Source organism: Pseudoalteromonas sp. BSi20429 (genome assembly GCF_000238895.1).
Classification (GTDB): domain Bacteria; phylum Pseudomonadota; class Gammaproteobacteria; order Enterobacterales; family Alteromonadaceae; genus Pseudoalteromonas; species Pseudoalteromonas arctica.
On the sequence record NZ_BADV01000076.1, the window covers coordinates 1 to 41118 of the forward strand.

Consider the following 41118-nt stretch of genomic DNA (forward strand, 5'->3'; position numbering starts at 1 on the left):
TATTTTAAGTATTGTATAAAGCAGTGTTACATAACATTCTATATGCACGATGTTATTAAGAGTATCAATTTCTTAGCTATGTCATTTACTACTTAGATAGGGAAGTGCAGTGTTATTAGAATAAAACCACAAATTAATACCTTCATTTTACACTTCATTTTTATATCAATCTATTTACACTTTGTTACAAAACCAAACCCATAATCGCTCCATATTCCTTGTTGTACTTTTAATTAGTCTTTAAACTCATTGAGTTAATTTAAATATGGACTAAAAAATGAAACTCACAAAAATTGCACTTGCTGTTTTACTTGCATCAGGGTTGGCTGCATGTAATAGCTCAACTCAAACTGTTGATAAAAATATTGTTACAGAAACATCAATTCCTGGCGTTACACTTATTGAGTCAGTGAAATCTAATGCAGGTGAAATCAACATACCGTATAAAAAATATAAACTAGATAACGGTTTAACTGTAATTGTGCATGAGGATCATTCAGATCCCTTAGTACACGTTGATGTAACATACCACGTTGGTTCTGCTCGCGAAGAGTTGGGTAAGTCAGGCTTTGCTCACTTTTTTGAGCATATGATGTTTCAAGGTTCAGAGAATGTTGCTGATGAGGAACATTTTAAAATAATATCTGAAGCAGGCGGTACTTTAAATGGTACAACTAACTCAGATAGAACAAATTATTTTGAAACAGTACCTGTAAATCAATTAGAAAAAATGTTGTGGCTAGAAGCTGATCGAATGGGCTTTTTACTCGATGCTGTAACCCAAGAAAAATTTGAAGTACAACGCGAAACAGTAAAAAATGAGCGCGGCCAACGTGTTGATAATCGCCCTTATGGTCGTTTAGGTGAACGTGTTGCTCAAGCGATGTATCCAGATGGTCATCCATATTCATGGCCAGTAATTGGTTTTATGGACGATCTTAATCGCGTAAATGTAAATGATTTAAAAGCATTCTTTTTAAAGTGGTATGGTCCTAATAATGCAACGCTTACTATAGGTGGCGATATCAACGCTAATGAAATACTGCCATTAGTTACTAAATACTTTGCACCAATTCCAAAAGGCCCTGAAATCCCTACAGTAGAAAAAACAGCTGTAACACTAGATGCTGATAGATATATTTCAATGGAAGATAAGGTACATTTACCTTTATTAAGTATGAGTTTCCCAACTACTTACGCTCGCTCTGAAGATGAAGCACCTCTTGATATACTTGCTGAAATATTGGGTGGTGGTAATAATTCACTACTATACAAAAACTTAGTTAAAACTCAACTTGCTGTACAAGCAAGTGCAAATCATCCATGCCAAGAGTTAGCGTGTTCAATTAGTCTTTATGCTTTACCAAATCCTACAGCAGGGAAAACGTTAGCTGATATGGAAAAAATCATTCGTGATTCATTTGTTGAATTTGAAGAGCGTGGCGTTACACAAGATGATTTAGATAAAGTAAAAGCTAAAATAGAATCTGGTGCAATTTTTGGTCTGCAAAGCGTATCAGGAAAAGTCTCTCAACTAGCCGCGTCAGAAACGTTTACAGGTAACCCAAATTCAGCTAAAGATGAGATTGCACGTTATAACAAAGTTACAAAAGCTGATGTTATGCGTGTTTTTAATCAATATATCAAAGGTAAATCTGCCGTTATTATGAGTGTTGTTCCAGAAGGGCAAACTCAACTTATAGCTGCTCCAGACAACTTTACGCCTAAATCGCATGATTTTGGAGGTCCATCTACTACTTCAGCTGATGATTTAGTGGCACGAAGAGCTGTTGATACATTTGATCGAAGTGCTCATCCAGAGGCCGGCGCAAATCCTGCTGTTGATGTTCCTACTCTTTGGCAAACTAAGACCGAAAACGGTATTAAAATATTAGGTACTCAAAGTACAGAAACGCCAACTACCGCTATTTTCATTAAAGTTCCGGGTGGCCTGTACAGTGAGCAAGCTAGTAAAGTGGGTTTATCATCAATAACTGCATCGTTAATGAGCGAGTCAACGCAAAACTACACTACAGAGCAGATGAGTAACGCGCTTGAAAAACTAGGTAGCCAGGTAAGTATCTACTCAGATAAAACACATACAAATGTGTATGTTTCTAGCTTAACCAAAAATGTAGATGCAACGCTAAAGCTTGTCGAAGAAAAGTTATTTAAACCAGCATTTAATGCAGATGACTTTGAGCGTAATAAAAAGCAAATCATTCAAAATATTCAACATTCAATGAAGGATGCTGGGTATTTAGCATCTAATACATATAGTAAATTACTATATGGCAACAATATAGCTGCACTTCCAAGTACTGGAACGCTTAATAGTATAGAGGCTATTACACTTGCTGACGTTAAAGCTTTTTATAACGCAAACTTTAAACCGCAGGGCGCTCAAGTAATTATTGTTTCTGATTTAAAAGAGTCAACAATTGAACCAAAAGTTAAAGCTACACTTACAAATTGGAAAGGTAAATCGAGCTTAGTAGCGGTTGATTTCAGTGACCCTAAAGTAGAAACTAATGTAATTTATTTGGTTGATAAACCAGACGCTCCTCAATCAGAAATTCGTATAGGTAAACGCGATATGGTTGAAGATATTACAGGTGAGTTCTTTAAAGCTAACTTGATGAACTTTGCACTTGGTGGCACGTTTAACAGCCGTATCAATCTAAATTTACGAGAAGATAAAGGCTATACTTACGGTGCTCGCTCTCGTTTCTGGGGTGATAAAACATCAGGTGGCTTTACCGCTTCTGCAGCGGTGAGAGCCGACTCTACTGCAGCATCTATTACAGAGTTTACTAATGAACTTAATAACTATGCTCAAAACGGTGTCACTGACGAAGAGCTTATGTTTATGCGTAAGGCTATCAATCAAAAAGATGCGCTTAAATACGAAACGCCTAATGCAAAACTTGGCTTTTTAGCACAAATATTAGAGTTCGATTTAAAACCTAGCTTTGTAAAAGAAAGAAATGAGATTGTTAGCAATATCAGCAAAGAAGAAGTTAACGCCTTAGCTAAAAAACACTTAAATACTAAAGACATGATTTATTTAGTAGTGGGTGATGCTAAAACACTTCGTCCAGAGCTCGAAAAATTAGGTATGAAGGTTGTTGACTACAGTCTTTAATTTTTAAATAAATCATTGAAATTAAAAAGCAGCTTTTTTAGATGCTTTTTTTTTGCCTAATTGTAGAGTGTTGAATTTTTTGTGAAAAATAGATTACAAGGAGCAACTACAGCATCTTTCTTTAGATATAAAATATAATTTTGTAGTTTAAACCTTCAAAGGGCATCACATTCCTAGCTCTTTTATTCAGTACTTATAAAGATTCGATTTGGTAGCATAAATTTAAACATCCAACTTTATTAGGAGGATTTATGGCAAGTGGATGGGCACGAGACGGTGCAATTCAAGATCAAATTGATGCGAGTGTTAATGACGCCGTACAGTATGCAAGAAGCAATTTAATATCTGGCGCAAGTGCAGAGCTATGTGATGAGTGCGATGAGAAAATCCCACAAGCACGAAGGCTCGCGTTACCAGGAGTGCGCTACTGTGTTGTATGCCAAGCTGCAATAGAAGGTAATGATGCTAGCGCTAAATCGTTTAATAGACGTGGCAGTAAAGATAGTCAGTTGCGTTAAAAAGGTGCTGAAAAGCACCTTTTTATTTAATACCAACCTGCATAAATATTTGAACAATTTATAAAATTAAACCCCCCATAGTTATACCAACCAGCATAAATCTTTGATCAATTTAACGAATTAAATTGCAATATAACGTCGTTAAAAAATTTTTATTTAAAACAACTAGATACAAAAATTTTTGCCTAGTCCTAGCGTAATTTTCTTAACGTTAAATAGACCCCATATATAAGCAGATTGGCATTAAGCAAATTGTTATAACTTGAACTAGTTGTTAAGTAATTTAAAATTTACTCATGTCATCTTTTTTCTGAATAAGTTCTATTGAATAACCATCAGGGTCTTTTACAAAAGCAATTTCAGTAGTACCACCTTTTACAGGCCCAGGTTCACGGCTTACATTGCCACCGGCAGCTTTAATATCAGCACAGGCCTTGTAAATATCATCAAACTCAATGGCAATATGACCATATCCATTACCCAGGTCGTAGCTATCTTCGTCCCAGTTATAAGTTAACTCTAATACTGTATTATCTGCTTCCTCGCCATACCCAATAAAGGCAAGAGTGTATCTGTATTCACTGTTATCAGCTCTGCGTAATTCCTTCATACCTAATACTTCAGTATAAAAAGCAATTGATTTGTCTAAATCCGCTACACGCAGCATAGTATGTAATAAACGCATTATTCAGTTCCTTTAGTGACTTTTCAAAGTTCAGTATATTTTTAACTAAGCGCTATTATTAAGCGCATTTTGTGGTTTTTATATGTATTAGCCATATATGTAGGCGTTGCGTACAAATCACAACCTCAATACCATTTAGAGTTGGAAGCTGTTCACGTATGGTCTTTATAATTTTACCAATAACATCAATTGTAAATTACCAATTAATGAACCATTTTATTGAATTTTGCATATTTAAATAAAGAACACTCAATTATTGGTCAACCTATTAGTATAAAAAAAGTTACTGATTGTTCAACAAAAGTTAACCTATGTCTGATTGGGTTTGTTGTATCTAACTATTTGTTTTTAATTGATATTAAATTTATTTGTATGTAATTTGTAAAAATATGGGATTTACTTGGTTAACTTATTGGTTGACAAAAAAGGCGTATGGTAATACAGTTTTTGCATACCAATTGGTAAGTTGCTTGGTTTGAGTGAATACAATGTATTGGTAATTAATCAGAGTTACGTTTTGCACAGGTTAATTTATAAATAACTCAAGCTTAAAGTTACTCTACAAATTGAAACAAAGACACAGCGTATTTTAAAGTAGATTTTACTTGTTCTTATAAAAGTATGCGCCACATATTTAGGAGTTATTCATGTCAAAACCAGTCATCGGTTTCATCGGCTTAGGCTTAATGGGCGGCAACATGGCCGAAAATTTACAAAACAAAGGCTATGAGCTAATTGTTATGGACCTTAGCAAAGATGCGGTTGCAGCATGTGTCGCTAGAGGCGCAAAAACAGCAAGCACTGCTAAAGAGCTAGCTGAAGGTTCAGATATTGTTATGTTTTGTCTTACAACTTCTGCCGTTGTAGAAAAAATCATTTATGCAGAAGACGGTATCCTAGCGGGTATTAAAGAAGGTGCAGTACTAGTTGATTTTGGTACTTCTATTCCATCATCTACTAAAAAAATTGGTGCTGATTTAGCAGCTAAAGGCGCAGGCATGATTGATGCTCCTCTTGGTCGTACACCAGCACATGCTAAAGACGGCCTTTTAAACATCATGGCTGCAGGCGATATTGATACATTCAATAAAGTTAAACCAGTACTAGAAGATCAAGGTGAAAACGTTTTCCATCTTGGCGAGCTAGGTGCAGGTCATACAACTAAGCTTATCAACAACTTCATGGGCATGACTACAGTATGTGCTATGTCACAAGCATTTGCAGTTGCAGAGCTTGCTGGTGTTGACCGTCAACAACTTTTTGACATCATGTCGACTGGTCCATCTAATTCACCGTTTATGCAATTTTGTAAAAACTATGCAGTTGATAATGTTAGCGACCTTGGTTTCTCGATTGCTAATGCAAACAAAGATTTAGGCTACTTCCTACAAATGGTAGAAGACCTAGGTACTGAATCAAAAATCGCTGAAGGTTCATCAGCTAACCTACAAGCAGCGTTTGACGCTGGTATGGGTCAAGGTAACGTTCCTGAAATTTTTGATTACTTCAAAAAGCTAGAAAAGTAATACTTCTCGACCTTATTGAGCGCTTTAAGCTTTTGGCTTAAGGCGCTTTAACACACATGACACCAATTGACTAAAGTCTTTGTGCAATGTCAGCTTTTTTAAATTCTGATGAAGCACTACTTTCAGTCACAACGAAAAAGAGTTAACTATGCGTTTGATTAACACAATAAAGCTTAGTCTAGTTCTCATCGGTTGCATATCCACACAAATAGCGGCCAAAGATTATTTTGTAGAAAGTAAACAAGCTTTTAATGATATCGCAGCTAATCTAGTTGCTGGCGACAAAGTAGTACTTAAAAATGGTACTTGGTCTGACTTCGAAATCCTACTTGAAGGCCAAGGTACAAGAAACTCTCCTATTTTATTGACCGCTGAAACTAACGGTAAAGTAATTTTATCGGGTCAATCGAACCTAAGACTTGCAGGTAAATACCTTGAAGCCTCAGGTTTAGTATTTAAAGACGGCTACACACCGAGCTCAGCTGTAATAGAGTTTCGTAAAAATAAAAATGAATTAGCCTACAATTCACGAGTTACTCAAACAGTAATCGATAATTACAGTAATCCAGACAAACGAGAGTCTGATTATTGGGTTGCATTATATGGACAACATAACCGCTTTGATCATAGTCATTTAGTTGGCAAACGAAATAAAGGTGTGACAGTTGCTGTTCGTTTAAACACTCAAGCAAGTCAGGAAAACTATCACCGCATAGACAACAACTATTTTGGCTACCGTCCAACTTTTGGTTCAAACGGTGGTGAAACCCTACGTATTGGCACCAGCCATTACTCATTAACTGATTCACATACATTGGTAGAAAATAACTATTTTGAACGCACCAATGGTGAAGTCGAAATTGTTTCGGTTAAGTCAGGCAAAAACATTCTTCGTAATAACGTATTTTATGAAGCGCGCGGTACATTAACGCTGCGCCATGGTAACGGTAACCTTATAGAAGAAAATATTTTTATTGGTAATGGTGTTGACCACACAGGTGGTATTCGCGTTATCAATAAAGACCAAATTGTTAGAAATAACTACCTACAAGGTCTAACAGGCTATCGTTTTGGCAGTGGTTTTACTGTTATGAACGGCGTACCAAATTCATCTATAAATCGTTATCACCAAGTTGAAAATGCGACAATTGAAAACAACACATTTATAAATGTGCGTCATATTCAACTTGCCGCAGGTAGCGATGCTGAGCGTAGCGCTGCACCTAAAGATAGCGTAATGAAAAACAACTTAATCATAAATCAAGATGGTGAACAGCCATTTACAACATTTGATGATGTAAGCGGGCTGGTACTAAGTAACAACATTGCTGATACAAAAGTACTTTCTGAGCTAACGTACGGTGTAAAAAAAGAAAAAATCACGCTTAAAAAAGCAAGTAATGGTCTACTTTACCCAACATCTAAAAGTTTAAATGTAGGTGCAAAGCGCGATTTAAAAGTACTTAAAAAAGAAGATACCGGTGTTAGCTGGTATGCAAAAGTACCTGCTTTAGTTGATTTTGATTCTGGTAAGACACATTCTGTTAAAGCTGATGTAAGTGCATTACTAGACGCTATAGATAATGCAGAGTCGGGTGATGTTCTAGAACTAGCGCCTGGCCAGTATGATGTTTCTAAACTGGTTAAAATTGATAAAACGTTGACAATTAAAGCAAAGCAGAACACAAAGTCTAAACTTACTTTTCAACGCTCTACCTTGTTTGAAATACATGATGGCGGCAGCTTAAAACTAGATGGTTTATCTATTTCAGGTGAAAACGCGCCAGATGCAATAGGTAACAGCATTGTTCGTACGCAAAAATGGGGTATGGTTGATAATTACCGCTTTGTAATGACCAACTCAGAGTTAAATGCTTTAGATATTAATCATTCATTCCATTTCTTTATCACTGGAAAAGGTGCAATGGCTGACGAAATTATTGTTACAGGTAATACCTTTAATACAGTAACAGGTGACATTTTACGTCTAAATACTGAAATTGAAGACTTAGGTGTCTATAACGCGGAATACGTTATTGTAAATAATAATACATTTAATGATGTGCAAGGTGGTGTACTTAAGCTTTACCGTGGTGGTACTGATGAAAGTACATTTGGCCCTCATTTTGAAATGACAAATAACACGCTTAATAACGTTGGCCTTGGTAAGCGTAACAAAGAGCAAGCGAGCATTTATGTTCACGGTGTTCAGGTTACTAATATCAAAGATAATAAATTTGTTAAATCTGCTCCTATTGTTGTAGAGCACACAGTAGGCGAGCCTAAAACTGAAATCTCAGGTAATACATTTGATGTAACTAAAGCACCAAGTGTTAAAGAACTAAGAGTTAAAGGCCCACATACAGCAGTATTAAAAAATAACAACATTTTAAATAAGGCAGGGTAAATACTATGTACTTATTAAAATGCCAAACAGGTTTTAAAATAGCGGCTGTAGCAGCACTTACATTACTTACATCATTGGGTGCGCATGCAGCGCACCCAAACTTAGTAATTACTACTGATGACGTAAGTCATATGCGCCAAGCAATAGGCAGCGAAGGTAAATTTTCTACTGCGTTTGAGCTATTAAAAGCGCAAGTAGACGAACAAATAGCTCAACCAATTGCGGTACCTGTACCAAAAGATGGTGGTGGTGGTTATACACATGAGCGTCATAAGAAAAATTACCAACTTATGTACAACGCGGGCATCATTTATCAACTAAGCCAAGATGATAAATATGCAAATTACGTGCGTGATATGTTGCTTGAGTATGCAAAATTATACCCAACGCTTGGTCTGCATCCAAAACGTAAAATGGACTCGCAAAATCCAGGTAAGTTTTTTTGGCAAAGCCTAAATGAAGCAATGTGGCTTGTGTACACAATACAAGCTTATGATCTAATTCATGATTCGTTAAATGCCGATAACATTAAAAAAATTGAAAATGACTTACTACGTCCTGTTTCGTTGTTCACATCAGTAGGCCAACCCTCTACATTTAATAAAGTACATAACCATGGAACATGGGCAACAGCTGGTGTTGGCATGGCAGGGTATGTATTAGGTGAACCTGAGTGGGTAGAAAAATCATTATACGATTTAGAAAAGTCGGGTAAAGGTGGCTTTATTAAGCAGCTAGAGATGCTGTTTTCACCACAAGGTTACTATAACGAAGGCCCTTACTATCAACGCTTTGCACTATTACCCTTTGTAACGTTTGCTAAAGCGATTGAAAACAACGAACCACAACGAAAAATCTTTGAATATCGCGATGGCATATTATTAAAAGCGATTGATACGACGATTCAACTTAGCTACAACGGTTTGTTTTTTCCAATTAACGATGCAATAAAAAGTAAAGGTATCGATACTATTGAGTTAGTTAATGGTGTAACTGCAGCGTATGGATTAACTAACGATGCAGGTTATTTAGATATTGCTAAGCAACAAGACCAAATAATTCTCTCTGGTGATGGACTAAAAGTAGCTCAAGCACTTGATAACAACATGGCAAAACCTTATTCGTTTAAATCTGTTGCCTTCGGCGATGGTAATGACGGTAAACAAGGTGCTCTAGTTGTAATGAGAACGCAGGTAGGTGGCGATCAAGCTCTACTATTTAAACCTGCTGCACAAGGCTTAGGTCACGGTCATTTTGATAAACTAACATGGCAGTTTTACGACCACGGTAATGAAATTGTATCTGATTATGGCGCAGCACGTTTTTTAAATGTAGAAGCTAAATACGGCGGTCGTTATTTACCTGAAAACGAAACTTACGCTAAACACACTGTTGCGCACAATACGGTAGTGGTTGACGAAACAACGCATTTTAATGCAAATGTTGAAGTAGGAAATAGTAATTACCCTACACTTAACTTTTTCGAAACGAATGAATACGGCACGGTTTCAAGCGGCGAAATAAGCACAGCTTATAAAGGCGTTGATCTTGAGCGTACGCTTGCACTTATTAACTTACCTGAACTACAAAGTACAGTTGCACTTGATATATTTGATGTTGCAGCAAATAAAGCACATCAGCTTGATTTGCCTTTGCATTATAAAGGTCAGCTTATAGATACCAGCTTTGAGCTAAAAGCGAATGCAACACAACTGTCTGCATTAGGTACTAAAAATGGCTACCAGCATCTATGGCTTAAAGCTCAAGCGCAACCTCAAAGTGGTTTAGCTAAAGTAACGTGGTTAAACGAAAATGGTCGCTTTTATACGCAAACGAGTTTGGTGAAAGGTGATGAGTCTTTCTTGTTTACTCAAATAGGCGCAAACGACCCTGATTTTAACTTACGCAACGAAAACGGTTTTATTCGTCGTGTTGAGGGTCAAAAGCATCATAAATTTATATCTGTATTAGAGCCTCACGGTGAATACAATCCAAGTAAAGAATATACGTTAGAAGCTGTTAGTAGAGTTACAAAGCTTGAATATAGTCAGCAGGGCGATTTAACACTTGTTGAACTTGATATTAAAGGCAAGTCATATTTAGTGGCTATTAATAAAGCACCAACCTCAGCTAAAAATACATTCAATTATCAAAATAAAGAGTTCACTTTAAATGGCCGATTAGGCGTTTATATGATGAACAATAATCAGGAGTAAATAGGATGCAAAAGCAAAGCGCAAACTTTTCATTTGGCAACGAGACCGAAATTGAAGATTTAGGAAATGGTCTAAAACGTCAAATGCTAGGTTATAACGAAGAGCTAATGGCTGTTAAAATTTGGTTTGAGAAAGGGGCTATTGGTTATAACCATGCTCACAGACATTCTCAAGTAACGTATGTTGTTGAAGGTGAGTTCCACTTTAACATTGATGGCGTAACTAAAATCTTAAAACCGGGTGATAGCTGCTTAATCCCACCATTTGCTGATCATGGAGCTACCTGCCCAACAGGCGGAATCCTGATTGATACTTTTAGTCCAGCGCGTGAAGACTTTCTTGAGGATTAATTATGCAACTTAAAGGCTTACGTTGGTGGGTTATAGCGCTAATTGCGCTAGCTACCATTATTAACTATATCGACCGTCAAGCACTTAGTGTGCTTTGGCCGGACATTGTTGAAGATTTATTTCCTGATGAATCAGCGCTAGAACGCAAACAAATATACGCTAATATTTCAATTGTGTTTGTATTTGCTTATGCATTTGGTCAAGCCATATTTGGTAAAATATTTGACTGGGTAGGCACACGCTTCGGTTTTGTTTTATCGATAGGTGTTTGGTCTATTGCAACCGTTGCACATGCATTTGCACAAGGTGTGCTTAGCCTTAGTATTTTTCGCGCAATCTTAGGTGTAGCAGAAGCCGGTAACTGGCCGGGCGCAGCTAAAGGTAATGCTGAATGGTTTCCTACTAAAGAGCGTGCCTTAGCACAGGGTATTTTTAACTCTGGCGCTGCTATTGGCGGTATTATTGCTATTCCTTTAATTGCTTATTTAACTATCTACTTTAGCTGGCAAATGGTGTTTGTTTTTGTGGGCGTATTAGGTTTTCTTTGGTTAGTGCCTTGGTTAATTTTAGTTAAAGCGCCGCCTAGCTCTCATCCTTGGCTTACTGCCGAAGAACGTGAATATATCTTAACAGGTCAAAGACGTGTTGATGATAATGGCGATGTAACAGGTGAAGACGAAGAAGAATATAACCCTTCAACTGCTGAGTTACTTTCTCGTAAGCAAAGCTGGGGTGTAATTATTGCCTCTGCTGCGATTGACCCTATTTGGTGGTTATTTGTTTTTTGGATACCTATTTACCTAAACGAAGTATACGGCATGGATGTTAAGTCTATTGGTATATATGGTTGGGTACCTTATGTTGGCGCTATGTTTGGTGCTTGGTTTGGTGGCTTATTAGCTCAAAATCGACTCAAAGCCGGTTGGAATACAGATAAAACACGTAAGCTAACTATAACGCTGGGCTGTTTAATTATGTTACCTGCGTTACTTGCAATGGCAAATCCAGGCGGACCAACGACAGCGGTACTAATTATGGCTGTTATATTATTTGGTTTTCAAACTGCAATTGGTAATGTGCAAACACTACCAAGTGATTTGTTAGGCAAAAAAGCTGTAGGTACATTATCAGGTTTCTCTGGTATGGCGGCAAAACTTGGTGCTGTAGGCCTTACATCGCTTGTGCCTATTCTTACTGCTGACGGTAACTATACGCCAGCATTTGTTATTGGTGCTTCTTTAGCCATTATAGCAATGGCAGCTGTTTGGATTTTAATTCCAAAAATAGAACCTCTTAAAAAGCCTCAATAATCTAGATAATAACTGCTATGCCAACATGTTTTGTATAAGCGCATAGCAGTTAACTACATAGGGTAACTTCCAAGATGAAAAATATTTACTTTATCGGTGAATGCATGGTCGAGCTTAGAGCTATGAGCGCAGCCACACTACACCAATCATTTGCAGGCGATGTTTATAATTCTGCAGTGTATTTAAAACGTTGCTTCCCGCAGGTTACTACTTCGGTTGTTACGGCTTTAGGTCAAGATAATTTAAGTAAAAAAATGCTAGAACGCTTTGAAAGTGAACAAATAAATACACAACTCGTATTTGCTCACGATACCAAAGTACCCGGCATGTATTACATAGAAACCGATGAGCATGGTGAGCGTAGCTTTATTTATTGGCGTAATGATTCTGCAGCTAAAAAGGTTGTTGATTTTTTAGATGCTGATGCACTCGAGCAACTTAGCCAAGGTGATATGTTTTTCTTTTCAGGAATTTCATTAGCAATAATTGAAGAAAGTGCACGTGAGCATTTTTGGAAAGTTGTAAAGCAGCTCAAAGATGCTGGGGTTAAAATAGTTTTTGATCCTAACTACAGAGCGCGTTTGTGGAATAGTGTAGAGGAAACTAAAGAGCAATATCATTTAGCCTTTACGCTTGCAGATATTACCCTACCAGGCGTTGAAGATTTAACAACACTTTATGACGTTCATAGCGTAGAAGCGGTTGTTGAATATTTAAAACCTTACCAAATTGAAGAAATTGTTGTTAAAAATGGCCCTGAATCGGTAGTGACAAAAGAGGGCGATACGCTTCAAAGCCACACCATAATACCGGTAACAAATGTTGTAGATACAACATCAGCAGGCGATGCTTTTAACGGTGTTTACTTAGGTGCTCGTTTATCTGATAAACCAATTTCGAGTGCTGTACAACTTGCTGCAAAAGCCGCCGGTGCGGTTATACAACAGCCAGGCGCTATTGCTCCAAAAGATATATTTCAGCTAGCAATGGTTGAAGCTGGTATCTGATACCAATTTTATTAAAAACATGATCACCTTAGCGTATTAAATAACTCACTAACTACGTTAAAAATTATTTATATAGAACAACTATGTATCATAATTTTAGCCTTGTTATTGAGCTATTTTCTTGTCGCTATAATAGCTCATTAATTTAATGCAATTGGTATAACAAAATAATTAAACATTAAAGGCCGCCATACCTCGGCCGCATTACTTTTTATAAAGGAACAACGTTATGACTCGCTTTTCTGAACTTATGTCAGGACAAACACTGCTACCTATAATTCAAGCTGATACGCCAGAGCAAGGTGTTCAAATAGCGAAAGCTATGGCTAACGCTGGCCTTACTTTAGTTGAAGTAGTACTAAGAACAGAGGCTTCTTTAGAAGCATTAAAAGCTATTAAGGCACAAGTGCCAGAGCTAAAAGTCGGTGCGGGTACAGTCATAAATACTGACATTTTAGAGCAAGCACTTGAAGCGGGTTCTGACTTTATTGTAACGCCAGCAGTTTCTCCTGCATTACTTACAGCACTTGCTAAATGTAATGTGCCGGTACTTCCTGGTGTATCAAACACCGGTGATATTTTAATGGCACTTGAATATGGCTTTGAAGAGCAAAAATTATTCCCGGCTTCGCTTGCCGGAGGAGCACCTTTTGTATCAGCTGTGTCGTCAGTATTTAGAGCAGTCAGCTTTTGCCCTACAGGCGGCGTTAGCGAAAGTAACAAAATGGACTATCTTTCTTTAAATAATGTATTCGCCGTTGGCGGTACTTGGATAGCGAAAAAAGAGTGGGTTGAACAAGAAAATTGGCAAGCAATTACTGATTCTTGTATCCAGGCTTTAAAATAGAAAGGATTTCATAAATGAATTATTTAGCCCCAACAATACTGCCAGGCGTAATCGTTGGCGATGAAGTAAGTGCTGTGTATGAACATGCGCGTACTAATCAATATGCGTTGCCAGCGGTAAATGTTGTTAGTACAACATCTATAAATGCGACGCTAGAAGCTGCTAAAAAGAAAAACTCGCCCGTTATTATTCAGCTTTCTAATGGTGGAGCTCAATTTTTTTGTGGTAAAAGCTTATCTTTACCAGAGCAACAATCAGCAGTGCTTGGGGCGGTAAGTGCTGCAAGATATGTACATTCAGTGGCAGCACATTATGAAGTAGCAGTGATGCTTCATACTGATCACGCAGCTAAAAAGCTACTACCTTGGATTGATGGTTTGCTTGATGAAGGTGAAAGACACTTTGAACTGACTGGCAAACCACTGTTTAGCTCGCATATGATTGATTTGTCAGAAGAGCCTTTAGAAGAAAATATCGAAATTTGTGAACGTTACTTAACGCGTATGGCAAAAATAGGTATGACGCTTGAAATTGAGCTTGGCTGCACGGGCGGCGAAGAAGACGGTGTTGATAACTCACACCTAGACAGCTCTTCTTTATACACTCAGCCTGAAGATGTTGCATTTGCTTACGAACGTTTAAGTCGTATTAGCCCTAACTTTATAATTGCAGCGTCTTTTGGCAATGTTCACGGTGTATATAAGCCAGGAAACGTTGTTCTTACACCAACTATTTTAAAAGATTCACAAGCTTACGTATCAGAAAAATTCAATCTACCAAGCAACTCAATTAACTTTGTATTTCATGGTGGTAGTGGTTCTGAGTACGATAAAATTGCAGAGTCTTTAACCTATGGTGTAGTTAAAATGAATATTGATACCGATACGCAATGGGCGTGTTGGACAGGTATTTTAGACTACTACAAAGATAACCAAGCATACCTACAAGAGCAAATTGGTAACCCTGATGGGGATGATAAGCCAAACAAAAAATACTATGACCCTCGCGTATGGTTGCGTCATTCAGAGCAAAGTATGGTTGCAAGACTAGAGCAATGCTTTGACGATCTAAATTGTGTAAATAGGTATAGCGCATGAAAAGACTAAATACAGTATTAAAAGAAGACGGTGTAGATACCGATCTTATTTTACTTATTCGCACAATTTTAGCGACCAGTAAAGAAATTGCTTTTCGAGTAAGCCAAGGTGAATTAGCCGGTGTTTTAGGTTCAACATTGAATGAAAACATCCAAGGTGAAGTTCAAAAAAAGCTAGATGTAATTGCAAACCAACTACTTAAAGACATACTACTTGACGACAGCAGCGTTCGATCAGTTGCATCAGAGGAAGAAGATCATGCGGTAGGTGGCCATCCTGAAGGTAAGTTTATTGTTGCTTTTGACCCACTAGATGGCTCTTCTAATATTGATGTTAATGGGCAAATAGGCACTATATTTACTATTTACTTAGCCCGTGATGATGTTTCCTTCGACAGCGACGAGCAATTTAGTCAGCCTGGTGTAAATCAAGTATGTGCAGGCTATGTGTTATACGGCCCTTCATCATTACTTGTAATGAGTACTGGCGGTCCAACGCGTTGTTATACATTAGACTCAACGCATGGCGGTTATCTACTGACAAATAAGCAGTTAAGTGTGCCAGAGCAGAGTCGTGAATTTGCCGTTAATATGGCTAACTACCGTTATTGGGACGAACCGACACAAGTGTATTTTGATAAATTGCTTTACACCTGTGAAAGCTTTGAAAAAAGCTCAATGCGTTGGAATGCAGCGATGGTAGGCGACGTTCATCGTATATTATGCCGAGGCGGGTTATTTTTGTATCCGCAAGATAAACGCAGTGGTAACAATAACGGAAAAATAAGACTGCTTTATGAAGCAAACCCGTTAGCGCTTTTAGTTGAAAACGCAGGTGGTAAAGCAACCTCTAGAGGAACGCGTATTTTAGATATTGCGCCAACTAGCTTGCATCAACGTGTGCCTGTTGCTTTGGGCTCAAATGAGCCTGTAGAGTTTTATAATAACGCTATTTTATAAACCAGTACTTAATAAAAAGGGGCAAGAAAATAGCCCCTTTTTACCCTTATTTTTCATTCTCTCTGTAAATAATCCTTTTTATACAAACTCACTTCATTTCTTAATTTTCTTATAGTCTTCAAATAAGAATACTTCATATATATTAAATAAATCTGATTTACTTAACCCCATGTAAAACCAATTTTTTACTCTAAGGTTATGTATTTTCGCAGTAATTGTGCATGATTGAATTCAATTTTTGACCTGCGATAACAGTGCAGGGTTAACTTTATGTTTATTTGTTGTTATTTAATTGGGTGGATATAGTGGAAAAAGTTATTTTATTATGGTTATATTACCAAGTTGGTTAACAATTTATTTGCAATTTAAATGAATTTGGTAATAAACGCATGATTTATTTGGTAACACACACAATAGATAACCAAATATTAAAACCATAAATTTGGAGAATAGAGCCACCATGAAATTAAAACATTTTGCGCTATGCGCTATTGCAGCTGCAATAGTTGGTTGTGACACAAACTCAAACAACAATGACAACAACTTGGGCTCTATTGCTCTTAGTGGAACTGTTACAAGCGGACAAACATTAACAGCTGAAGTTAGTGACCCTGATGGTATCTCAGGTGACGTGACTTACTATTGGTATGCAGATGGTGAGGCAATTACAGGTGCAAATAGCGCTTCGTTTATACTGACTGACGATCAGATAGGGTTACCAATTACAGTTCAAGGGCTTTATACCGATGATGGCGGTATCAATGAATCGCATATTACAGATCCAACCGCAGATGTTGCCGCAATCGCATTCCCTGCAAGTTTAACTATTACGGGCGACGCTCTAGTTGGTTCGCAACTAACAGCCAATGTAGCTGACGAAAATGGCTTTGATGGCGATACAGTAACTTATAAATGGTTTGCTGATGACATAGAGATTGCAGATGAAGCACTTTCAACGCTTACGTTAACAGACGCACAGTTTGGTACAGTTATAACAGTTAGTGCATCTTTTGAAGATAGCCGTGGGTTTAACGAGTCTGTGACTTCAACGGGTACAGAGGTTGTAGCACGAACAAACTCAGAAGGCGAAGTTACAATTAGTGGCACGCCAACCGTTGGTAATATATTAACCGCAGAAGTTGCTGATACCGACGGGGCAACAGGAGATATTACTTACCAATGGCTTGCTGATGCACAAGAGATAGATGGCGCAACACAAAGCACCTTTACAGTTGATGCATCACTTTTAGGTCAAAAGATAAGTGTTCAAGTTGCTTACACAGATGATAATGGATTTATCGAGGATAATACATCAGAGGAAACAATTGCTGTTTCTGCTGTTGCGGTTGACGAAGCCGGTAGCGTCGCCATTATGGGCGTAGCGCCTTATTTGACAAGTGGCGAGTTAACCGCTGAGATAACTGATAACAACGGTGTTGAAGAGGCAAACGTTACTTATACTTGGTCTGCTGATGGCGTTGAAGTAGCCGACAGTAATAGTAAAACATTTACACCTTCTGCTTACGCTGGCTCAATAATGTCGGTAAAAGCTACGTATACAGATAACGATGGTTTTGCGAGTGAGGTTACAAACTCACTTGATACATTAGTTTACACACAATTAGTTAGTAACCCTGAAGCACTCCTTGGTGCTTTAAGCGGCGGTTTAGCTGATGGTGATGTTATTGGCTTAAACACCGGTGTTTATGCTGATATGGACGCAATTTTATTAACCAGTGCAGTAACGCTTCGCGCTGTAGAAGGTCAAACTCCTGTACTTAGCGGTGAAGTATGTGTGCATGTAGCTGCTGGAGTAGATGGCGCTGGATTAACAGGGCTTACCTTTAAGAATATAGATACTAAAGCGGGTGCATTTTGTGAAGCCGAAGAAGGTGCTGTTATTTACTCAGAAGGCGATAACTTTACTTTTTCGCAAAACACGATGGATGGAGAAGAAGCTACACTCAATAACTCTGAATACCATTGGCTGATGATAAAAGGTCAAAGCGCGTTGGTTGAGCGAAATACATTCTCTAATCGAAATGTAGCAGAAAAAGGGTCTGTGATAAAAATATCATCATCAAGCTCTGATCACGTTATTCAATATAATTTATTTAGCGACAGTGATAATCCAAACTTTGGTCAATCAAGTTTATATTTAATCAATGCAGGTAGCACAACGGGTAGCGGTGCAGCTGATAACGCAAACTTTACTATTCAGTATAACCGCGTAGAAAACTTTGTAACAGGTCGTCGTTTAATGCGTGTACAAACTTCTGGTGCAACCATCAAAGGCAATACAATCGTGAATCCTAATGGTGGTATTTCACTAGAAGATGGTGGATTTAATAGTGTTACAGACAACATTATTATTCGAACTACCGATATTGCAAGCTCAAGCGATAGACCTGCAGGCGTGATGATTACACCACTTGGTCACACCGTGAGTAACAACTACATTGCAGGTATTCGTTCTGGTAATAAAGAAGCGGGCGGTATTGTATTTACGGCAAATCCATTTTCGCAAGCTGACGATGGGGTTCCTAAAGCGGGTAATCAGGCTGTGCTTGATGCGGCTGGCGACTTTACACTAAATGTAACAAATAATACGATTTTGAACTCACAACAGCCAATTGTATTTAGCACAGAAGTACATGACAACTCAGGTGTTGGTGATTGTGATGAGCTAACGGTCGTCAATAATCCAACCCTATACGGCCTAACCAAAAATGCGTTTGTTATCAACTTTAATGGAAATTTAATTGCAAACGGTTTAGGCGATCAAACAGACGAAGATACAATAAACAGCAGTGCTACAACTCAAGGCTTATTTTACCCAAATACACTTGAAAGTGACCATGCTTTTGAATATGACTGTGACTTAATTAATCATGATAGTTCGGTGCTAAGTAACAACTTTGGTTATATGGATAGTCGAGTATCAGGCGATGCAAGCGGTGACTGGGTTGAAATTAGAAAACTAAATGGTAATGGCGCATTCGATACTGATGGTGCAATTGACCAAGACCCAGCAACTAATGGCAAAGAAGTACTTGAGTACGTTACAGCAACAAGTACGTTATTAGAAACTGACCCTGCAGGCCTTCAGGCAGAGGCAGGTGCTAAAGGTCTTCATTATATTCAATCATCTGAAGTCGGTGTTGGATCTATATGGGAAATACAAAACGATTAAATAACCAACTAATCAGTTAACTTTTAAAAGCCCCAAATTTGGGGCTTTTTTATTATTCACTAATAATCACCACACTTTTCTCAACCTACATTACCCATTTATAAACTAGTTTAGAGCGGTTTATATTCTAGTAAAAAACCTGCCTGACCTACTGGTAATGCCGCTAAGTTAAAATTGGTATACCTTATGGTAATATTAAAACGTCAAATTGGTTGATCATCGTGCTGCGTTTAAGTATATTAACGTCAAAGGTCACATAAAATATACATAAGCATAACAAGCTAACACACTAAAATCACACAACAACAACCAGCGGAGAATTCAAATGTCGTTGAAGTCACGAGATAACAATAATTCTACAACAGGGCAGTTTGCAATGCGCCCAGTTGCAAAATGGGTAAGAACAGCGGTCATCGCAGGTATGGCAAGTTCTTGCGTATTTACAGCAAGCGCACAGGAAGATCAGGGAAAAGCGACAGAAGTTGAAGAAGACGTTGAAATAATTAGTGTTACAGGTACACGTAGAACGATTCAAGACCAAATAGCAATTAAACGTGAAGCAACAACGGTAGTTGATGGCCTGTCATCTGAAGATATTGGTGATTTACCAGCACTGTCAATCGGTGAAGCACTAGAATCAATTACAGGTGCTGCATCTCACCGTGAAAACGGTGGTGCAACAGAAATCACTATTCGTGGTCTTGGTCCATTTTTAAGTGCAACGCATATCAATGGTCGTGAAGCGACTAATGGTAGTGGTGACCGCTCAGTTAACTTTTCGCAGTTTCCGTCTGAACTTGTAAAAAAAGTAGCAATTTATAAAACGCAAGATGCGTCAATGATTGAAGGTGGTGTTGCAGGTGTTATTGCACTTGAAACTATAACTCCACTTGATTTTGGCAAGCAACGTGTATCAGCTGAAGTTAAATTAAACTACAACCCTGATGAAGGTAATGTAGATAACTCACTGCAAAGTGACGCGGGTTACCGTGGCACGTTTAGTTATGTAGACCAGTTTGAATTTGATAACGGCCAAGCCGTTGGTGTGTCTTTTGGTGTACAGCGCCAAGATATCAGCCAACCAGAAGCTGAATACAGAAGCTCTAGCCCATCAGGTTCTTCATTATGGGCGTGTTTAAACGATCCTAATAATACCAATGAAGGTTTTTATCGTAGCAGCGCAGGCGACTGTGAAGACCAAGTTAGTGGCAGTAGCAACCAAGGTTACGATACAGAAATTGATCCTGAAACAGGTAAAGCAGTAAGTGATGGTACTCCTTACGCTTGGACTGGCAGTAGCCGTAGTTACCGCCAAAACGAGACATCAGATGAACGTGATGCAATGTTTTTTGCACTGCAATACCAACCGTCAGCTGATTGGGATGTTAACTTTGATGCACAGATTTCAGATAGAACACAACAAGAAGCACGCCACGATTTAATCTTTTTACAAAAACGTGCAACACCAGGCGTAACAGGTCCAACACTTGTTACTAATGATGTAGGCGGTATTTTGCACTGGGAAGGTGAAGAGCGCATTGAATCAGCGGGTGAGCAATTTTCTCGTGAAGAAAACTACCAAGGTTACGGCATAAATATAGAACATACAGTTACCGATAGATTAACTGTTGACTTAGATTTAGCGTATTCAAAAACTGAACGTGAAGAACTTCAAATATCTAACCGTGGTAGAACATCAGGTCGTAATTTCTTTTCTTGGGATATGGGCGATGAGATCCCTCATTTCACACTGACAGACTTTGACGTAACAGATATTTCAAACTTTACAGATAGCCTAAGAACACGACTTGACCGTGAAAATGTTCGTGAAAATGAAGTTATCTCAGCGCGACTAGATTTTGACTATACCTTAGATGGCAATGTTTTCACCAGTATTCAAGGTGGTATTAGAACATCTGAAATGACCTTCCTACAGTATGGTGGTAGCCAAGGTAACGGTTCAAGAAATGAATTTACACTAGACTCTGGTACTGAAGCGCTTGACGTATTACAAGGTTGTCAAATCGATTTCCCTGAATCAGGCTTTTTATCAAGTGTATCTGATGGCGATATCGTAACAAATGTTGATAGTGACGGTAACGTTGTAGATAGCGGTACAGGTTCATCATGGGCTACATACGACAACGTATGTTTCTCACAAGCTGTAGCGGGTTCTAACGCTGATGGTGTGTTTGCTTACCCAGAAGTTGAATATGAAAATGCAGGTACAATTGATGTAACAGAAAAAACAACATCAGTGTACTTAATGGCGAATTACGATACTGAAATGTTTGGTAAATTCATTCGCGGTAACTTTGGTCTTCGTATTGTAGACACAGAAGTAACTTCGATTGGCTTTAGAAATAGCTTTGACGTAGTAACAAGCGACACTGGTGTACTTTCTCTGGTTGAATCTGATAATGGTTCATTGGATAAAATAAAAAGCGGTGGTGATTACACGAAGTATTTACCAAGTTTTAACCTAGTTATTGACTACAGTGAAGATATTTTATTCCGTGCAGGTATATACCGTGGTATGTCACGCGCAGATCCATCTGATTTAGGTTACAGCCGTACATTCCAAGAAGATACAGAAGGTACAGCAACATCAATTAGCGATTTATTAGTGGGTGTAAATGGCTCTGGTAACCCAGACACTCAACCGCTTATGTCGTGGAACTACGATGCTGCGTTTGAATGGTACCCTAACGAAGATTCAATCTTAGCGTTAAGCTTATACTACAAACAGTTCAACGGTGGTTTTCAACAACAAACAGTAATTGAAGATTTTACTGTTGCCGGTGAAACTGTTTCATTACCAATTACTAACTCTGTTACATCAGATGAAGACAGTGAAATATTAGGTCTTGAAGCTTCATTTTCTTACCGCTGGGATAATGGCATCGGTATGAAATTTGGTTACAACTATGCAGACACTGATTTTGAGTTCCAAGATAGCTTATACGGCGATACGTTTGAGACTGACGTAGATGGTAATACTACACAGTTAACTGACGGTATTATTGAGTCGGCTTCAGTACCTGGTTTCTCAAAGCATGTATTTAGCAGCCAGCTGTACTACCAAATTGGTGGATTTGATACTGCTGTTATTTACAAATATCGTAGTGAGTATTTCCAACCATATACTACAAATGGTACTCGACTTCGTTATGTTGATGGCGTAGGTGTATGGGAAATGCGCGCATCATACAAAATTGATGAGCACTTTAGAGTTAAAGCAGAAGCAATTAACTTGTTCAGTGCACCTAAATCACAAGACTTCTTTGTTGAAGGTAACTTAGGTGAAGTGAATGACTACGGCCCACGTTTATTCTTAGGTTTAAGTTACAAGCTGTAATAATAGTTAAACATTAAATCACATTAAAAAGGCGGTTTTACCGCCTTTTTTGATCCTCAAATTCTTCAATTTTATATTTTCGATAACACTAACAAACAGTACTTAAAAAAACTCACTCCTAAATTACGCTACTTAACTAAAAAACAATTAAATTGGTTAACCAATAATGCTGCTTATTAAGCACGCCCAACATCATCGGTTTCTCCTGCCTAAATTATTTCATTTTTAAAACGATAACTATTCTAACCTTTGTTATTGACAGGCCTATTTCTAATAGAATTTAAAAATCATAAATAACATCAACTTAAAATGTAAGTTTTGCTTTTAACTTGAAATTCAGTTAGGTTTTTCTATTTTGGTAATAACATATTGCATAATATTTGATCTAAATTCATTACCAAAAGGTTGACCTTTGTAGATGCGGGTGTAAATATAAAGTTAAGGGTTTGTAATAATTAAGGGCTTTTAATAAAAAAAATAAAGTAGCTGGTTAAACATAGCATTTCACACACACAGGAAAAAAACTATGAGTCACAAGTTATCTAAAATTACACTGGCAGTTATATCGGCAACCGCACTTGGTATGTCTTTGTCTACACAGGCGCAAGAAGCTCCAAAAAAAGCTGCAGACGATCTTGAGGTTATCGAGGTTTCAGGTATTAGACAATCGCTTACAAATGCGCTTGCACAAAAGCGTTCAGCAGATAGCCTTGTTGAAATTATCGAGGCTGTAGATATTGGTAAGCTACCAGATCAAAACCTCGCAGAAGTACTTGAAAACGTAACAGGGATTCAAATTACTCGTGAAGCAGGGGTAGGTACGGGTGTTCAAATTCGTGGTACCAATGCTAATCGTACAGAAGTGAACGGCGTATCAACAGTTGGCTCAGGGTCTGGACGAAGTGGCATTAGTTTTGAGGATGTATCAGCTGCAATCATCTCTGGTGTAGAAGTAATTAAGTCACCTGAAGCAAAAACAATCGAAGGCTCTGTGGGCGCAACAATAAACCTTAAAACAATTCGCCCGTTACAGTTAAATGAAACTCTAGGCTCAATTAGAGTTCAAGGTGAAGATAGTAGCTTATCAACAGATGGCGTTACCCCTAGGGTATCAGGTGCTTGGGGTGATAACTGGGAGCTTGATTCGGGCGGTAAGTTTGGTGTTGTATTTAGTGGTAGTTACAGTGAGCAAGACGTAACCGCATTTCGTCCTCGCGCAGATAGAGATAATTCGGTAGCCGCTGATAGCGGTGCTGCAAGTGCACAATCGTTTGATTTTCTACCAGTACAATTCTTAATTCAAGATTACGATAATTACGAATACGAGACAAAAAACTTCGCAGGTACATTTGAATATGCACCAAACGATAATATGAAATTCTTTTTTGATGCAGTTGTTAACGATCAAGAGCGCCGCCAAGAAAGCTCAAGAGTACAAGCATCTGGCCTAAGTGATCTTAGAAATGTATCAATACCGAGTGAATTTGAAACAGTTAATTTTGGTTCACTGGACGGGCAAAACCTAGGCAGCATACAAGCGGCCGTAAGAGGCGTAATTCCGGTTGAAGACGGTGGTGGCGATCCTAACTTGCGTTTTTCAAGCGATACTAATTCACGCATCACAAAGAGCAAAATATTTAGAATAGGGGGCGAATGGCAAGGCGATAGATTATTTGCAAGTGTTGAAGCCTCAACCTCTCGTTCTGATTCAACTACACCAAGCTTTAATACAACGCTTAATTTTATAAATCCAAATGTTGCTACTAATTCGTCAAATGAAAATGGGACTCCTTTTGAGTATGATCTTACAGGTGATGCACTTACGTTTGGGATTGCAACGGGGGAGGCAAACGCGCCAACAATGGCTCAATTACTCGACCCTGCAAATGTTGTTCTACGTGACGTAAACCAAGGGCAAGATGAGTCAGAAAATACAGAAGATGCGTTTCGTACAGATTTTACATATTACTTAGATGATGTAATAACGTCAGTCGATTTTGGTTACCGCTTCAGTAAAACGAGTAGTGTGTCGGATCAAGTTCGCTCTAACGTTGGTTTAAGAAATATGGCTGATAGCCCAACGGGTGATTTATTTGCACAATTATTAACAGCGGGCCCAGATAACTTTAACGATGGTGATGGGCGAGCACTCTATATTCGTGATTTCTTACTTATAAACCCAGAGCTTGCATCCTCTGATCCACAAGCTGTATTAGCAGCACTTAACCAAGCGATTGAAGCTAATAATGCAATAACGGGTTCTGATCGTGGACCAATAAGTTCACCAACGTCTCAAGTAAATGCATTTTTTGATATTGAAGAAGAAACGCATGCCTTATATGCACAAGCAAATTTTGAGTATGGCATGTTTCGCGGTAACTTTGGCCTACGTTATTTAGAGACTGAAGTTACATCGCTAGGTAACTCTGTTACTCAAGATGGAAGTGGCAACGAACTGGTTACTCAGCTAACGTCAAAAGGTGATTACGATTTCTTTTTACCTCGATTCAATTTAGCCGCGAATGTAAGTGAAGATGTGATTGTTCGTTTAGGTTGGTCAAAAGATATTAGACGCCCAGATTTTGATGACCTATCTACATCTGTTACGTTTGGCACCAGCCCTAATAGTGCCGTTTCAATTGGTAATTCAGGCTTAGCGCCAGAAGAAGTAACCTCTTTCGATATATCCACAGATTGGTATTTTGCACCCGCTGCTTTGTTAAGTGTGGGGTACTTTCATAAAACACGTAGCGATTTGCACGTTACACAGCAAGTTGACCCATTTGAAGACCCAAGCACAGGCTTTCGCGATACAAATGGTCCAGAGTGTGAAGGCGGCGGCATATTTAATCCAATTGCAGACATAAACGTGTTTGGCCCAGATGCTGGCGTAGGGTTATGTGTTCCTACGCAAACTACTATTAATGATTCTGGTGAAACAACACAGCAAGGTATTGAGCTTGCAGCTCAATACGACTTATCAAGTTTTGAAAAAGAGCTAGGTTGGGCATCAGGTTTTGGTGTGGTTGCTAACTATACCTATCAAGAATTTTCTGGTGGTGAATCATTTGACACTGCAACGAGTCGTGCAAATGCTGTTTTTGCATTAACAACCGGTAACCCGGATGCAGACATAAGTGCTAAGCAATCACTCATTGATCTGTCAGAAAATGCATATAATATTACATTTTACTATGAGAAATACGGTCTATCTGCTCGAGCGCGTTACACGTGGCGCGAAGGGTACCGTTCAACTGACTTTGGTAGCACTTCAAGCTTCCCATGGGGTTTCCCTGTTGTACAAGAAGACAGAGGGCAGCTTAATGCCAGCATAAGTTATGATGTGAACGATCAGCTAAATATCGGTATTGAAGCCGTTAACTTAACTGAATCAGAAGTTAGCCAGTCTTGTGTTAACGAAGGTGCTTTACTTTGTTTCCAAGGTATTACAGACCGCCGTATTACATTTGGCGCTAGCTATAGATTTTAAAAGTTATAGTTAAATCGAGTCTATAAGTGTGTGTATTTAAAGACGCTAAAAGCAAGCCACCTGGCTTGCTTTTTTTTTACTTAAAATTAGTTAACATTTATAAAAATGATTTATTCCACTTTGTATTTTACTTTTAAATACTGTTACTGCGGCAATGTCTTGCGGCACTGCCACCAGTAATTATACCAACCTGCATAAATCTTTGATCAATTTAACGAATTAAATTGCACTATAACGTCGTTAAAAATTTTTTATTTAGAACAACTAGATACAAAAATTTTTGCCTAGTTCTAGCGTAATTTTCTTAACGTTAAATAGACCCCGTATATAAGCAGATTGGTATTATTATCGAGATAGTATTAAACCAATACCTTTATTTTTTAACCTTACCCTTAAGAACATAAATTTCACCATCGAAACTGCCTTGAATCGTCAGTCCTTGGCTTGCCAACTCTTGTAAATATTCGATATGGTCATTAGTGATATGCTGGCCTGGGACTAAAAGCGGAATGCCCGGTGGATATGGAGTAACTAAACCTGCACAAATGCGGTTGTTGCTTTTACTGATAGGCACAGATTCGCGGTCGCCATAAAAAGCATCGCTTGGAATACACGCCAAGTCTATAGCTGGTAAGTTTTCGGGTAAGCGAGCTCTACGCGTCGATTTCGATAGTTTTACCTTACCGCTGTCTAGCTTTTTCAACGCATTGTACAAACGAATTATTTTTGAGCGCGTGCCGCCAAGCGTCAGTAAAACCAAAATGGTGCTGTGTGTGTATTTTTCTATCTCTAGCCCAATTTCATCCAGTAGATATTTATGAATATCTTTTAATGAGTAAGGTAGCTCACTAATATCAATAAGGATCTTTAATGGATCGTGACCCATATTATCACCACTAAAATGCGGGAATATTTCCATAAAGTCTTGCTTAGCTAATACTTTAATTTGCTTAAGCGAGGCCATCTGTTGTTTAAACTCCTCAACATGATTTAGCAGCGCATTGAGCAGCTTATAGCCTTCCATCTCTAATTGCTTTTGGCACACGTCAAGCGATGCAATAAGCTGATATTTTGGCGATGTACTCGCGTAGATACTATAAATCTCTCGAAAGAAATCAGCATCAAAATCGGGATCGTTAATATGAATATAAGACGCCTGAGAAAACGCCGATACTACTTTATGCGCCGAATGCGTAATGTAGTCAGCCCCAGCATGTATTGCAGAATAATGACGAAAGCTAGGATGAAACAAAGAGTATGCAAACCAGGCTTCATCTATAAACACCTTAATACCATATTGATGAGCATAATCGACTACTTGTTTCAGGTCGCTAAGTAGGCCATCGTAAGTACAACCGGTAAGCACTAGTAATTTAGCATCAGTATTGTTTTCAATTGCTAATTTGATGTCGGCCAACGACGGTGGCGCGAAAATGCCATATTTTGGATTTAAGATACTCGCCAAATAAATGGGGTAACTGGCAGATTGCAAGATGCCATAGTGTACAGACTTATGGCAATTACGGTCGACAATTACTTTATCTCCCTTGCGCAGGAGTGTCTGCAAGATGATTTTATTTGAGGTAGATGAACCATTTGTAACAAAGTAGGTGTGTTTAACCTCAAACGTCGCCGCGGCTGATTCTTGAGCGCGACCAATGGTATTGGTGCTGTCTGACAATGAACCTAGCGAGTCTACCGAAACCGACAGGTCGCCAACAAATACATTGCGGCCGTAAAACTGATAAAAATCTTTGATGTAAGGTGAGTTTCTAAAGCTAGAACCCCCACTATGACCCGGTGTATGCCAAGAGTCGTTTGCTTCACCAACGTAACGACGATACGCCGTCCAAAATGGCGTTTCAGAGCGGTCGTCAAAATCGTTGATCATATAACCTAAAATCGCTTCTGGGTCAGAAATCACCTCATCTTTAAAAAAGAATGATTCGATTTCTTCTGATTCGTTTACGATCTCCAGCCCTTTAGTGTCGTCGCCAATAACATAAACCGGTAACTCAAGACGAATTGCCTTTAAATCCTCGATAAAGCGACTATACATTCGCTCACCCACTTTGTTGTGCATATCCCAGCTTAGAACTACGGCTTGAATATCACCATCTTCCTCTACATGTTCCAACGCGCGTTTAAGCTCAAGGCATTCAATAATATCGATATGAATATCGTCTCGCTCAAAGTTAGGAATGGTCTTTGACAGATTAGTTGAAAGCCCTTGTAAGGTGGCTGGGTCTTGTTCAATTATCAAGATACGAAGTAGAGGTAGCATAGAGGGTTTCGCAATATAATTTTATAATGCTCACTAGCATAACCAAAGGAGTGAGCGTTGTGAAATTAATACTTTGATAATGTTCTAATAATTGTTCTATTTCACTAACATGCCCTCACGTATAAAAATGTTTTATCTAGATGGATTGATAGGCGCGGCTTTATGTCGCGCTTTTGGGGCTTGTGCTTTATTGCGCGAGGTAAACTCGCGACTACAGGGTTGGCGTTGTATTTGTAGGCGCGGTTTTATGCCGCGCTTTTGGAACTAATCAGTTTTTTCTTTAAACTCACACAAGTCTTCAATAATACAACTACCGCACTTTGGTTTACGTGCGACTCAGGTTTAGCGCCCGTGTAGTATTAGCCAATGATGCACGTCTACTTTAAATTCAGCAGGAACTACTTTTTCAAGCTTTTGTTCTACGGCAACAACATCTTTACCCATAGCAAGCTTAGTACGATTAGAAACACGAAATATATGTGTGTCTACTGCTATTACAGGCCAACCGAAGTATAAGGAAGGTAGATGTTTCGGTTGGCGCCAACAATAGCTGTTCGTCTTCAAACTATGATTATAATTTAAAGCAAAATAATGGACATCGAATCCAGCTCATAATTGTATAATAGCATGTTAACGTCTCAACCCAAATTTCTAACCGTTAATTTTACAAGAATGACACTATTTTGAGTCATTATTAAGGTTGCGCGCTTTAAGCACCACTTGCCGGACCATCGCTTATTACTGCAGCATCACACCTATAACTTTAAGGCCTAGCTCCGCCTTATTTCGATATTCCATCCCTGTGTTATTCAACATTACTATTGTGATTTGTTCCTCGGGTAGTTTGATTAACATAGAGCTGTTACCCTCCAATTCTCCATCGGCCACTAAAAGCTTTAAACTTTTTTTGTTTGATAATGCAATCGTTTGAACATTCCAACTCGCTTGAGTGTTGGGGTTAAATAAAAATGCCTTGTTGCTCTCGCTGAGTAAACTATTACCGTCGAGCGCCTGTGCCCAAAGTGCGAGGTCTTCGGTAGTTGAGTACATTGAACCACTGGCTATAAACAGTGCTAGATTTACATTTCCTCCTGAGCAGAATTCACCTTCAATATTAGGGCAAAACGAGTACTTACCTCTAATGCTTTTGTAAGAGCTAGCAAGACCTGCAACTAGCTGGCCCGGACGGTATACATCGGTGTTTTTCATATTCAGCGGTTTAAAGATTTTTTCTTGCAGAACCTGACCAAACTTTTTACCTGTAACTTGTTCAATTATCGCACCAAGGAGATAGTAGTTAGCGCTTGAGTATTGCCTTTTCAAGCCAGCTTTAAACGCAACTGGCATATCCGCAATCATAGATATAAAAAACTCTTTTGTATGAAGTGAAACGGATTTTCCATTAACCCAGCCAGGTATGTTAAAAAACCTCGGTATTCCACTCCTATGTGTCATTAAATGAAGCAGGGTCACTTCATTTCCATAATTGGCAGGAAAATCTGGTAAGTAGCGTTTTAACGGTTCGTTAATGTCTAATTGACCGTCCTCTACCAGCTTCATAATGACAACTTCCGTAAAGGTTTTTGACAAAGACGCGATACGAAATTTAGTGTTTGCGGAGTTTGCAATTTGCCACTCCTTAACTGCCATACCGTAACCTTGATGAAACACTGGGTTGCCATTTTTAGTGACCATTGCTGTGCCACTAAAACCATGATCAACAAATATTTGATGTAATTGTTGATGTTGTTTAATACCAATTTCTTCGGCTTTAATTAGCCCTGACATAAAAGAGACTATAATTAATATAAAAGCGAGCTGTGTAAGAATCATGTTTTCCTCCTGTTTGCCGTGATATTAGAAAACTAAAGCCACTAAATCGTCCTTAAACGCGTTTGAGGTCTCAAATTTTCAAAGTTTTTGTTGCATAGCAAATAAATGGAATGGAAAATCCCAAGGCTTACGCAAATGGAAAGAGCTTATACATGAGGCTTAATTAGAAATGAATCTATTACTTGTAAATTTGAATACGGTTGTTGCCGTGCTGTGCGTGCTTATGGCATTGCATTTATTTCTTCAAAAGTCTTCCAATCTATTAGCAGTCCGCTTACTAGGTGCTTGCTTTATGGTCTTGGGGATACATGCATTATTATTGGGTTTCAACTTAACATATAGCTCAAATGTGCTCATCGCAGCATTGCAACCGACAATGCCAGTATTGTTTGGTCCATTAGCGTATTTGATGTTTCAAAGTGCGTTTCAAATCAACTGGCGATTAAAGCGTAGTAGCTTGCTTCATCTTGTTCCTGCGGCTCTGGTTTTGGTGTTAATGCTAAGCGAACAAGGAAGGTCTGTTGCAGATTTTTCGATACTGCTATCGTTGATGGGTTATGCATTACTGCTATCGCATTTAAGTTGGTGTAAAAAAGCGACATTCCAGACTGAGCCAGAAAATACGGAAAGTGTAACTCAAGGATTTAACAAAACAATATATCTTTGGCTTTTGATCTTTACCGCATATTCTTGGTTGGTTTTAATTTTCGACGTGCTCATAGTCTTGGAAATAATTACTGGTAAAACAACCTTTCAGTCAATTGCGCTGATGATGACCATCTTATTCAAGGTGATCATCATAAGTTTTGCGATATTTTTAGCCCTGCAAAAATCGCCACTATTTGATTGGTTGTATACATCCTTCAGTACTTCAATTGGAAAAAATATCGAATCTAAAAACCTTCAAGTTTTTCAAACTATTATATGTGCTTTTGAACAGTTAATTGAAGATGCGACCATCTACACCAAGGAAGTGGTTTCCTTAAAGGCAATGGCTGATAAGCTTGGTGTCTCGGATCGGCTTTTCTCAAACGCCATTAATCATCATTATGGAGAGAGTTACACTAAGCGTATAAATCGTTTGCGAGTGAACTTTGCGAGGAGGTTATTGGTAGAGCAACCGCAACTTTCGATTATGGCAGTTATGTTTGACTCTGGATTTCAAACCAAGTCCAGTTTTAACAAAGAGTTCAAAGCGCTTACCAGCCTATCGCCGTCTGAGTACCGAGAAAAACAAATTAAAGAAAGGCAATGACTGGATTTTTTTACCATCCGCTTTGTAGAATTGAGCCATTGGACTAAATGACAGTGACCAACTCTTGATCGCTTAAACCGTCTCAATCCTATTCTGTTTTATCCTTAAACTCACACAAGTCTTCAATAATACAGCTGCCACACTTAGGTTTACGCGCTACGCAGGTGTAACGCCCGTGCAGTATTAGCCAATGATGCACGTCTACTTTAAATTCAGCAGGGACTACTTTTTCAAGCTTTTGTTCTACGGCAACAACATCTTTTCCCATAGCAAGCTTAGTACGATTAGAAACACGAAATATGTGTGTGTCTACTGCTATTACAGGCCAGCCAAAGGCGGTATTGAGTACAACATTAGCGGTTTTACGGCCAACGCCTGGAAGGGCTTCTAGTGCTTCACGATTTTCTGGCACGATGCTGTTATGTTCATCTACCAAAATTTGGCACATTTTATAAACGTTGGCAGCTTTAGAATTAAATAAGCCGATGGTTTTTATATAATCACGCAGTGTATCGTGGCCTATATCTAAAATGGCTTGGGGTGTATTAGCAACAGGGAACAACTTTCGAGTGGCTTTATTAACACCTACATCGGTTGCTTGCGCTGAAAGAGTTACTGCTACTAGTAACTCAAACGGGCTTGAATATTCAAGTTCTGTTACTGGGTGTGGATTATCGTCGCGCAGGCGCGACAGTATTTGGTGACGTTTTTCTTTATTCATGCAACTTAAAACGTATTAGTGCTAATTGTTGCTCTAATACGCTTTCCCTTTAAGTTAAGCTAGTAACACGTGCTCGAGGACCCTTTTCAGCCTCTGGCGGTGCAATTTGCTTTGATTTTATTTGTGCGTCAATTACGTTTTTTGCAGCAATAAGCAGCCCAAGCCCTAAAAAGGCACCCGGTGGTAAAATGGCGAGTAAAAATTGGTTATCAAAGTTAAATACTTCTATGCGCAAGCTCTGTGCCCATGGGCCAAGTAATAAGTCGGCGCCGTCAAACAGCGTACCTTGGCCAATTAACTCACGCATTGCGCCTAAAACAACAAGCACAATCATAAAGCCTAAACCCATCATTAGGCCGTCAAATGCTGATAAATGAACGGGGTTTTTAGAGGCGTATGCCTCGGCGCGGCCAATAATGGCGCAGTTAGTTACAATCAACGGGATAAAAATTCCCAATGATTGATATAAACCAAAGGTATAAGCGTTCATAAGTAATTGAACTATAGTTACAAAGCCCGCGATGATCATGACAAATACAGGTATACGAATATCTTTTGGCACCCAGTTACGCACAATTGATACGGTAACATTGGAGCCTATTAGTACCAGTAAAGTTGCTAAGCCTAAACCAAGGGCATTTGTTACAGTTGAGGTAACGGCAAGCAGTGGGCATAAACCTAAAAGCTGTACAAGGGCAGGGTTATTTACCCACACACCTTCTTTGTATAATGTTTTTAACTCACTCATTTAGTTACCTCTAAACATTCGGCATTAGGTGCTGCAAAAATATCATCAAAATTAGTTTGTGCGAACAATACGGCATTTTTAACAGAGCCCACAACAGCACGGGGCGTTATGGTTGCACCTGTAAATTGATCAAACTGGCCGCCATCTTTTTTTACAGCCCAACGAGCGTCATCTTCACCTTCAACCGTTAAGTTTTTAAATGCGGTGATCCAAAGTGATTTTTTAACTTCTACTTTGTCGCCTAAACCAGGAGTTTCTTCGTGTTTAGTAGTGCGTACACCCGCTATGGTGCCATCACTTAAAACGGCGGTTAATAGATTTATATCGCCACTGTAGCCGTTTGGCGTAACATGCCTAATGACAACAGCGACTGGTTTATTGTTTTTACGAGCACGGTAAATTACTTGTTCTGCGTGTGGACCTAGTTTTTCGTCAGTAATAATTACGCAATCTTGTGATAGTTGATTGTCGTATGATTGTGGGTCGAGCACTTCTTGTAGCTGCGCAGTAAGTTGTAGTTGTTCTTGCTCTGCAATTTTATCAGCAGTAAGTGCATTGATAGAGGCAACTAAGCCCGTTGTTGCTAACGCAAACGCAGTTAAAATAGCACCATTTTTAGCCATTGAGGAAATGATCATTTTACTGCTCCATGGCCATAAGTACGCGGCTGTGTGTAGTAGTCTATTAGCGGCACTGCAATATTAATCAATAATACGCTAAATGCGATGGCATCAGGAAAACCACCAAAAGTACGAATTAAATAAATTAGTAAGCCAATTAGCGCGCCATAAATTAAGCGCCCTTTGTTAGTTGTTGCTGCAGATACCGGATCGGTTGCTATAAAAAAGGCCCCCATCATAGTGGCACCACTTAATAAGTGGAATAGGGTGCCCGGCTCTGTACCAGGTGATGCGATATAACCAATAGCACTACATACAGCTAAACTTGCGATAAAACTGACAGGAATATGCCAGTTAATTATTTTTGCTTTTAATAAGTATAAACCACCCACTAAAAAGCCTAAGTTAACCCACACCCAACCAAGGCCAGCCCATTCGTTAAATAGTGGCTTTTGCATGCTTTCGGTAACGGTTAAACCGTGTGCTATGTCTGTTTTAACAGTATCCAGCGGTGTTGCCATTGTTAGGCCATCAACCCCTGCACGGACTTGATCTAGGCTAAACCCAGAGGCCGTAAAATCGGTGAATATTAGCCTTAGCTGATCTGCAAAGCCTATTGGCGTATTTATTAAATCGGTGACAGGCAACCATGCGGTCATTTGCACTGGGAACGAAACTAAAAGCAGTATATAAGCCGCCATTGCTGGATTGAATAAATTAAACCCAAGGCCGCCATAAAGCTGTTTAACTATAACAATAGAAAATAAACAGCCAATCACGATTATCCACCAAGGGGCAAGTGGAGGGATACTCAATGCCAATAACACGGCAGTAAGCCACGCACTGCCATCACTTAATGCAGGCCAAACAGGGCGCTTTCGTATTAGCATTATTGCAGCTTCAAATACGCTTACAGCAAAAAGCGCGAGCACCAGTTGAATAAGCACACCTGTACCAAAAAAGAAAACTTGAGCAATTAGCCCAGGAATACACGCAGCAATAACGCTAAGCATTAATCGCGTTAACGATTTATGGCTGTGATTATGCGGCGAACTGGCCATGGTTAATTTCATGACTGATTATTTCCTTCTTTTTGTAACTTTTTAGCTTTTGCTCTCGCAATTGCAGCAGCCACGGCGGCTTTTTTCTTATCGTCGGCTGATTTAGGTTTATCTGCGTTAATAAGAACTGATGAGTCATCGGTGTTACTTTCTGCACTCTTAGGTGCTGCGCTATCAACTTGTAGCTCTTGGGGCTGAGTTTGTTCGGTACCTTCAAGTGCTTTAGCCGCTTTTTTAGCTTTAGCACGAGCTATGGCCGCCGCTACCGCTGCCTTTTTATCATCAACGGTGGCAGCGCTTTGTGGCTCTTCACTCACGATTTTCTCGGCTTCTTCTAATGCTTTAGCTGCTTTTTTAGCTTTTGCACGAGCAATGGCCGCCGCTACGGCTGCTTTTTGTCATCAACAGGGGCATCAGTTTGTGGCTCTTCACTCACTGTTTGCTCAGCGCTATCTAATGCTTTAGCCGCTTTTTTAGCTTTAGCACGAGCAATGGCCGCCGCTACCGCTGACTTTTTATCATCAATAGGGGCATCGTTTTGTGGCTCTTCACTTGCTGCTTGTGCTGCCTTTTTAGCTTTAGCGCGAGCAATGGCTGCAGCGACTGCTGATTTTTTATCATCAACGGGTGCAGTCTCGGCTGATTCATCTGTTTGAGATTTTTTGCTCTTTATATTTACGCGCTTGTTCTTTACGTAGTGCGCGCTCTTTTGCTACTTCGCTGTTGTCTGGTTCTAATTCAGCAGATTGATCGCCTAGCTTTTTAGCTTTAGCGCGTGCAATAGCGGCTGCAACAGCTGATTTTTCATCGCCGTTATCTGATTTATTTTTAACGCGGGCTAGTGCCTCTGCTACTTTTTGCTTTTCGTCAGCAGATTTAGCGGCAGGTTTACGTTTATGGCGGTTTTGACGTTCTTCTTGCTCGCGATCTAAACGCTCTTTTCGTGCATCAAAACGCTCTTTTGCTCTGTCGGCTTTAATTTTGTCAGCTTGTTGTTCTTTAATTTCAACTTTGGCTATACGGTAGTACTGTACAAGAGGGATTTCGCTTGGGCACACATATGCACAAGCACCACACTCAATACAGTCAAATAAATTATGCTCTTGTAGTTTGTCGTACTCTTTTGATTTAGCAAACCACTGCAATTGCTGTGGCAGTAAAGAAGCAGGGCAGGCATCGGCACAAGCGCTACAACGTATACAGGCTTTTTCAGGGCCGGGCTCCGCAAGCTCTTTATGATCAGGCGCTAAAATACAGTTAGTTGTTTTAACTATGCCAATACGTACTGTGGGTAGCGTAAAGCCCATCATTGGGCCGCCCATCACAACACTTTGCTGCGGTACAGGCGAGAAACCTTGGCAATCAAGTAAATGCTTTATTTCAGTGCCAAGTAGTGCCCATACATTCCCAGGCTTATGAATAGTGTTACCTGTTACCGTAACTATACGTTCAATGAGTGGTTTACCTTCATAAACGGCTTGTTGTACGGCAAACAAAGTCCCGGTGTTATGCACTAAAATACCAATATCGGCAGGAATACCAATGCTAGGAACTTCACGGTTAGTAAGTAATTTAATTAATTGCTTTTCACCGCCAGATGGATAGATAGTTGGCACCGTTTGAATAATGATTTTTGAGTTATGCTCAGCTGCTTGCTTCATTGCTGCAATAGCTTCAGGCTTGTTATCTTCTATACCCACAATGCACAGTGTTGGGTTTAAAAGCTGCTGCATTATTTCAATGCCTTGGATAACTTCTCTAGCGTGTTCGCGCATTAAAACGTCATCGGCAGTAATATAAGGTTCGCACTCAACAGCATTTACAATCAAAAATTCTATAGGTTGCTTGGTATCTGCTTTTACATAAGTAGGAAAACCAGCACCACCCATACCGCTAATACCGGCTTGGTGAATAATATTTATCAGCTCATCATGACTAAGCTCAGCAGGATTTTTATTTTTATTTAGAGCTACCCATTCGTCTTTGCCGTCTGGTTCAATAATAACACTTAGTTCAGGTAGGGCCGATGGATGTGCTGATGGCATAGGTGCAATATCAGTAACCACACCAGAGCTTGGCGCATGCACAGGTACCGACCAGTTAGCAGCAGGGGCTGTAAGTGGTTGGCCTTTTAAGACGTGTTGGCCTTTTTCTACCAGTAACTTACCGTTTGCGCCTATGTGCTGCTTAAGCGCAACAATGAGTTTGTCGGGCAAAGGTAGGCGAGTGATACTCGCACTATTAGAGAGTGATTTTTGTTGTGGTGGGTGTATGCCGCCAGGAAATGCCCACACGGTGCCTTTTTTTATTTGTTCAAGTAACTTGTCCACTCAAACCTCTAATCTATTTGTGTAACAGGAATAGCATCTAGCTGCCATTTCCAGTTTTGTTTAGTTTCGGCTACAGGTAGCATATCAATGCAATCTACAGGGCAAGGCTCAACACATAAATCACAGCCAGTACATTCATCAATTAACACAGTGTGCATTTGACGAGTTGCGCCTAAAATAGCGTCAACCGGGCAGGCTTGAATACATTTGGTACAGCCAATACATTCATCTTCGCGAATATAAGCCACTGTTTTTATAGGTTCTGCTTGCTCGCCACCGGCAAGTGGTTTTTCATCAACACCCATTAAGCCGGCAAGCTTTTTCATGGTTGATTCGCCGCCCGGTGGGCATTTATTTATTTCATCGCCATTGGCTATGGCTTCGGCGTAAGGGCGACAACCCGGGTAGCCACATTGTCCGCATTGAGTTTGCGGCAAAATAGTATCAATTTGCTCAACAATAGGGTTACCTTCAACGCGAAAGCGAATTGCTGCAAACCCTAAAATAAGTCCAAAAATGAGTGCTAGCGAACCAATCGCTATCAAGGCATAAAACAAGGTCATATTAAAACTTCACTAATCCAGTAAAACCCATAAACGCCATCGACATTAAGCCTGCAGTGATCATTGCAATAGAGGCGCCTTTAAAAGGCGTAGGAACGTCAGCAGCGGCTAAACGCTCTCGTAGTGCTGCAAACAATACAAGCACTAAAGAAAAACCAACCGCAGCACCAAAACCATACACTGCAGATTGTAAAAACGAATGATCTTCTTTGATATTTAATAAAGCCACACCTAATACCGCACAGTTAGTGGTGATCAGCGGTAAAAATATGCCTAATAAACGATATAGAGTAGGGCTTGTTTTACGCACAACCATTTCGGTAAATTGCACTACAACGGCAATCACTAAAATAAAGCTCATGGTGCGTAAAAAGGCGATATCCAGAGGGATTAAAATATATTGATTAACTAAATAGCTAGTTACAGAGGCAAGGGTAAGCACAAACGTGGTTGCCAAAGACATACCAATCGCCGTATCAAGCTTACCTGATACGCCCATAAACGGACATAAGCCTAAAAATTGTACTAATACAAAGTTATTAACCAGAACGGTTCCAATCAATAACAAGACATATTCTGTCATGTGTGCCTCACGCTATAATAAACGTGGGTATTATCCTTTTTTCTTTATCGATTAACAACACATGAGAAGCAAATAAACGACTCAATCAGTAATGATATTAAAGTGACTTAAGATTTCAGGTGTAATTAGAATAGGATCGATATTATATGGCTTTAAAATATCTTTAAATTGATCGTGTTCTTGGTATAAATCTAATAGTGCTTTATTAAATAGGGCAATTTGTTCAGGAGATAATTGAATTTTATTAAAACCAATAAAATAGGGGGATTCGCTTTGTAAAAAGGCCAAATTAACATGATGTAAGTTAAACTGTTTTAGCCTAGCGCGTGCTTGTAAAGTATTGGCAAAGTACCCATCTATACGATTGTTTTCTATCATTTTTACACCCGTACCATTGGCATCAGTGAGTAAAACAATATCAAATTCCCTCAATCCGTCTTTAATCATTTGTTGCTGTATTTTAACTAGTTGAAAAGATGCATTTGAAGGGCCAAAAACAGCAATTTGCATTTTTTGTAGATCATTGAGGCTTTTGATGGTTTTTTTTGCACCCTCAGGTTGAAAAAATCCATATTGCATTTTCATAAGCGGGATCGAAAAATAAAGCCATTCGTTGCGGTCAAGATTCCAGCCCATAGGAAAGTTTCCTTGAGCTTGCAGGTTTTTTAACATGAGCTTAGAGCGACGATTTGGTACGCTGATAAACTCACATTTATAATTGAGGCGTTTACACGCTAAGGTAAGTATATCAACAAAGGGGCCAGCGGCATTATCGTGTTCATCAACAAATGAAAATGGAGGATAGTTGTGAGTGCTAAAAACTAATTCTTTTTGCGGGCCGTTTGCGTACGTACTCAAAGGCATAATAAAAAGTATAATAAAGGTAATTACTCTTTTCATGATGCCTCCAATAGACTATATGTCTTTAGGTTTTTCTATGTAATAACCTTGAACGCCATCTAAACACAAAGTTTCTATAATGTGCTTTTCTTCTTGGCTCTCAACGCCCTCAGCAAATACGCTAACACCAATGCGGTGGGCTAAATCGACCATTAAGCGCATAAAGTACTGATTGTTTTTATCGTCTTCGAGGCCGCGAGTATAACTTGCGTCCATTTTAATAAAATCAGGTTTTAAATCGCGGAAAAACTTAAATGAAGTTAAGCCAACACCAAAACGTTCAACTGTAACGCGTGCGCCAACACGGTGAACCATGTCGATAAAGCGCTTACTAGCCTTGATGTTTTGCTGTAAACCAAACTCACTTACTTCAAATACAAGTTTAGATGCAATATGCGTATCTTTCAATAATCGGCGCTCTAGCCAAATTACAAACTGATCGTTGTGTGCACTAGAGGCTGTTACGTTTAAACCAAAAAACTTTTCAGATAAATTACGGCTTTTAACCTTTTCAAGAGAAGAGTCGATAATTAAGCGATCAATTTCTATTGCCATATCAAGCTTTTCGGCCATCGCTAAAAAAGAAGCGGTAGGCAGTACTTGATTGTCTTCTGTTTTAAATCGAACTTGTACTTCAGCGTAGGCTTTTATGCTTTTACCAAGCGGCATAATGTTTTGCATCACTAAATGCACGCGCTTAGATTCAATAACTTCTTTAATAACCTTACGCCAGTTTTGGTTACCAAAACCCGCACTTACGTTATTAACTAAATCGGTTTCGCGTTGTACGTGCCATGCGTTTACTTGTTTTGATTGCGCCATGCTCATTGCGTTATCAACAACAGAAAGCAATTCGCCTAACGGCTTACCTTTTTCGTAACCTACAATACCCGTATTAGCTACCGAGCTTAACTCTTGGTTTTGTTGGTACTGCGTGAAGCGCGATTGCAGGTTTTCACCAAAGCGCTCAGCTTCTTTTAAAGGAATGTGGGGTAGTACGACAGCAAAGTCAGAGCTGTTTAATCTAAATACTTGGCTGCCAGTGTAAGTGCCGCTTATGTGCTTAATAATATCGGCAACGCCTTTAACGTACTCATCACCTTTTTGATAACCACGGCTTTGGTTTATAGCTTGTAGTTCGCTACAACGAACCATAGCTAAAGAACCAAATGTACTTTGCTCAGTGTTTTCAATATTTTTTTCGTAGTACTCAACAAACATATTACGATTACCAAGGGAGGTAATTACATCTTTGTACGCTTCATGCTTAATAGTCATAGCAGCGCTTTGTATGTCTTCGTTTTTGTTTTTTAAGAAATGTGATAATCGATTAAAGCTAGGTACTAAATCTTTTCCCATTTTTTTCAATCGAGTGCCATCTAGTGCTGTTTCTAAATCATTATCAACTTGGTTTTGATTGATATAAATATCGATAATGTCAGCAACTGTTGTACTTATGTTTTTATTTAAATGGTAAAAAATAGATTTCATTAGAATTATAGGAATAATAACTAAAATGGCAGAAATCAAAATAACAATAAAAAGGGACGTTTGTAGCTGCGACGCTAAATGCTCAATGTTAAGTACAAATTCAACTTTTATATCTGAGGCGTCATTTACAGCAAATTGAGGGCGCACTGAGTTAAAGTTAGAGAGTACAAAATCAGCAAACATTGGTAATTGAGTAGGGGGGTTAATGCTAAATATTTCAGCCCCTTGGTAATCTCTTAGAGTGAAGCTTGAAAACGTTTTACCATCTGCAATTGATTGTTTTAAATTTTGAGCAGAAATATCATCTAAAGAAAGGTCATTAATATACTTAGTAACAGTAGTTTGCGCACTTTTTTGTGCATCACTTACCGCAGTATCAAAGCTTATAGATATGAAGTAGCTTCCTGCTGCAACACACAATAACCAAGAGATAATTTGTATAAAAATAAGTTTTTTAAATCCAGCCATGTTTTCAGTCTTTTAATAATTCAAAAGGGAAGGAATCAAGTCCTTGATTAATAAACTAAGTACAGCGCATTAAGGAATAAACTAATGCTTTAGTTATATAAGGAAGAGTAGTGGAATTAGCTTGAGATGTCTATGAAATTCTTAGAATTGGCT

Annotated in this window: 26 protein-coding genes and 2 pseudogenes; 15 read left to right on the forward strand and 13 right to left on the reverse strand. The window is 39.0% G+C overall.

The annotated features are described in order from the left end of the window. Positions 1-277: 277 nt before the first annotated feature. Complete coding sequence (locus tag P20429_RS04995; RefSeq protein ID WP_007585314.1) at positions 278-3145, forward strand: pitrilysin family protein; 2868 nt, start codon at positions 278-280, stop codon at positions 3143-3145. A gap of 251 nt (positions 3146-3396) precedes the next feature. Further along, the gene (locus P20429_RS04990; RefSeq protein WP_007585315.1) at positions 3397-3663 is read left to right on the forward strand and encodes a DksA/TraR family C4-type zinc finger protein; all 267 of its coding nucleotides are present in this window, start codon (positions 3397-3399) and stop codon (positions 3661-3663) included. Between the two features lie 283 nt (positions 3664-3946). Here P20429_RS04990 and gloA read toward each other — a convergent pair whose 3' ends face one another. Beyond that, positions 3947-4348: a lactoylglutathione lyase gene (gene gloA / locus P20429_RS04985; RefSeq protein WP_007585316.1), complete on the reverse strand. Its 402-nt coding sequence runs from the start codon at positions 4346-4348 to the stop codon at positions 3947-3949. 647 nt (positions 4349-4995) lie between these two features. Between gloA and P20429_RS04980 the strand changes: the two genes are divergently transcribed. The 12 genes from P20429_RS04980 to P20429_RS04925 all read left to right on the forward strand — a co-directional run bounded on the left by P20429_RS04980 (position 4996) and on the right by P20429_RS04925 (position 26108). Further along, positions 4996-5874 (forward strand): NAD(P)-dependent oxidoreductase, encoded by an 879-nt coding sequence (locus P20429_RS04980; protein ID WP_007585320.1) that lies wholly within the window; start codon positions 4996-4998, stop codon positions 5872-5874. 148 nt (positions 5875-6022) lie between these two features. Next, a complete protein-coding gene (locus P20429_RS04975) occupies positions 6023-8281 on the forward strand; it encodes a polysaccharide lyase 6 family protein (RefSeq protein WP_007585322.1) in 2259 nt (752 codons plus the stop codon). Between the two features lie 5 nt (positions 8282-8286). After that, entirely contained in the window at positions 8287-10497 is a 2211-nt protein-coding gene (locus tag P20429_RS04970) for a heparinase II/III family protein (RefSeq protein WP_007585325.1), read from the forward strand. A 5-nt stretch (positions 10498-10502) separates the two neighbouring features. Beyond that, the gene (locus tag P20429_RS04965) at positions 10503-10847 is read left to right on the forward strand and encodes a cupin domain-containing protein (RefSeq protein WP_002962963.1); all 345 of its coding nucleotides are present in this window, start codon (positions 10503-10505) and stop codon (positions 10845-10847) included. A 2-nt stretch (positions 10848-10849) separates the two neighbouring features. Then, positions 10850-12157 (forward strand): MFS transporter, encoded by a 1308-nt coding sequence (locus tag P20429_RS04960; RefSeq protein WP_007585328.1) that lies wholly within the window; start codon positions 10850-10852, stop codon positions 12155-12157. 74 nt (positions 12158-12231) lie between these two features. Further along, complete coding sequence (locus tag P20429_RS04955) at positions 12232-13164, forward strand: sugar kinase (protein ID WP_007585330.1); 933 nt, start codon at positions 12232-12234, stop codon at positions 13162-13164. Positions 13165-13393: 229 nt separating this feature from the next. Further along, a complete protein-coding gene (eda, locus tag P20429_RS04950) occupies positions 13394-14011 on the forward strand; it encodes a bifunctional 4-hydroxy-2-oxoglutarate aldolase/2-dehydro-3-deoxy-phosphogluconate aldolase (protein WP_007585331.1) in 618 nt (205 codons plus the stop codon). Between the two features lie 14 nt (positions 14012-14025). Continuing rightward, positions 14026-15108, forward strand: a complete 1083-nt coding sequence (gene fbaA / locus P20429_RS04945; protein WP_007585332.1) for a class II fructose-bisphosphate aldolase — start codon at positions 14026-14028, stop codon at positions 15106-15108. Next, complete coding sequence (locus P20429_RS04940; RefSeq protein WP_007585333.1) at positions 15105-16067, forward strand: class 1 fructose-bisphosphatase; 963 nt, start codon at positions 15105-15107, stop codon at positions 16065-16067. The genes fbaA and P20429_RS04940 overlap by 4 nt, the downstream gene beginning before the upstream one ends. A 460-nt stretch (positions 16068-16527) precedes the next feature. Further along, on the forward strand, positions 16528-19260 hold the full coding sequence (locus tag P20429_RS04935; RefSeq protein WP_007585334.1) for a hypothetical protein: 2733 nt from the start codon (positions 16528-16530) through the stop codon (positions 19258-19260). A gap of 325 nt (positions 19261-19585) precedes the next feature. After that, complete coding sequence (locus tag P20429_RS04930) at positions 19586-22618, forward strand: TonB-dependent receptor (protein ID WP_007585340.1); 3033 nt, start codon at positions 19586-19588, stop codon at positions 22616-22618. A 526-nt stretch (positions 22619-23144) separates the two neighbouring features. Further along, entirely contained in the window at positions 23145-26108 is a 2964-nt protein-coding gene (locus tag P20429_RS04925) for a TonB-dependent receptor (protein WP_007585342.1), read from the forward strand. A gap of 373 nt (positions 26109-26481) precedes the next feature. Here P20429_RS04925 and P20429_RS04920 read toward each other — a convergent pair whose 3' ends face one another. The 3 genes and pseudogenes from P20429_RS04920 to P20429_RS04915 all read right to left on the reverse strand — a co-directional run bounded on the left by P20429_RS04920 (position 26482) and on the right by P20429_RS04915 (position 30225). Further along, positions 26482-28392, reverse strand: coding sequence for an aminotransferase class I/II-fold pyridoxal phosphate-dependent enzyme (locus P20429_RS04920; RefSeq protein ID WP_033027026.1), 1911 nt, complete (start codon positions 28390-28392; stop codon positions 26482-26484). A gap of 264 nt (positions 28393-28656) precedes the next feature. Continuing rightward, positions 28657-28902, reverse strand: a pseudogene (locus P20429_RS20400) (endonuclease III); the annotation flags it as partial. Positions 28903-29130: 228 nt separating this feature from the next. Then, on the reverse strand, positions 29131-30225 hold the full coding sequence (locus tag P20429_RS04915) for a serine hydrolase (protein ID WP_007585344.1): 1095 nt from the start codon (positions 30223-30225) through the stop codon (positions 29131-29133). A 169-nt stretch (positions 30226-30394) separates the two neighbouring features. On the opposite strand from P20429_RS04915, the gene P20429_RS04910 reads away from it, so the two are divergent. Beyond that, positions 30395-31480 (forward strand): helix-turn-helix domain-containing protein, encoded by a 1086-nt coding sequence (locus P20429_RS04910; RefSeq protein ID WP_007585345.1) that lies wholly within the window; start codon positions 30395-30397, stop codon positions 31478-31480. An 88-nt stretch (positions 31481-31568) separates the two neighbouring features. Here P20429_RS04910 and nth read toward each other — a convergent pair whose 3' ends face one another. From nth to P20429_RS04870, 9 genes and pseudogenes are all read right to left on the reverse strand, one after another. Continuing rightward, positions 31569-32201, reverse strand: a complete 633-nt coding sequence (nth, locus tag P20429_RS04905) for an endonuclease III (RefSeq protein ID WP_007379030.1) — start codon at positions 32199-32201, stop codon at positions 31569-31571. 49 nt (positions 32202-32250) lie between these two features. Then, positions 32251-32949: an electron transport complex subunit E gene (locus P20429_RS04900; protein WP_007585346.1), complete on the reverse strand. Its 699-nt coding sequence runs from the start codon at positions 32947-32949 to the stop codon at positions 32251-32253. Beyond that, a complete protein-coding gene (rsxG, locus tag P20429_RS04895) occupies positions 32946-33587 on the reverse strand; it encodes an electron transport complex subunit RsxG (RefSeq protein WP_007585348.1) in 642 nt (213 codons plus the stop codon). The genes P20429_RS04900 and rsxG overlap by 4 nt, the downstream gene beginning before the upstream one ends. After that, positions 33584-34642: an electron transport complex subunit RsxD gene (rsxD, locus tag P20429_RS04890; protein ID WP_007585350.1), complete on the reverse strand. Its 1059-nt coding sequence runs from the start codon at positions 34640-34642 to the stop codon at positions 33584-33586. Before rsxD ends, rsxG begins: the two co-directional genes overlap by 4 nt. Then, positions 34639-36960 (reverse strand): annotated as a pseudogene (rsxC, locus tag P20429_RS19795) (electron transport complex subunit RsxC). The gene rsxD and the pseudogene rsxC overlap by 4 nt, the downstream one beginning before the upstream one ends. Positions 36961-36968: 8 nt before the next feature. Next, entirely contained in the window at positions 36969-37523 is a 555-nt protein-coding gene (gene rsxB / locus P20429_RS04885) for an electron transport complex subunit RsxB (protein WP_007585357.1), read from the reverse strand. A 1-nt stretch (position 37524) separates the two neighbouring features. Then, the gene (rsxA, locus tag P20429_RS04880) at positions 37525-38106 is read right to left on the reverse strand and encodes an electron transport complex subunit RsxA (protein WP_008172491.1); all 582 of its coding nucleotides are present in this window, start codon (positions 38104-38106) and stop codon (positions 37525-37527) included. Positions 38107-38187: 81 nt separating this feature from the next. Then, a complete protein-coding gene (locus tag P20429_RS04875) occupies positions 38188-39006 on the reverse strand; it encodes an ABC transporter substrate-binding protein (protein WP_007585360.1) in 819 nt (272 codons plus the stop codon). Positions 39007-39021: 15 nt separating this feature from the next. Further along, complete coding sequence (locus tag P20429_RS04870; protein ID WP_007585367.1) at positions 39022-40965, reverse strand: EAL domain-containing protein; 1944 nt, start codon at positions 40963-40965, stop codon at positions 39022-39024. Positions 40966-41118 lie beyond the last annotated feature (153 nt).

Excerpts from the sequence above, each read along its gene's own strand:
- P20429_RS04995 (WP_007585314.1), top strand. The coding sequence starts at position 278 with ATGAAACTCACAAAAATTGCACTTGCTGTTTTACTTGCATCAGGGTTG.
- P20429_RS04990 (WP_007585315.1), top strand. The coding sequence starts at position 3,397 with ATGGCAAGTGGATGGGCACGAGACGGTGCAATTCAAGATCAAATTGAT.
- gloA (WP_007585316.1), bottom strand. The coding sequence starts at position 4,348 with ATGCGTTTATTACATACTATGCTGCGTGTAGCGGATTTAGACAAATCA.
- P20429_RS04980 (WP_007585320.1), top strand. The coding sequence starts at position 4,996 with ATGTCAAAACCAGTCATCGGTTTCATCGGCTTAGGCTTAATGGGCGGC.
- P20429_RS04975 (WP_007585322.1), top strand. The coding sequence starts at position 6,023 with ATGCGTTTGATTAACACAATAAAGCTTAGTCTAGTTCTCATCGGTTGC.
- P20429_RS04970 (WP_007585325.1), top strand. The coding sequence starts at position 8,287 with ATGTACTTATTAAAATGCCAAACAGGTTTTAAAATAGCGGCTGTAGCA.
- P20429_RS04965 (WP_002962963.1), top strand. The coding sequence starts at position 10,503 with ATGCAAAAGCAAAGCGCAAACTTTTCATTTGGCAACGAGACCGAAATT.
- P20429_RS04960 (WP_007585328.1), top strand. The coding sequence starts at position 10,850 with ATGCAACTTAAAGGCTTACGTTGGTGGGTTATAGCGCTAATTGCGCTA.
- P20429_RS04955 (WP_007585330.1), top strand. The coding sequence starts at position 12,232 with ATGAAAAATATTTACTTTATCGGTGAATGCATGGTCGAGCTTAGAGCT.
- eda (WP_007585331.1), top strand. The coding sequence starts at position 13,394 with ATGACTCGCTTTTCTGAACTTATGTCAGGACAAACACTGCTACCTATA.
- fbaA (WP_007585332.1), top strand. The coding sequence starts at position 14,026 with ATGAATTATTTAGCCCCAACAATACTGCCAGGCGTAATCGTTGGCGAT.
- P20429_RS04940 (WP_007585333.1), top strand. The coding sequence starts at position 15,105 with ATGAAAAGACTAAATACAGTATTAAAAGAAGACGGTGTAGATACCGAT.
- P20429_RS04935 (WP_007585334.1), top strand. The coding sequence starts at position 16,528 with ATGAAATTAAAACATTTTGCGCTATGCGCTATTGCAGCTGCAATAGTT.
- P20429_RS04930 (WP_007585340.1), top strand. The coding sequence starts at position 19,586 with ATGTCGTTGAAGTCACGAGATAACAATAATTCTACAACAGGGCAGTTT.
- P20429_RS04925 (WP_007585342.1), top strand. The coding sequence starts at position 23,145 with ATGAGTCACAAGTTATCTAAAATTACACTGGCAGTTATATCGGCAACC.
- P20429_RS04920 (WP_033027026.1), bottom strand. The coding sequence starts at position 28,392 with ATGCTACCTCTACTTCGTATCTTGATAATTGAACAAGACCCAGCCACC.
- P20429_RS04915 (WP_007585344.1), bottom strand. The coding sequence starts at position 30,225 with ATGATTCTTACACAGCTCGCTTTTATATTAATTATAGTCTCTTTTATG.
- P20429_RS04910 (WP_007585345.1), top strand. The coding sequence starts at position 30,395 with ATGAATCTATTACTTGTAAATTTGAATACGGTTGTTGCCGTGCTGTGC.
- nth (WP_007379030.1), bottom strand. The coding sequence starts at position 32,201 with ATGAATAAAGAAAAACGTCACCAAATACTGTCGCGCCTGCGCGACGAT.
- P20429_RS04900 (WP_007585346.1), bottom strand. The coding sequence starts at position 32,949 with ATGAGTGAGTTAAAAACATTATACAAAGAAGGTGTGTGGGTAAATAAC.
- rsxG (WP_007585348.1), bottom strand. The coding sequence starts at position 33,587 with ATGATCATTTCCTCAATGGCTAAAAATGGTGCTATTTTAACTGCGTTT.
- rsxD (WP_007585350.1), bottom strand. The coding sequence starts at position 34,642 with ATGAAATTAACCATGGCCAGTTCGCCGCATAATCACAGCCATAAATCG.
- rsxB (WP_007585357.1), bottom strand. The coding sequence starts at position 37,523 with ATGACCTTGTTTTATGCCTTGATAGCGATTGGTTCGCTAGCACTCATT.
- rsxA (WP_008172491.1), bottom strand. The coding sequence starts at position 38,106 with ATGACAGAATATGTCTTGTTATTGATTGGAACCGTTCTGGTTAATAAC.
- P20429_RS04875 (WP_007585360.1), bottom strand. The coding sequence starts at position 39,006 with ATGAAAAGAGTAATTACCTTTATTATACTTTTTATTATGCCTTTGAGT.
- P20429_RS04870 (WP_007585367.1), bottom strand. The coding sequence starts at position 40,965 with ATGGCTGGATTTAAAAAACTTATTTTTATACAAATTATCTCTTGGTTA.